We start from the raw sequence: 56,276 nt of genomic DNA on the forward strand, positions 1-56,276 counted from the left end.
GCGATTTCATTGGCTGCCTTGCGATCGTAGATTTTGAACGGGCCGAAGCCCTTGGTCAGTTCCCGCCCCACGAAGAACGAACGGCCGATGCTCATCAGCGGAAAGGTGCCGCCGAACTGATGAACCGTTGCGATGCCGAGGTCTGCAGCTTCGCGCGGATTCTGGAAGACGATCGGTCGGCCTTCGAACTTCACCGCGCCGGTCGTCGGCTTGTAGACACCGGCAAAGGTCTTGATCAGGGTGGACTTTCCCGCACCGTTGTCACCCAGCAGGCAAAGCACTTCACCGGGATGGACGCTCAATGTGATGTCATAGAGCACATCGATCGGGCCGAAGGACTTGTTGACGTTTTCAAGTTCAAGAATTGGGCCAGCCATGTCTCAGCTCTCACTTCTTCTTCTTGGGTGAATAGGTCAGCGCCATCTGGCGGAACGTATTGTTCATGAGGACGGCCACGAGCAGCATCACGCCGATGATCAGGCTCGACCAGTTGCGGTCGAAGGTCGTGAAATAGATGCCTTGGTTGACGACGGCGAAGGTGATCGTGCCGAAGAAGATCCCGATCACCGACCCGAACCCTCCGGTCAGCAGCACACCTCCGACGACGACCGAGATGATCGAGTTGAAGATGAATGTCATTCCGCCCGAAACCTGCGCGGAATTGAACAGGATGGCCTGACACATGCCGACGAAGGACGCGCTCATCGCCGAGAGGACGAAGAGGACCATCGTCAGACGGGTCGTCGGAATGCCGGCGTTGCGGGCACTGACCTTGTCTCCGCCCATCGCGAAAATCCAGTTCCCGTAAGGCGAGAAGTGAATGAAGAAGATGAAGATCGCTGTGATGGCCACCCACCATAGAATGATCACCTGAAACGACCCGGCCAGGAACTGCCCGAAAAGGAACTTTGCCCAGGGGTCGGCCGTCAGCGCCACGCTCGTGGTGCCGGTGACGAGAACCGAGGTGCCAAGCATCAGGCCCTGTACAGCAAAGAGGGTACCGAGCGTTACGATCAGCGACGGCACGGCTGTGTGCACGACGAGGTAGCCGTTGACCAGCCCGACCATGAGGCCGAAGGCAAGCGCACCGAGCATTCCGACCCACATGGGAAGATCGTAGTAGCCCGAGAGGACCGCAACCGTCATGGAGCCGGCGGGGATCATCGCGCCAATCGAAATGTCGAGATCGCCTGCGATCATCAAAAGTCCGATGGGAAGAGCGATAATGCCGAGATTGGCGGCGACGTTGAGCCAGCTTGCGGCGCCGGCGGGCTCCRGGAACTTGGTGCTGCCGAATACGACGAAGAACACGAGGACGCCGACAAGTCCGAGGAATGCACCCGCCTCGGGACGGCGCAACAGGTTGCCGAATGAAAGATTGTTCATATGCCTACCCCAGTTTGGGCGTGAATCTCCAGGCGCGCGGACGCGGTTGTCCGCACGCTCGATAAACTTCGACCCGCGGATATCCCGCGGGCCGGAGCCCGTTTCGAACGATCAGCGAGCGCCTTCCTTGACGCCGGCCAGGGTGGCGTCGATGTTCGACGCATCGACGATGCCCGGGCCGGTCAGCACCGGTGCGGTCGGCAGGTTGGTGCCGTAGTCGATATGCGCGGCGAGAAGCGAAACCCCCAGCAGCGACTGCAGGTAAGGCTGCTGGTCGATTGCAAAGGTCTGCGAACCGTCCTTGATGCGGGCAAGCCCCGAGGCGTTCAGGTCGAAGGTGCCATGCGCGACCTTGCCGACTTTGTTTGCCTGAGCGATCCCGCTTGCAGCCGCATCAGCGTCGGAAGCCCCAACATTGAGGACGCCGTCGATGGTGTCGTCCTGGAGCAGTGTCGCCTTGACGGCTTCGGCGATTGCCGTCTGATCACCGAAGCTGGTCGCCGGCAACGGCAGCTGCTTGCCGGCACCGCCCTTTCCGGTAATGCCGTCGATGACACCCTTGCAACGGGCCCCCTGGTTTGCCGCACCCGGGAGCGTGTTGACGCAGATGACATTTTTCGCACCCTTGGACGCGAAATATTCGCCGCCTGCCTTGCCGGCCGTGTATTCATCAGAGCCGACATAGTTGATCGCGCCAAGCTCGCGCGCTTTGTCGATGTTGCCGGCATTCATCAGGATAACTTTGATGCCCGCGGTGACGGCAGCCTTGATGGCCTCGTCTTCTGCCTCGGGCACCCAGTCGGGCACCACGATACCGGTCACGCCCTGGCTGATGGCCGTGCGGACGAGCTGGGCGGCGTCAGGCCCGAGATTGTCGTAGGTCTGCAGCTGCAGATAGCTGACGGAGCCGCCATTCTTCTCGACGACGAGCCGGGCGTCATCGACGCCCTTCTTGATACGGCTCCAGAATTCGTCGTCGGTCTTGCCGCCGACGACAGCAATATTCGCGGCCATGACAGAAGAAGCGCCAAGAACCAAAACAGCGCCAGCCAGCAGCCCGCGTACGGCGCGCATTGAAAAACTCATGTGATTTCCTCCCAAAAAGGCGGTCGGGAGTAACAATTCCTCAAAGCAAGGCTCCCAACTCGCTGGAATATTTGTATCAACGGATCGCTGAAATTGGAATGCCTATTGCGTTTTGATGAAATTAATGTATCATTTAATTTCATCCAAAAATGGAATGAAATATATCATGAAGAGGCCAACCATTGCCGACCTTGCCCAGGCGTCCGGCGTCAGCATCGCCACGGTCAACCGCATCCTCGGAGGTACCGGCGCAGTGCGTGCGGAAACGATCGAGAGGGTGCAAAATGCCGCGGAAGAGATTGGATTTTATGGTCGCGGCGTGATCGAGGACCGCAGGCAGCGGCTCCTGCCGAATTATCGTTTCGGCTTTCTTCTCCAGCAGTCGAGCCGTGAGCTCTACCGGCTGTTCGGCTCCAAGATCACCGAGGCGGCCGCGAGACGCCAGCACGAGAAAGTCGTGGCCGTGGTCGATTTTGTCGATGTCCTCGAGCCACAAAATATTGCAGATCGTCTCGAAGCGCTTGGCAAACGCTGTGATGCAGTTGCTGTCATTGCGGGTGACCACCCGTTGATCGGGCAGACCATCCAATCGCTCAGGGAGAGGGGGAAGCCGGTTGTTGCCTATATAACCGATCAGTCCGCCCGGGATCGCGCCGGCTTCGTCGGCACCGACAATTGGAAACTCGGGCGGACCGCCGCATGGTTTCTGGCTCAGACCACGCCGATGCCCGGCCGGATCGCCGTATTCATCGGCAATCATCGTTATCAGTGCCAGGATGTCTCCGATGCGAGCTTTCGATCCTATATGCGCGAGCACGCGCCGCATCTTCAGGTGGATGACAGCAGACCGACACATGAGGAGCCGCAGGAAGCCTACCGGATCGTCAGCCAGCTGCTTTCCGAACTCGATGACCTCAGAGGTATCTTCATTGTCGGAGGGGGGATTTCCGGTGTGCTGCGCGCTCTTCGCGAGGCACCCGTCGAAAAGCGGGATAAGGTCAGGGTCGTCTGCCGCGACATCGGCCCGGAAACGCGCAAGGGCTTGACGGAAGGCCTGATCATGGCGGCATTGTGCCATCCGCTGGATCAGATATCGGACGAATTGATCGCGACGATGATCGCCGCGCTGGAACACCGCGACAGCACAACAATCCTTCAGCGCGTGGTTCCCTTTGAAACGATTACGCCCGAAAGCGTTTGAACCGTCCGGTTTGCATAGGGCGGCTGGTCGGAAAGGCCAGCCGCCCTATAAAATGGCAGGGCTGATAGCTATTGTGGTGTCGCGTCAGATGTCGACGACGAGGCCCTTGGCTTTCAGCACCGGTTCGAGATTGCTGACCTCGATGACCGATTTGCCCTGCTTATATGCCGCGATATAGCCGGCCTCGGCATCTTCGCGGGTCTGTGACAGCCTGGCGACTTCCTGCGCTTCCTGGCGACGCACGACCACCAGGCCGTCGGCATCACCGGCGATGATGTCGCCGGGATGGATGATTTCGCCGCCGACGATGATCGTATCGTTCACCGCCGCAATGGTTTCCTTCACTGTCCCCTTGATGCAGACGCTGAGCGAGAAGACCGGAAAGCCAAGCTCCCTCAGTTGAAGCGTGTCGCGCACGCCGGTGTCGGTCACGAGGCCGCCGATGCCCTTTGCAAGGCAGGCATTGGCAAGCACATCGCCGAAGGATCCGGCCTCTTCGTATTCGCCCGCCGATACGACGATGATATCGCCGGGCTTTGCGTAGTTGATGGCGAGCTGCAGCATGATGTTGTCACGCGGCGCGCATTTCACCGTGAAGGCCGGACCGCACAGTTTCATGCGGTAGTCGACGGGCTTGAGGCGGGAGGAAAGGGCTCCGCGGCGCCCTTGGGCTTCGTGGATCGTCGCGGGCGAAAATTTGGAAACGGCGTCGATATCGGCTTTGCTTGGCCGTTCGGCAATATCTTTAATATGGATCATGGATGCCTCCCATTTTTGGCCGACGGCGGGCATGTCCCGCCGTCTGATTTCGTTTGGACCCCGAGATCCTACGGGATCGGGTCGAACTTCAGCTCCGAGAGCGATACGACCTTGTCGGTGCGCGTCATCTTGTATTCGGTATCCGGGCCGAGCCACTTGTCCCAGATCTTGTTGATCTCGCCCGATGTGTCGAGCTTGCGAAGGATCTCGTTGATCTTGGCGGTCAGCGCCGGCTGATCCTTGGCCATACCGATGCCGATCGGCTGGTACAGCATCGGCTCCTCGATCATCCGCATTTCCTTGCCCTTGCTCTTCGATTCATTGACGAACTTGGTCGTCGTCATGGTGTTGGCCACCATGCCGCGCGCCTTGCCCTGCTGGACGGCGAGATAGGCCGAGGCGGTATCCTGGAAGGTCAGTGGGTCGGATTTGTTGAGCTTGATCGACATCTCGGAGGTCGAACCCTTGGTCGAAGCGATGCGCTGGCCCGCATAATCGGCCTTCTTCTTGCCCGCATCATCCGCCGGCACGATCAGCATTTCCTTGGCGAGATAATAGGGATCGCTGAACTGGATCTGCTCGGCGCGGCTCAGAGTATAGGCGAGGTTGGCAACGGTGATGTCGACACGGCCGAGCTTGACCTCGGGCACGCGGGCCTCGACCGAAACCGGCTTGATTTCAGCCTTGACGCCCAGTTCCTTGGCGATGGCGCCGCAGAGATCGACGTCGAAACCGGCCATTTCGCGGGTCTTCGGATCGGGCGAAGCGAAGGGAGGAACGTCAGCGAAAGTCGCGCAGCGCAGGGTTTTCGCCGACATGATGTTGTCGAGCTGATCGGCTTTTGCGGGCAAAGCGGCCGCCATGCCGGCAAATGCGACGGTGAGGGTTAGGCATTTCCAGTTCATTGCTGTTCTCCTTTGTTTTTGGTGGTTGGTATCAATGCCTGAGATCAGCGAGGAAACGCTGCGCACGGGGATGGCTTGGATTGTTGAAGAATTCCTCGGGGGTCGCCATTTCGAGGATCTGGCCGGCATCGATGAACCAGACCCGATCCGCGACGTCGCGCGCGAAACCCATYTCGTGGGTGACGCAGAGCATGGTCATGCCTTCCGACGCCAGGCTCTTCATGACGGCCAGCACTTCGCCGACCATTTCAGGATCGAGCGCGCTGGTCGGCTCGTCGAACAGCATCACCGGCGGTTCCATGGCAAGGGCGCGGGYGATTGCCACCCGCTGCTGCTGGCCACCCGAGAGTTGACCGGGATAGGCCCGCGCCTTGTCGGCGAGACCGACCCGATCGAGAAGCTTGAGGGCCTTGTCCTCGGCGACATCCGGTGCCACGCCTTTCACCCGGATCGGCGACATCGACACGTTTTCGACCACCGAAAGATGCGGAAACAGGTTGAAGTTCTGAAATACGAAGCCGATCCTGCTGCGCAGCGCATTGAGTTCCTTTGCCCGCATGGCGGCGTGAATATTTTGCCCGTCGAGCGTGATCGATCCGCTGTTGATCTCCTCAAGGCGATTGATCGTGCGGATCAGCGTCGACTTTCCCGAACCGGACGGTCCGCAGATGACCACGACCTCGCCGCGCGTCACCTGCGCATCGATGTCCTTCAGGACCGGGTAGTCGCCGTAGCTCTTGCAGACCTGCGAAAGCCGGATCGTCTGCAATTCCTGTGCTGAAACTGACATGGTCATAGCTGCTCCGATATGATTTTCGATGGCGCAACCAAGGCGGCGGCAGGAAGGTTGGAAAGTCCCGCACGTCGCCGCGTGATGCTCCGCTCGAGGCGATTTGCGAAGTAGGTGAGCGTCCAGCAGATGGCGAAATAGACGATCGCCAGAATGAGGAAGACCTGGAAAGGCTGCGTCAGGAGTTGGTTGTTGACCTGGCTTGCGGCAAAGGTCAGGTCCGGCACGTTGATCACGTAGCCGAGCGTCGTGTCCTTGATCGTCGAGACGAAGGTGGAGATGATGCTGGGGATCATGTTGTAGAGCGCCTGCGGCAGGATGATGAAGCGCATCGCGCCGATATAGCTGTGGCCAAGCGCACGCCCCGCATCCATCTGGCCCGGTCCGAGCGCGACGATGCCGGCACGCACGACTTCGCTCAGGAACGCGCTCTGATAGACCACGAGCGTCGTCAGCATCGTCACGAAGCTCGGCACATCAGCGCCGGTCAGCAGCGGAACGAGGAAATAGCTCCACAGGATGAGCATCAAGAGCGGCACGCCCCTGGTGAAATAGACGAGCGCCGTGACCGGCCAGCGCAGCAGCGGCGACCTGGAGAGCCGCGCCAGTGCGAAGAGGATGCTGACCGGAAAAGCGAGAGCGATGCTGAGCGCTGAAAGGATCAGCGTGTTGGCGAGCCCGCCAAGCGGCCCGTTAGGATATTGGCCGATCAGCAGCAGCAGCCAGTAGTCTTGGACGATGGCGATCATGTCGTGGATCATGCCCGCGCACTCCTGGCAGGATCCGTGCGCATGGACAGATAGGCGCCGATGCTCATGATCACGAGCGAGAAGAAAAGGTAGAGAACCGTGCCGATCAGGTAGATCTCGAAGGTCCGGAAGCTGAGGTTCTCGATTTCCTTGACGGCATGCGTCAGTTCCGAGGCTCCGATGACGACGGCGAGACTGCTGTTCTTGAACAGGGAAACGCTGTGATTGATGAGCGGCGGCAGGGCGTTGCGCACGCCCTGCGGCATGATGACGAAACGCATCGCCGAGACATAGCCGTGGCCGAGCGCGCGGGCTGCCTGCATTTGGCCGGGACTGACCGAGCGCACGCCCGACCGAAGATCTTCGCTGAAATAGGCCGCCTGGCAGAGCCCGAGCCCGATCACCGCGAAGATGGCCTCGGCGTTATGGACGGCCAGCCATTCGGCTACTCCGCTCGGCATCAGGGTGAAAATCCCGAAATACCACAGCATCAGCTGAACCAGGGTGGGGACGTTCCGGTGGTAGGATACGTAAGCAGCGACTAACGGATCGCCGAAGCGAAAGGGCGAAAAACGCAAAGCCAGCAGCAGAAGTGCCAGCGCCATCGCCATAGTCCAGGAGCCGGCATAGATGATGAATGTCATCTCGATGCCATGCAGCAGCATGGCGGTATATTCCGGATTTCCGAGGATTGCCGAAAGGTCGAAACCGCTCACGGGTTTGGCTCCCCGGATTGATCCGTCTTCGCCGAAGGCTGGGGCTTTGCCGTCTGCAGGCCGCCCATGACCTGCAGCGTCGGTGTGATCTCCATATGTCCGATGTTGACGGCGACGGGGGCTGCTATGGCGAAGGCAATCGCGTCGGCGATATCGGCCGCCTGCGGCAGTTCGAAGCCGTCGATGAACCGTTCGCGGATGCTGGGGTCATCGCCGTGGACATGATTGAAAATGTCAGTGGCGACCCGGCCGGGGCAGATTTCCGTGACCCGTACCCGCTTGCCGAAAGCGTCGATGCGCAGCTGGTTGGACAGCATGCTCACCCCGGCCTTGGTGGCGTGATAGGATGAATTTCCGCCGAAATTGTAGGCGCCGGCGATCGATGAGATATTGATGACATGTCCGCGGTCGCGCGCCACCATGCCGGGCACGACCATGCGGCAGATGTGCAGGACCGCTCGGAGATTGACGTCGACGAGGAGATCGATATCGCCCTCGTCGGCTTCCAGGAATTTCTTCGGCCGGTCGACGCCGGCATTGTTGACGAGAATATCGAACTCCACTCGACGGGTGAGCTCGGCCATGGCCTGACGGTCGGTCACATCGATGACGTGGGCGATGCAGCCCGTTCGCGCGGCCAGCTGCTGCAACGCTTCGGCGCTACGGGCAACCGCATGGACCTCGATGTTCTCCCGGCGGAACCGCTCCACCACGGCTGCGCCGATACCGGAGGATGCGCCGGTCACCAGTGCGGTCTTGTAGTCGGAGAATGGCATTGTCGTTCCCTTGTTGTTGATCGAGACAGTAGCGAAGCTTAAACCCCTTGCCTAAGACCGATTATCTCTGGAGCAATAAGCAACGGTTATGGAGCGGGCGCAGGCTGCTGAAGAAAAGACAGAGCTGATGCCGGGCATCGCCTCGCGGCGTCCGTGCCGCAGGCGGTCCCCGGTTCTGGCGCCGGCGTCGCGTTGCAAAAGCAATGCGCGTCTGCAAACATGTAAGCCGCGCAGATCAGAACGGTACCCCGATCCTCATGGACATCAGACGCCTCAGATCCTTCATTGTGATCGTCGACAGCGGCAGCATCACGCGAGCGGCGGACCTTCTGCACATCGCCCAGCCGGCCCTCAGCCAGCAGCTTGCGGCACTGGAGGAACATTTCGGCCAGAAGCTGCTGATCCGCAGCCAGCAGGGCGTCAGCATGACCGATGCGGGACATGCGGTGTATCGCCATGCGCAGATTATCCTTCGGCAGATGGAGCAGGCGCAAGCGGATGCGTCGGCAGCCGGGAATTCGCTTGCCGGGCGTGTGTCCGTCGGCCTCGTGCCCTTCAGCAGTGCGGCCACGCTGTCGGTCGACCTCCTGGCGGAGACCCGAAAACGGCATCCCGGTATTCTGCTGCACCTGACCGAAAGCGTCGGCCAGACCTATAGCCAGATGATCATGAACGGCCGGCTGGAGATGGCGCTTCTCCATGGAACCGGACCGATCAAGGGTGTCCGGTTCGAGCCGATTCTCAGCGAAGAGTTTTTCCTTGTCGCGCATCGGGACTTTGCGATCGAAGCGGATGCGAAACCCGTTCCGGTCAATGCCCTCGACGGGATGCCGCTGCTGTTGCCGCCGGCCTATAATTTCGTCCGCCGCGCGGTCGATACCGCCTTCACCCGCACCCGCACCAATTTGAAAGTCGTGGCGGAAGTCGAAATCGTCCGCACGCTGGCCCGTGCGGTGGGCAGCGGCCTCGGCGCGACGATCATGCCGAAAGCCATCGCCGATCGCATCGTATCGGAGTCGAGCGAGCCGCTGATCTGCCGGCTCGTCTCGCCGCGGATCGAAGAAACCCTGTCGCTGTGCGTTTCCGACCAGAATCCGCTGTCGGAACCGGCCCTTGCCGTCCGGGACATCCTTCTCGAGCTGACGGCGCGGTTGAAAAGCTAGAGCATGATGCCGAAAAGTGTGAGCGGTTTTCGGACGACATCATGCTCCATTTCTTTGCTTTAGATCTGAATTCAGATCTAAAGCGCGTCGCCGATCAGCGCATATCCCTGCAGAATTGAGCTATGCGCGCGCAGCCTTCGCCGAGTTTCTCCATGCTGGTCGCGTAGGAAATACGGAAAAAGGGGCTCATTCCGTAAGCCGCCCCTTGCACGGTCGCGACATGATGCTCTTCCACCAGCGCCATGACGAAATCGACATCGGTCTCGATCTTTCGTCCGCCCTTGCTGGTCTTGCCGATCAGCCCGGAAATGTTGGGATAGATGTAAAAGGCGCCTTCGGGCCTGTGGCAGCGCAGCCCGTCCACCTCAGACAATCTGTCTAGGACGAAATCGCGTCTTTCCTTGTAGATCGCCGCACGCTCCTTCAAGAGATCCTGAGGCCCGTCCAGCGCAGCGGTCGCCGCAGCCTGGGTCAGCGTCCCGATGCCGCCGCCATTCTGCCCGTTGACGTTGCTGACGGCGGAGATCAGCTCTTTCGGCCCGGCGCAAAAGCCGAGCCGCCAGCCTGTCATTGCGTAAGCCTTGGAAACGCCGTTCATCGTCAGGACGCGCTCATAGAGCCTGGGTTCGACTTCGGCGATCGTGCAGAACTGGAAGTCGTCATAGACCAGGTGTTCGTAGATATCGTCGGTCATGATCCAGACATTGGGATGACGCAGCATGACCTCGGCAATGGCAGCCATCTCCGCCCGGGAGCAAGCCGCCCCGGTCGGATTGTTCGGGAAATTCAGGAAGAGCCATTTGGTGCGCGGCGTGATCGCCGCCTCCAGATCCTCGGGACGCAGCTTGAAGCCGGTCTGCTCGTGGCAGGGGACGGCGACCGGGRTGCCACCGGCGAATTTGACGATATCGGCGTAGCTGACCCAGGAGGGTGTGGGAATGACGACCTCGTCGCCCGGATTGCAGGTTGCCAGCATGGCATTGAAGATCACCTGCTTGCCGCCGCCCGAGACGACGATCTGGCTGGCCTGGTAGTCGAGATTGTTGTCCCGTTTGAACTTCCTGATGATGGCGGATTTGAGCGCCGGCGTACCGTCCATCGGAGGATATTTCGTATCGCCAGCAAGAGCTGCCGCATGAGCCGCTTCGATCGCGTGCGCCGGAGTGGGGAAATCCGGCTCGCCAGACGAGAGGCTGACGACTTTGATCCCGTTGGCGGCCAGTTCCCTGGCGCGCTGGGTCATGGCGGCGGATGCGGATATGGAGACGTTTTTCAGGCGGTCTGATACAGCGGACATCAAGATGGTCCTTCGATGAGGGATTGGAATGGGAGACCGCCCGCAGGCGATCAGGATTGTATCAATCGGCGAGTTCGGCGGCAGGCGCGAGCGCAGCACCCGTGGCTTCGATCTCGCCGCGCACGATGCCGGCAAGCTCCAAGGCGCCGGGTGTGTCGCTATGGACGAGAATGGAGCGGGCCGGCATTGCGATCACCGCTCCGTCGATCGTCTCGACGGTTCCTTCGAGGAGGAATTGTCGTACGCGTGCACGCACCGAGGCTTCGTCCTTGATGACGGCGCCAGCGAGCCCGCGCGCGACAAGTCTGCCCTGGGCATCATAAGCCCGGTCCGCAAGGAAAAGCGCCAGCGTCTTCAACCGCGCGCGTCTGGCCGCCAGCTGAATCTCGCTGCCATGGGTCACGAAGACGACGAGACCAGCATCGACCGTGGCGATCGCATCCATCATCAGATCGGCCAGCACAGGATCGCGGTTGACCATATTGCCCATGGCTGCGTGGAAGCTGATATGGGAGACAGTGACACCCTCGGCTTTGGCGATCGCCATCAGGGCGCCGAGTTGATAGAGCATCTGCTGGCGAAGCTCGTCTGGCGAAAACGCTATTTCGCGCCGGCCGAACCCGAGCCGGTCGGGCAAGCCCGGATGGGCGCCGATTCCGACGCCGTTCAGTTTCGCAAGCCGGACCATACGCCCCATGATCTCGGGGTCGCCGCCATGGAAACCGCAGGCGATGTTGGCCGACGAGACGAGTTTCATCATCGCCTCGTCGTCGCACAGCCGGTAGGGACCAAATCCTTCGCCCATGTCGGAATTCAGATCGATCTTCATCAGTTCCTCCTTTTGACGGCCTCTTGGGCGACACGCGTTAGGCCATCGCCTTCAAGGCGCGCTTGACCATCCGGGATGTCTGCCTGACGTCGTCGACATAGCGGGCGATGGCCTGTTCCACCGCGCGCGCCTCCGCATGCGTCGAGCGAACGAAGTTCAGGCGGGCGCCGATGCGGGCTTGGCCGAGCCGCCAGAGATCGCATTCGATCACGCCGGCGATCTTCGGATATCCGCCGGCAGTGTTGGCATCGCTCATCTGCACGATCGGTTCGCCGCCGGGCGGAACCTGGATCACGCCGGGCACGACGCCGTGGGAACGCATCTCGATGGACGCCGTCGGCTTGATCGGCTCGCCTGATAAGCGGTAGCCCGTCCGGTCGCTTCGGGAGGAAATCCTCCAGATCCGGCTCCAGAAAGCTTCGCCATCGCCTGCGAAAAGATCGTGCTCACCGGCCGGCAAGGCGCGGATCGGCAGCGTGCCGTCGACAGCAGCCGGGAAGACATCGCGCAGTGCCACGGCCGGTTCGACGACGGCAAGACCCGAGGCTGGCAGCATGGCGATTTCGGCGTCCTCGCCGCCCGCGATCCGATCGGCCTTCGCCAGAGGCCGGCCGGCATTGCCCCCGAAGCTGCCGCGAAGCGACGTGCTTCGCGAACCCATGACAACGGGAATATCCAGCCCGCCTCCGACCGAAATATAGGAGCGCGCCAGCCGTGGAGGCTGTTTCAGTTCGAGAACCTGTCCGGGCTCCGCGATGTAAGCGCACCAGGCAAGCAGTTCCATTCCGCTAAGATGAGGATTGCCGTCGGCGCCGGTCACGGCAAAGACCACGCGTCGCTCGAAACGCAGGCTGAACGGGAAGGTCTGCACCTCTATCGCGGCGGCATTTTCATCATTGCCGACGAGAATGTTGCCGATGCGGACCGCAAGCGGATCCATCGCACCGCTGGCCGATACGCCGATATCGCGATAGCCGGGGCGGCCAAGGTCCTGCACCGTGTTGAACGGACCGCTTTCCAAGATCTCGATCATAGCTCGATCCTCGCCGGCAGGAACCGCACCGTATCTCCAGGCGCCATCATGGCGGGTCTCGATGAGGCGGGGTCGAACATCTCAAGTGCCGCGAAGCCGATGGAATTCCAGCCATTCGGACCTGTGAGCATGGCGACGCCGGTCTGCATGCCGCCGATGGTGACGCAGCCCTTCGGCATTTTCAGCGAGGGCACGGTCTTTCGCGGCATGTAGATGCGCGGATCGAGGCCATGCAGATAGCCGAAGCCGGGCGCGCTGCCCAAGGCAAAGACACGGTAGGTGGCTTCATGATGGATGCGGACGACTTCGCGATCGCTCAAGCCCGAGAGATTACAAAGCGCCGGCAGATCCGTCGCATATTCGCCGCCATAATCGACGGGGATCTCGATGGTCTTGCCGTTGAGATCGATGCTGCGCGCATTCTCCCATGCCTCCAGCAGCCGGGCGACCACCGCATCCGGATCTTCGGGCGTCTCCTTGAAGATCACCAGCAGGTTGGTCATGCCCGGAATGTTTTCGGCAAGGTCCGGCCAGCCTTTCACGCTCTGGGACAGAGCCCAGATCCGCCGCTGCGCGACGAGATCGAAGTCGCCGGGCGCCTCGAGCAGGAAGGATCTGGCGCCGATCGAAGAAACCCGCGCCCGGCTTTTGGTGGCTGGAACGATCTCGCGTTGCGATGCATGTCTGTTCGTCGTGGCGATCATGATGGGAGCTCGATTTCGAACAGAGGATCGCCAAAGCCGACCAGCGCGCCGGGCTCGGCGAGCAGCCTGGTCAAAACACCGGAACGGCCGGCGCGAAGGGGAAGCAGGATATGCCCTACCCCGACGAACCCGACGATATCTGCATCGGATATGGAGCGCGGCAGTTTTTGCGGTACAGCGGACGCCGGATGATCGAGGCAGAGGCGGCCCGCCATTGGCGCCTTCACGACAGCCGATGTCAAACCGGGAGCGAAACCGGGAGCAGGAGGCGTCGCGTCGGTCGAGCTGATCCGGGCGCCGCCTTTTTCGGCGACGACGATGCGAAGCTGTCCGCCCGGCCGGGAGATTTCGAGACCGTCCACACCGGCGGCCGTCAGCGCTTCGGTGAGGAATGCGATGGTTGCCGGATCGCTGAAATCGATCGCGCTCATGCCGCCCTCCGCAGCTTCAGCCATTGTTCGAGATAATGAATGTCCGTCTCGCCCTGCGCGAATGCGCCGTCCTCGAACAGGGCGCGCAGGAAGGGGATATTGGTGGAAATCCCCTCGACTTCCGTGCCGGCAAGCGCCTCGCGCATTCTTGCCATCGCTTCCGCCCGCGTCGGCGCATGGACGATCAGTTTGGCGATCAGCGAATCGTAATAGGGCGAGACCTTGTAGCCGGCATGAATATGCGTATCGACGCGGATGCCCGGCCCCGTGGGCAAAGCCAGATGGGTGACGACACCCGCCGAGGGCAGGAAGCTATCCGGGTCCTCGGCGTTGATGCGGCATTCGAAGGAATGGCCTTCGCATGTCACGTCGCCTTGGTTGAGATCAAGAACGTGGCCCTGAGCTGCCTTTATCTGCGCCTGGACGATATCGACACCGCTCGTCATCTCGGTGACGGGATGTTCGACCTGAAGTCGCGTATTCATCTCGATGAAATAGAAAGCACCGTCCTCGTACAGGAATTCGAAGGTTCCGACACCCCGGTAGCCGATTTGAAGGCAGGCCTGCACGCAGGCCATGCCGACCGGCTGGATGATATCGGGCACAATTCCCGCCGCCGGCGCCTCCTCAACCACTTTCTGATGGCGGCGCTGCATCGAGCAATCCCGGTGCCCCAGCCACACGGCATTGCCGTGATCGTCGCAAATGACCTGTATCTCGATGTGGCGCGGATGCTCTAAGAATTTCTCCATGTAGAGCGAAGGTGAGCCGAAGGCCTTGCGGGCCTCTTCCCGCGTCAGCGCAATTGCTTCATGCAGCACGTCGGCCTTTGGCACGACGCGCATGCCGCGTCCGCCGCCGCCGGCGGCTGCCTTGATGATGACGGGATATCCGATTTCCAGCGCTATGCGCTCGATCGTGGCGGGGTCGTCGGGCAGCGCGGTATCCGGACCGGGAACGCAGGGGACGCCGGCTGCCATCATCGCCCGCTTTGCCGAGATCTTGTCGCCCATGATGGCAATCGATGAAGCGGTCGGACCGATGAAGATCAGGCCGGCCTTCTCGACGGCGTCGGCGAAGGCGGCGTTTTCCGATAGAAAGCCGTAACCTGGATGGATGGCGCCGGCACCGGCCAGACTGGCCGCCAGAAGGATGGCATCCTGATTGAGATAGCTCTTCGCAGCACTCGACGGGCCGATGCAGAGAAGGCTGTCTGCGGTGCTGCCGTAGGGCGCTTCCCTGTCAGCCTCGGAGCAGATGGCGACCGTCTTCAGACCGAGATCGCGGCAGGCGCGCTGGATCCGGACTGCGATTTCGCCGCGATTGGCGATCAGGACGGTATCGAAGCGGCCTGCCGCAGACTGTTCAGGCGTTTCCAGCATCATGCAATCTCCGCGAGCAGATCGCCGGTCTCGACCTCGCCATCGTCGATTTCGGTGAGATGCGTGATGCGCCCCGACCGCGGCGCAGCGATCGTGTTGAAGACCTTCATCGCCTCGATGATGAAAAGCGTCTGCCCCTCTTCCACCTCGTCACCGATCGTGACGAATGGTAGCTCCCCGGGCGCCGGGGTCCGATGCAGAACGCCGAAGACCGGCGCCTTCACCGCATAGGTTTTCTCATGCCTCGAAGGCGTATCGGAGCCGGCATCATTGCCAAGGCTTGTCGTCGATCCTGCCTCTTGCTCGGGCTCGGCAGCAGCCTCCTGACCCTGCGACGCGCGGAAGATCCGAACCGTCACGTCCTTCTCCGTCACCGTCAGCTCGGTAATGTTCGATCGTCCGACAAAGTCGATCAGCGTCTTGATCTTCGAGAGGTCCATATGCGTGCTCGGAATTTCAAATTCCACCGCGCATAGCTGAAGTTTCAGATCGCCCGGCGTTGTCATTTTCGTAGCACGACGCGCCGACTGATGGGGTCAGACGAAGTTTTGATGGAGCGTGACCTGCGCCCCAATTCCGCTGGCGTGACCGACGTTGCCAACTGGCATGACGAGACTAAGGTATTCCTCCCCAACCATTCCTCTTTCTCCAGACCGGAAATTGCGTCAGGGGACGAAGGGAAGGCCTCCAACACGGCCAATTCCCGCCTCTATCCCCACTCGAGCAAAACGATATCCGACAGACTCCAGCCTGATTTTAGATAATAGATTCGCAGATTACAGCATGATATTTAGATCCTGTAATCATATTACAGACTGAGTCATGTGGATTGATAATCAGACTGTATGCTGATATTTATTGTCTCATGATCAGCTTACCGTCTGAGGGCAATGGATGAAGAGTGACAGTCGAAAGAGGGGGCGCCTGCGCCTTGATGAACGACTTCGAGCGCTCCACCCGATCGACCGGTTCAGGGCGCCGCCGAAGGGATGGGTGCGCGCACTACGCGACGCACTCGGAATGACGGGCGCGCAACTCGGCGCACGCATTGGCGTGCGACCTCAAACTGTTGAAGCCATCGAGAAGTCGGAAGCCGCAGGCACGATCCAACTCAATACCTTACGTCGCGCAGCTGAGGCGCTGGATTGCACTCTCGTCTACGCCCTCGTTCCAAACAGTTCACTTGAGACTGTCATCGAGGGGCGCGCAAGGAAGATCGCAACGCGTGAGCTTCAGCGTGTCGCGCATACAATGCGGCTCGAAGCTCAGGACACAGATGAAGCAGACTTCGAATCCCGCGTCCAGACATACATTCGCGACAGGCTCTCCGAGCGCGACCTCTGGAACGAGACATGACGGACCTGTTTCAGGAGCCTGAGGACGCAACACCCCTTGAACCGCAAGAGCGAGAGGGACTGCTTCAGACATGGATCACGCACCGCCGTGATCTCAACGAGGCGGAGCAGGAAAGCATCGTCGAGGGTGCGGCCTGGGCGCGCGGTCGCCGGCGCGTATCGCTTGAGCGAATGCTCAGCGAGGACTTCATGCGAACACTGCACAAGCGGATGTTTGGCGACGTCTGGGAATGGGCCGGCACTTTCAGAACGACGGAGCGCAATATCGGCGTCCAAGCCTACCGCATCGGAGTGGAGCTCGCGAGCCTGTTAAGCGACGTCGGCTATTGGGTTGGGCATGAGGCATTTTCGTCGGATGAAATTGCGATCAGGTTTCACCATCGCCTGGTCGCGATCCACCCGTTTCCAAACGGAAATGGCCGTCACGCTCGCTTGGCGGCCGATCTTCTGATCGAACGCCTTGGCGGCGAGCGTTTCAGTTGGGGCGGCGAAACTCTGGCCGGTGTCGGTGAACTGCGCACTCGTTACGTCGTGGCCCTTCGCGCAGCAGACAACCATGATATCGCGCCGCTGCTAGAATTCGCGCGCACCTGAGAAGCGGCGTATCGTTCGCCTTGATGGTATCTGAACCGTCGACCATTCACGCCACAAGACGCTTTTCGAACGAAATCAGCGGATCAGTGCGTATAAAATGCGGTCACCCTTTCGCTTGCCAAGTCGTGGCCAGCTTTTCACTCGGCAATCGTTGCTTCAGGAAACGTCCACTTGCCTTCGGTGCTGCCGGCTTGGCGATCGGTCAGGCGTTGCAGGCACGCTTCAGAATATCGCGGGAAGTCATGCTTGACAATGAAAGCATATGCTCCTATCTGTTAGCAAATACGAGCATATGCTCTCAATAAGGAGATATGGCAATGAGCAAGACAGATATCCTGGTCAGTGGGGCAACCGGACGGACCGGCGGCGCTGCTATCGACGAGCTTCTTCAACTAGGCAAAAAGGTCAGAGCCTATGTTCGCTCGGAMGACGACCGCGCGAAAGCACTGCGGAAGCGCGGCGTCGAAATCGCGGTTGGCGATTTCACTGACATCGACGACATTCGTGCGGCGATGGAGGGTATTCGATCTGCATACTTTCTTCACCCAATCGCGCCCGGAATTCTTAGTGCAGCTGCCTACTTCGCGCAGGCGGCGAAGGAAGCCGGCCTCTCCGCGATTGTAAACATGTCGCAGATCTCGGCACGTCGAGAATCCACCAGCCACGCAGCGCAGGATCATTGGATTTCGGAGCGCGTCTTCGACTGGTCAGGCGTCCCAACCACGCATCTGCGTCCAACCTTCTTTGCCGATTGGCTCGTCTATCCGCATTTTGCAAGGGAGATCTGGGCGGCCAAGAAAATCGAATTCCCTTTCGAGAACGGCCGCCATGCACCGATTAGCTCGGATGACCAGGGGCGTGTGATCGCCCATCTGCTGGCAAAGCCGGAAGGCCATGAAGGCGAGATTTATACCCTTCACGGCCCCGTCGAAATGAACCACACAGAGATCGCCGCAGCAATGAGTGATGTTCTGGGAGCCAAGATCGAATACGCGCCGGCCTCGATCGAAGCCTTTAAAGACAAGATGGAGACGCTCTACAAGTTTCCGCCCTTCCTCGTGCAGCACCTAGTCGAAGTCGCTCAGAACTACCGCGAGGGCGTCTTTTCCGGCACCAACGACGTCGTCGAGCGCGTGACCGGAACCCCTGCCCTCTCCGTACCGGAATTCATCGCCAAGAACCGTGACGCCTTCCAGTGAAGGCGAAAGCCAGGAGTAACGGCTATGTCGAGCACTCACCAAGAACGCCATCCATTCCTCGACGACCTGACCGCAGAAGCGGAACTGATCAGTTCCGTGCTGCGTGGACCGGTGATCGGTCGGGAAGAAATCCGGCGTGTCGTAGATGCCGTCGGCACTTTCTACGTCGAGCAAACCCCGACCTTTATGGAGATCGTCGGTTCGCGGACGTTTCTGGAATATGAAGCGCTATTGACCAGCGGCGAACGCCTGAATGCGACCGTCATCATCGATCGCCACCCGGATGGCTCCATACCGCGCGTAAGCGTCCGTATGGCCCCGGTCCATGCCGTTGTGTCGCTCGCCGACCACCTCAAAGGCGCGCTATCCGGTCAGTTGCCCAAGCAGCTTTTCCTCTGAATTCAACAGCTCATTTGGCCTCCGCCGGAGTAGCGGATCGGCCACTAACCTAACAAGGAGACGTGTCATGGAAATCAACAACGAAACGATCTTCATTACAGGTGCCAATCGCGGCCTAGGTCTGGCCTTCGCACGCGAGGCCGTCCGGCGCGGAGCAAAGAAGGTCTATGCAGGCATGCGCAACACAAAAGGCTTCGACGAACCCGGTGTCGTGCCAATCCGCATCGACGTCACCGATCCGGCCTCGGTCGCCGCCGCAGCCGAGGCTGCAGCAGATACAACGATTCTGATCAACAATGCAGGTATTGCCGCCCTGATCGACAATCCCTTGGCGGTCGATTTCGAGGCTCAATCGAAGGCGTTGTTTGACACCAATTACTATGGCGTGGCGCGCGTCACACAGGCGTTTGAGCCTGGCCTTTCCAAAGTGCCCCGTGCCGCCATTATCAACGTCCTTTCTGATATCGTATGGCTGCCACGGCCCTATCTGACACCATATGCCGCGTCGAAGGCCGCCGCCTGGAGCTATACGAACCAGTTACGGTTCCACCTTGCGGGCCGCAGCATCCAGGTGCTCGCTCTTCACGTCGGCTTCCTGGACACGGATTTGACGAACGGTATCGACGTGCCGAAGACCAGCCCGGTGAACGTGGCAATACAGACCTATGACGCACTGTCCGCCGGAAAGAGCGAGGTCATGGCCGACAAGGGCACGGTTCTGTTAAAGAGCACCTTGGCGGACGAGGTTCCCGGCTACATCACACCCCCGCCGGGATTGTTCTGAATAGCCGGCGCGATGGCAATAAAGGATGGCGTCTTCCGCGGGCTGTGTGAAGACGCCCGGAGAATGGATTTGAAAGGAACGGAAATGTTGTCGGCAAATCAGCCTCTGGGAATCGACCAGTGCAATTGCAACGCCATGCGTAAGGCGAGCCGCCAGATCACCCGCCTCTATGACGCTCACCTCGAACCGGTCGGGCTGCGCATCACCCAGTTCCTCATCCTCGCCGCTCTGGCTGAGGCTGAAAGCGCGACCGTCATCGCGCTGGCCGAGCGCCTCGATGTCGAACGCACGGCAATGGGGAAGATGGTCGGTTTCCTGGAGAGAGACGGCTTTGTCTCCATGAAGCCCTCGCCGACCGATGGCCGCTACCGGGTCATCGAACTGACGCTTGAAGGCCGTCTCCTGCACGGAAGGGCATCGCCCCTCTGGCTTGCGGCCCAGCAAGAGTTTGCGAACCTTAACGGTGCAGCAAACGTAGCCTCACTTCGAACTGAGCTGAACGGGATCGTGGTCGGCAAACACTCTGCGATGTCTTCGGGCGATTGACGCAGGTCTCACCCGGTCTTCGGAACGGGGCTGTTCCCGCGTAAACGGTAGACGACACAACGCTCTTGATGGGCCTCGGACCCGCGACCGCACTCGTGTCTCGCTCGACGCTTCCGCAAATCACTTATAATTTTTACCGGCGAGATGAAATGAATCCACGGAACAGCAAAGCGCGTTCGAAAGCGCCGCGTCCGGGACGATCTACACTTTACCGCGGCGCTTCTCCGTCGCAGGTCGATCGGCTGCGGCGAACGACGCGGCCAAGGCAGCGGGTTGGGGGTATGCATCGAGACGCCGACGCAGCAGGCAGTGGCCGGCGGCGTCGGAGACCGTCAGCCCGCTATGGACGTGATCTCCCGAAAATTAGACGACTTTGAATCCTTCTCGAGCGTCTTGAAATTTACCGTTCAGCTTTATGGCGACCCACAACACTCTCCCCATCGGAGCGCCGATCTCCGGCCGGGCAATTACCTTCAAAAACTCATCTGTACTCGTAGTGTGCCCTTCAATAGATACTTTGACTTCTGAAACTTTATCGCCGCCATATTCATCGGTAGATATGTATACTTTGATCTTTTTTTTACTAAAGCCATGACCTATGAGCCTAAAAGGCGTATCAACACGCAACGGAGCAGCCACGTCGTCCGGGTCCAAACTATCAATTTTAACTTCAACTTCAACTTCAGGTTTATCGTCGGACATGTTAGCCTCCCTGGTCCGTCCCTATCTGTAGATTAATCACCATCGCCCGATCTGCGCGGTATGAATCCGCCTGATCTTGACATCACCCCGCCGGAGCGGGACAAGGCGCCGCCTGATCTGGACAATCCGCCGCTCGCCGTTCCTCTGGGATCAGCCGAAACCTCAGCCGAGAGCAGGATTTGTTCAAAGGTTCCCGTTTCGGCATCGAGTCTCATCGAGAGATCGCCCTTGTCATAGACCCAAACCCTCATATCCTTGGCGAGAGCTCCAATTTGGGACCCGAGGCCGGTTCGGGCACTTGAACCAGGGGACCGAGACAATCTGTCGTACGCGATAGCATTCGGAGGCGGATCGTCGGGATCCGCGCCGGAGCCGTGGACAACGAAGATTGCTGGCCGAGCGAGTTCAATGAAAGCTCCCTCGAAAGAGAAGGCATAGATGCGCGCCAGAGCCGCGTCGTCCGCACCCAGCTGGCGCCTCAGAAAATTGTTCTTTCCTGATTTAGGTACGCCCAGAGGCTTGTAAACACTGCCTCTAAGAATCAGATCACTAAGTTGGCGCCCGAACAGATATACCGCTGATACGCCGAGTAATGTTTCATCGTCTGCCACGTCCCCCTCCATCCACCTGACTATTGACCGTTCATTGATCTCGACAGCAAAACTTTCTCGCGATAGTTCATCTTCGGAAGCTCTAGATAATCTATCGGCAGTAACGTCCGCGCAGAGAGGACATGGCTGCGATGCTCGCCGCCTTTCACGTGCGCGCCGGCGTGCAACTCGCCGATCGCCCGTTGCCCGAAGTTTCTGCTGATGATTCTTGCGAATTGGCCGCCACTTTCATTCCGATCAATCGTAAGCATCGTCCTCGCGACATCGCCGTAGTCCAGAAAGTCGGGAGCAAGAGCCCACAGGGTTTCCGCCAGATACGTCCCGACGATATCGCGTGCGTCGAGCAGTGCTTCGACAAAACCATCTGGGTTGCGCGCGAAAGCGCGGTCGAAAGCACGCTGCACGGGAGTCTCGGCAGCCGGATCGAACTCGGCAATATCTGCGAGATCCTCAACCGCAGGCGAGATCAAGCCGCGCGCCACCAGGCTCTCATGAAAGATGTCGACGAGGATGTCGAATATCGCGCCGGTGAGTGGTTGCGAGAGCTCATGCTCGTCCTTCCACCCACGAGCGAACTCGGCCATCGTCCTTTTGTTGTTTGCCGACCGTATCTGCCGATGCGGCGAAAATTCCGAAAAGCGAGCAAGGCGATTTGCGCGGTAGAGGTTACCGCGCGTCTCCGCGAGAACATTGTCGATCACGGACGGAAAATGCATGGCCGCGATCAGCGACACGCAGTCGGAGAAGGCCTCCTGGAAGCCAAGATATTCAGGGTACTCGGTTCCCGGGCGCGGCACGCCCAGTACGCTGAAGATGATCGCGTGCCCCACCTCATGAGCGATGACGTCGAAATCCAGGCTGAAGGGAAGGACGTGCCCGTCATCCTCGAACTGGCTCCCAACTTCGAGGAAACCATAGCCGTACTGCGCGTTGTCCCATCGCGGCAGGATCGAGATTTCCAGACGGTCATAATGATCGCGAAAATGCCAGGTGAGCGGCTGGCCGAGATAGCGTTCCCACACATCCAGGGTGAATCGCACGCAACCAAAAACATGCGCGGCTTCGAAGCCAGCCATCGAAGGTCGAAGATAGTCGAAATTGCCGCACTCGTCGGGGGTGGCCGGCTCGAGGATTTTGCCGGTCCAGGGCGGCAGATACATGTACGGCGTTCCGAGCGGCCCGCGGTTCACACCGTAAGGACCGGTCTTGCCGACCGGCTCCACAACGAACATGCGATTGTCGGCCGGACCAGCTGTCAGGCTACCCAGCCGAGACGATACTTCAACAATCTCAGGACTAGACCGAGCATCTTCAAATGGAGGCTGTACAAAAAGTCTAAACCGGGTGCTCATCCGCTCTCCCCTCAAAAGACTTTTATGATTGCCATTTTAAGTTGACATTCGGCGCTCGCAAGAATTTTAGCAAGTAATAAAATAGAATTAGAAGCAGCCTGCCAGATGTACTTGGCGTTATTCAGACAGCTCAACCAAACTCGAATAGCGCGGGTGATTGCGTATGGAGTCGAGATCGGAATCGTTCTTGAACCACAGCCGCATCTCGATGCCGACTTGAGGCATCCAGACCTCAAGCAAATCTATCGCTCTGTCGATTTCGCCAAGCAGTGCATAGGTGCAGGCGGCATTGTACTGGATGTTTATGTCGTTGGGATCCGTCGCCAGCGCGCGCGCCAACCATTCCAGCGCCATGTCGCGGACCCCGAGAAAGGCCAGCGCCGTCGCTCCCAAGCAGGCAACATTCGCATTTTCCGGATGGAGCCGCAGTTCCTCCTCCGCCCTTTTCAACGCGATCCGCGCATAGCTGCTGGCCTTGTCTATTTGCCCGAGCGAACGAAAGACGTTCACGAGCATGATCGGCGCACCATAATCGGCAGGCTTAATTTCCATTGCGCGCTGAAAGTGCGTAGCCGCCAGTTCGAACTGACCGTCGGTGACGCAAAATTCGGCATAGTACCGGTTCGCCTCGTGGCAATCGGCGTCGAGCGACAAAGCCTCTTCGAATGCGGAAACCGCCTCAGTGCGATTGCCGGCGACGGCCAACGCAAACCCCCTGGCCGCGTGTGCCTCTGCCAGGTTGGGATCGATAGCGAGTGCCATCGCCGTGTTGGCGAGAATGTCCTCCACCGGAATCTCCGTGCCGAATTGAGACCGCAGACGTGAATCGCAAACCGCGATGCCGGCATAGGCTCGGGCATAGCCGGGATCCAATTCGATGGCTCTGGCGAAGCTCTGTCTGGCCATCAGATGGTTTGAGCGCGAGGCAATATGGTAGTATTCGCGGCCCCTGAGGTAGTGCGTATAAGCTTCCACGCTCTCTGTCGGCGCCTGCTCGATTGCCTTCTTTTCCTCCGGGAGCAGCTTGACCTTTAGTTGCTCGACGATCGCCTTGGTAATCTCGTCCTGCACTTCGAAGATGTCGGTGAGGTCGCGGTCGTAACGCGCGGCCCACATGTGGCCGTCGCTCGCTGCGTCGATCAATTCAGCATTGATCCTCATATGGTTGCCGGCCTTGCGGACGCTGCCCTCCACGACATAGGCAACCCCGAGTTCCCTGGCGATGCGCTGCAGGTTCTCGCTGCGGCCTTTCCATGTGAAGACAGTGTTGCGGCTTAGTACAAACAGGCCTGAAACATTCGATAGGTCAGTGATGATGTCCTCGGTGATGCCGTCGCTGAAAAACTCCTGGGCGGGATCGTTGCTGATGTTGGCAAATGGCAGGATGGCAACCGATGGCTTGTTGGTGGGTGCCTGCGTGTGGCCGCTTGCGGCAAGCGGTACCTCCTCGCCGGAGCCGACATTGCCCCAATCGGCAAAATAGACATGGACCGGACGGGAAATGTTCTTGACGGTCTTGGCGCCCTGGTCTGCGAAATTGAGATCGAGCTTGTTTCCGACTTCGTGGCGCACAGCCGCCGAACAGGCAATGCCGCCAGGATCTGCAAGGGCTTGCAGCCGGACCGCCACATTAATGCCGTCCCCATGAAAGTCATCCGCATCGAAGATGATATCGCCCAGGTTCAAGCCTATTCGAAACGCAAAGTGCCGGTCCGCTGGAATCCCAATGTTGCGCTCCAGCATGCCGCGCTGGATTTCGACTGCGCATCGTGCAGCACTGAGCACGCTGCCGAACTCGACCAGGAAACCGTCGCCCATCACCTTGATTATACGCCCGCCGTGGCTCGCGACAGCGGGATCGAAAAGCTCGCGGCGATGCTGACGAAGGGCATCAAGCGTCTCCTCTTCGTTTGCCTCCAGGAGACGGCTGTAGCCCACCACATCGGCAGCCAGGATAGCCGCCAATCGGCGCTCGACAAGCTCTGCGCACATGCCCGTCTCCCCAACGTGCTGGTGGCAATATTACTCAATTCTAGAAGCTGGCCGATCATGTTGCCGGACGATTGTATTACTGACAACTAAAATATCCCTCTGTCGCCGAACCGACAGTTATATCTTCCAGATTTGGCCATCTGGCATCGGCGCCTTCCACTAATAGGCCCGGCCCCCCGGCATTCGCCGCGGCCGGCTCCGTCAGCTCTTCGGAGCGGCGATGCTCTCCCTCGGGATAAGGCTGCTGCGGATGACGGTGCGCACCGCCGCCGCATTCTCTCTCTGGCCAATGGCGTCGAGCAGGAGATCCACCGCTGCGCGCCCCATCTCTTCCACCGGCTGCTTGATCGTCGAGAGCGGCGGCGAGCAGAATTCGCAGACCGGGGAGCCGTCGAAGGAGACGACGGACAGATCACCGGGAATGCTTACACCTCTCCGCTGGACACGGCTGACAAACGAAATGGCCATGTCGTCGCTGGTTGCGATGACGGCCGTCGGCTTTTCGGTCAATTTGGCGAAATCGTCCGCTGCCTGGACGCCGATGTCGAAGCCGTGCTGATAATCGAGATGGCCGCCCGAGCGACGCACCGAGCCCTCCGACAATCCTGCCGCCTCGAGCGCCTCGAGCACGCCGCCATAACGCTCGACATCGTGGTAATTGCCTTCAGGCCCCGCAAGATAGAAGAACCGTCGATGACCCAATCGGATCAGTTCGGCGGTGACGTCGCGCACGGCCTCGCGGTCGTTCGTAATCACGCTCTGCAGGCCGGCATCGCTCATGTCGAGCAGCATCGACACGATCGGCAGACCGGAATTTGCCAGCGAGCGCCCGTCGACCTCCGGGAGCTTCGACGACAGGATGATGGCGCCGCGCACGCTCCCGCCAAAGGCGAGGTCGAGAATATGCCGTTCGGAAATCTCGTCGCGATCGAGGTTGGCGATCATCAGGTTGTAGCCGCCCTGGATCAGCGACTTGTTGATGCTCTGCAGCACCTGCGGAATGATCTGGGAAGCGCCATAGTAGAGCGATCCCGGCAGGATGATCATGATGATGTTGGATTTGCCGACCCTGAGGCCGCGCGCCATGGCGTTCGGCGTGTAGCCCAGCTGCCTGGCAGCGGCATTGATCTTGGCGCGCGTCTTCTCGTTGACCCGTCCGGGATTGGCGAGCGCCCGGCTGACTGTTGAGATCGCAACGCCGGCGAGCCGCGCGACATCGGCCATCAATGCACCCGATGGCTCCTCTCCTACCACATCCTTGTTTTTATTCATGTTTATTTCGGTCTCCCGGATGCTTCGATTTGCAACTCTAAGGCAGGCGCCGATTTATAGCAAACGTTTGCCAAAAACCGCTTGCTTAAAAAACCGGCTTGGCTATTATCTAGTCATGGCAAACGATTGCCATTTCTTAATGCGTTGAAAATCCATGGCTTATTGGATGCGGAACGGCTCTTCCGCACGCGGGTAGGTCATGCCTCGATAAATGGACAGGTTATGGCTACTGACAGGCTGCGCTTCGGCGTCGATCTCGTGACATTCTTCCATCCCGGCTTCTGGGGCGTCGACAGCCATGATGCGATCGTCGGCTATGCCCGCGCTGAACCGCGTGCCTTCTGGGACAAGATACTCGACAGCGTCCAGGCCTCCGGCGTCACCGGCGTCGAGCTGACCTTCTCTCCCTTCAACTGGCAGGACGCCATCAAGACCTACGGTTCCGTCGACGCCTTCGCAGCCGAGCTGGCTAGACGGGGCCTGACGCTGTGCAGCGGCTTCTTCGCGGAACTGGAGGCGGCCGGCGATTTCGCTGAGCCCGAGGCCCAGCGCGCGCTGATCGACAAGGCGGAACGATATGCCGATTTCCWGAAAGCCTGCGGCAGCGACATCATGGTGATCGGCGCCCCCTTGCGCCAGACGCTCGGCGCCCAGCCAGTGCAATTCTACGATTTCGACCGCGCCAAGGTGATCGCCGATTTCCTGAACCGGCTCGGTGCAACACTCCATGCCAGGGGCGTGCGGCTCGCGCTGCACACCGAGGCGCACTCGATCTTTGCCGCCGCGCGCGATGTCGATCTGATGATGCTGCTCACCGATCCGGCCTATGTGCACATGTGCCCGGACACGGCCCATATCATCGTTGCCGGCTCCGATCCAATCCAGCTCGTCGATCGCCATCACGAGCGCATGATCATCGCTCATTGGAAGGATGCGATCGGCCCCATGCCCTCAGACACGCCGATCGACAAACATATCCATGAACGCCACCAGCCCTATTTCTGCAGCTTCGGCCTCGGACGGGTCGATTGGCCGGCCTGGATCCGGCTGCTGCGCGACCGGGCCTATGAAGGCTGGGCGATCCTCGAACTCGATGCCGCGCCCGATCCCGTCCGCGACATCGCCAACGGGCTCACGCTCGTCCGGCAGGCGCTCCTGCCGATCTATCGCTGACAGTCATTCCTAAGACAACAAAACGCCCCGCAAAGAGGGCATTTTCAAGAGGTGGAACAATGAAGAACATGATGAAGCTTTTACTTGCCGGCGCAGCAATCGTCGGCCTATCCGCCTCGGCCCATGCCGAGGACAAGCCGACGATCGAAATCATGTCGTCCTGGACGTCGGGCGGCGAAGCAGCTGCCCTCAACGTTATCAAGACCGAGTTCGAAAAGCGTGGCGGCGTCTGGAAGGATTCTTCGATCGCCGGCTTTGGTGCGGCCGATGCCGCCTTCCAGAACCGCATCGTCGCCGGTGACGCGCCGGGCGCCAAGCAGGGCGTCATCGGTCTCGCTGCGGCAGATTTCATCAACCAGGGCCTGTTCAATCCGATCGACGACGTGGCCGCCGCCGGCAAATGGGCCGATGCTCTGCCGAAATCGATCCACGACCTCATCACCTATGACGGCAAGGTCTATCTCTCGCCGACCGGCGCCCATGGTGAAAGCTGGCTCTTCTATTCCAAGGAAGCCTTCGAGAAGGCCGGCATTTCGCAAGAGCCCAAGACCTGGGACGAGCTTTTTGCCGATCTCGACAAGCTGAAGGCTGCCGGCATGGTTCCGGTCGCCTGGGGCGGCCAGCCCTGGCAGCAGACCAAGGTCTTCAACATGATCCTGCTCTCGCAGGTCGGGATCGACGGCTTCCTGAAGATCTATGTCGACAAGGACAAGAGCCAGGCCTCCGTCGAAGGTGTGAAGAAGACCCTTGAGATCCTCGGCAAGCTGCGCGGTTATGTCGATCCGGGTGCTGCCGGGCGCAACTGGAATGATGCGACCGCCATGCTGATCACTGCCAAAGCCGGCATGCAGTTCATGGGCGACTGGGCCAAGGGCGAATTCACCGTTGCCGGCAAGGAGCCGGGCAAGGATTATGGCTGCATGATCGTGCCGGAGTCGAAGGGTATGGTCTACATCGCCGACGCCCTCTGGTTCCCGAAGACCGGCAAGGCCGAGACCGACAAAGCACAGAAGCTTCTCGCTGAAGTCGTCATGGACCCGACCGTCCAGGTCCAATTCGCTCTCAAGAAGGGCTCTGTTCCGATGCGCTCCGACGTCGACAAGTCGAAGCTGGACGCCTGCGCCCAGAAGGGTGTCGAGCTGATGGCTGCGGGTGCAATCGTACCGGACCAAGCGATCGTGCTGACGCCCCAGCAGGTTGGCGCGCTCGACGACTTCGTCGACGAATACTGGAGCGGCGGCTCGAATGATACGGCCTCCGCGGCCGAAAATTTCTTCGCCATCTTCGAGTAGGATAGCGCCTGTGGCGTCGGCCTGACGTCGACGCCACAGCTGCCGGCCGCCGCCTCGCGCGGCGGTGCGAGCCCTGCTTTCCACCCGCCAACGAGCTGGCCGATGTCCATCAAACGCAAGCCCAATTTATCCGCGACCATCGCCCTTTTGCCGACATGGTTCGTCGCCGTCGTGGTCTTCATCGGCACCATGGCCTGGTCGATCCGCCTGTCCTTCACCAATTCCACGCTTTTTCCGTCCTCGACCTATGTCGGCTTGGCGCAGTATTCGAAGCTCTTCTCTTCCGCCAAGTGGCTGGCATCGCTGCAAAACGTGTTGATCTTCGGTGTCCTTTACGTCGCAGGCTGTTTGCTGCTCGGCTTCCTGCTGGCCGCGGCGCTCGATCGCAAGATCCGCTTCGAAAGCGCCTTTCGGACCCTATTCCTCTATCCCTACGCCATGTCCTTCGTGGTGACCGGGCTGATCTGGCAATGGATGCTCAATCCGACGCTCGGCATTCAGGCAAGCGTGCGTTCGCTCGGTTGGGAAAGCTTCGTCCTCGACTGGGTGGTCAATCGCGACATGGCGATCTATGCGCTGGTGCTTGCCGGCGTGTGGCAGGGCGCGGGGCTCGTCATGGTCATTGCGCTCGCCGGCATGCGTGGCATCGAAGGCGAGCAATGGAAGGCGGCGCGGATCGACGGCATTCCCGTCTGGCGCATCTATGTCTCGATCATCCTGCCCCAGCTCGGGCCGGCGCTGGCCGCGGCCGGCATGCTGCTCGCCATGGGCGTGATCAAGACCTACGACATCGTCGTTGCCATGACCAATGGCGGCCCCGGCAATGCGACGGAGGTGCCGGCGAAATTCATCATGGACAATCTGTTCGGGCGCCAGAACCTCGGCCTCGCCACAGCCGGTGCGACGGTGCTTGTCCTCGGCGTGATCATCGCAGTCGCCCCGTTCCGCTACATCATGCACATGCGTGACAAAGCAAAGGGGGCTGCGTGATGGCCCGTCCTCATCCGAACGGCCCGAAGCCGGCACAGATCACCGCCGGGCGCATCGGTCTCTATGTCTTCCTTGTCGTCGCAGCACTTTTCTTCCTTCTGCCGCTCTACACCATGGTCGTCACCTCGCTGAAGTCCATGGACGAAATCCGGCTCGGGCAGATCTTTGCCCTGCCGGCCACGCTCGATTTCTCCGCCTGGGCTACCGCCTGGTCGGGCGCCTGCATGGGAACCGTCTGCGTCGGCATTCGCAGCGGCTTCTGGAATTCGGTGGCGATCACGCTTCCCTCGGTCGCGCTCTCGGTCTTCATCGGCGCCGTCAATGGCTATGCGCTGTCGCTCTGGCGGCCGCGCGGGGCAAACCTGCTCTTCGGCCTGCTGATGGCCGGCGGCCTGATCCCCTACCAGATCTTCCTCTATCCGATGGTCCGGGCGATGGCGAATATCGATCTCTATAATTCACTCGCCGGTATCATTCTCGTGCATGTCATCTTCGGCCTGCCGCTGGTGACGCTGCTCTTCCGCAACTATTTCGTCAGCGTGCCGGAGGAGCTCTGCAAGGCGGCGCGCGTCGACGGCGCGGGCTTCTGGCGCATCTTTTTCGAGATCATGCTGCCGATTGCCGTGCCGATGGTCGTTGTGGTCTCGATGCTGCAGTTCACCGGCATCTGGAACGACTTTCTGCTCGGTCTCGTCTTTGCCGGCCGCGACAACCTGCCAATGACCGTGCAGCTCAACAATATCGTCAACACCACGATGGGCGAGCGGACCTACAACGTGAACATGGCGGCGACGATCCTCACCGCCATCGTTCCGCTTGCCATCTATTTCCTGTCCGGCCGCTGGTTCGTGCGCGGCATCGCGGCCGGCGCAGTCAAGGGGTAACGCTTCCATGCAATCTGCCGTCTCCGTCAAGGATCTGAAGATCGCCTATGGTGACCATACGGTGATCGAGAAGATGTCGATCGATATCGCGCCGCGAGAGTTCCTGGTGCTGCTTGGCCCTTCCGGCTGCGGCAAGTCCACGCTTCTGAACGCCATTGCCGGTCTCCAGGATATCACCGCAGGCGAGGTCTGGATCTCAGGCAAGAACGTCAGCTGGGAGGAGCCGAAGGATCGCGGCATCGGCATGGTCTTCCAGTCCTACGCGCTCTATCCGCGTATGTCGGTCCGCAAGAACCTCTCCTTCGGACTTCGCGTCGCCGGCCTGCCGAAGGCCGAGATCGAGGCCCGTGTCGCCCGCACGGCGGCGCTCCTCCAGCTCGACAAGCTGCTCGACCGGCGTCCTGCCGAGCTTTCCGGCGGTCAGCGCCAGCGCGTCGCCATCGGCCGGGCGCTGGTACGCGAAGTGGATGTCTTCCTGTTCGACGAGCCACTGTCGAACCTCGACGCCAAGCTGCGCAACGAATTGCGCGTCGAGATCAAGAAGCTGCACCAGCGCCTCGGCAACACCATGATTTACGTCACCCACGACCAGGTCGAGGCCCTGACGCTGGCCGACCGCATCGCCATCATGCGCGATGGCGTGATCCAGCAGCTTGCCTCGCCGGCTGAAATCTACCGCCGTCCGGCCAATCTCTTCGTTGCCGGCTTCATTGGCGCCCCGGCCATGAATTTCGCCGAGGGCCGGATCGAGCGCGGCAACGGCGCGCTGGTTTTCCAGAGCAAGGAGCTCACTGTCGATCTCTCCGCTTATTCCTTTCGAGCGGACACAGCGGAAGGACCTGCTACACTCGGCTTTCGCCCGGAACACCTTGTGCTCGATGGGGCCACGGGCGGCCTGCCCACCATTCCGGGCCGCGTTGCCGTCGTCGAGCCGATGGGTTCGGACGCCGTTGTCTGGTTCGACTGGGCGGACCAAAGCCTCTCGCTCCGGCTCATGGGCGATGTCACCCTGCAGCCCGGCGATGCCGTGGCTCCCGGGCTCGATATCGCCAAGGCGTCCCTTTTCGGCGCTGACGGATCGCGGCTGTGACACACCATCCCTTTGTTTTCCCGCAATTCCGGGTGCGTTTCGTGCCGTTTTGAGGATTGCTCCAGGACAGGATTTGAAAAGACATGTCTGAGATGGTCTATGATGCGCTGGTGATCGGCTCCGGCGCGGCGGGTTCCTTTGCGGTAAAGGAACTGACAGCACAGGGATTATCGGTGCTGCTGCTCGAGGCCGGCCCCGCCGTCGGACCGAAGGATTTCGATCCCGCGCGCAAGAAGGCGCCGGCAAGCAGCATCAATATCTGGGAGCGCGCGCGGGCCACGCTCAAGGGCCAGCCGATCCAGGCGCGCGCAGCCTTTTTCACCGAGCGCTTCAGCCATTTCTTCGTCAACGACCGCAAGAACCCCTATACGACGCCGAAGGGCGAACCCTTCCTCTGGATCCGCGGCCGCCAAGGCGGCGGGCGGCTCCACAGTTTCGGCCGGGTGCTGCTGCGCTGGACCGACGACGATTTCAAGATCCGCTCACGCGCCGGAAAGGGCGTGGACTGGCCGGTCTCCTATGACGAGCTGGTGCCTTTCTACGACGAGGTCGAGGCCTATCTCGGGCTCTACGGCAACAAGGATAACGTGGCCACCCTGCCGGACGGCATCTATGCGAAGCCGGCAAGCCTGACGCCCGCCGAACAGATCTTCAAGCAGGCGGTTGAAAACCGCTGGCCGGAAAGGCACGTCGTCTCCTGGCGTTACATCGCGCCTGACGCCGATCGGATGCCGCGACCGCTGCGAGAAGCAAAGGCGACCGGCCAGTTGACTATCCGCTACGACGCCGTCGTTCGCCGCATCACCACGGATAAGAAGACCGGCCGCGCCACCGGCGCGGAATACATCGATCGCAACACGGGCGCGGTATCAACGGCTCGCGCTGTAACGGTGGTGCTTTCGGCCTCGCCGATTGAGAGCGTGAGGCTGCTTTTGAATTCGGCTTCGGCGAAACATCCAGATGGGCTCKGCAACAGCTCGGGCGCTCTCGGTCGCTATTTCATGGACCAGCTGCCGTGCCTCGCCTTCGGCTCCTTTTCGAAGGCGAAGGGTTGGGCACCCGACGAATCCGCGCCGACCGACCCCTTCTACAATCCGTCGGGCGGGATCTTCATTCCCCGCTTCGGAGAGGGCGACGCCGCCCGCGGCGATTTCGACTACCAGGGAAGCGTCGGCCGCGCGCCGGTCTCCGGGGACAGAGATGCACGTCTCGCCTTCTTCGGCTTCGGCCGCATGCTGCCCTATGCCGACAACCGCATCACGCTCGATGTCAGGCGTAGGGATGCCTGGAACATTCCCGTGCCGCATATCCGCTGCGTCATGCAAGAGGAGGAGCAGGCACTGCTCAAAAGGCAGGAGGAGACGCTGATCGCCATGATCAGGGAGATTGGCGGCGACCTCGAATTCATCGGCTCGCCCACCGGCCTCAAGGAAATGGGCAAGGGCGCCTTTCCCGAAGCCGATGCCTTCAGCCGCTTCATGTTCCGCAAATGGTTCCGCAAGACCATGTGCATGGGCGCCGCAATCCATGAGACGGGCGGCGCGCGCATGGGCGAAACCCCTGAGGCTTCGGTGCTTAACCCTTACAACCAGGTCTGGGATGCCCCGAATCTCATCGTCACCGACGCCAGCGCCTTCCCCGGCAGCGGCATCGCCGGCACCACGCTCACCGTCATGGCCCTGACGATCCGCGCCTGCCGGAACCTTGTCGACCAGTACCGGACGGGACAGCTGTAGCCGCAAATTCGAAGTGTCCTGTTTCTGCAAAGTTGGAATGTCACTCTCCCGGCGTTTGATTGGCTGGGAGACGAGCGGATGCGCCTTCTTTGCCGAAGATTTTAAGGACCGTTCTCACCCCGCTGATTACACCGGATGTAATTGAGGGCATTCCCTGTCCCGCGATATTAGTGAACGGCCTTCCTGCAGGAGGAACATTCCCTTCAACAGAAGCGGCCGACCAACGCGATGTCGACGGCTAAGCTGCCGTCGACAGTACGAGGCGGCCGAGGAGAACGACGATGACGACCATGAATTTTACCAAACGAGAACCCCCTGAATGGCTGTTGGCCTTCTGGAAGGAGATCGATGACAAGACCTTCGGCGAAGGCTTCGACTGCTTGGCGCAGGATGCTACCTGCAATCTGGGCGTCGCCGACTGGAAGGGGCGAGAGACCATTCGCACGAACCTGCGCGCCTTCATCGACACGGGTTTCTCAGCGCTTCACGACGTAACGGAATATTGGGACGGTGGCTCGCTCAAGATCTTCCGCGGGACTGTCACCATGACGCCCGATGACGAAGCTCAACCGGTTGTCGAACCGGTCATGACGCACTTCTTCTATATGGATGAACGAGAGCCGGCCAAGGTTGGTCGCTGGTACGGATCGGTCGGCCCGGTTGCCTTCTGACCGACATCGTCGCTGGCGGGAGCGTTATTKCCCCCGCCAGCCATCAGCCGCACACACGGAGATCGCTAAAAAGATGAGCTCGACGCACGGCCATTCAGGCGCAATACCGAACGAGCTTGGCATCCAGTTGCGCGCCTGGCGCGACACGCGGGGCAAGAGCCAGCTGGATCTCTCACTCGACACCGGCATATCGCAGCGTCAGATCAGCTTCATCGAGAGTGGCCGAAGCACGCCCGGCCGCCACAATCTGCTGCATCTGGCCGATGCCCTTGATGTGCCGTTCCGGGAGCGCAATACGCTGCTGCTTGCCGCCGGCTATGCTCCGATTTACGCCGAAGGCGGCATCGACGACCTTGAAATGAAAAGTGTCAGGGATGCGCTGAAGCGTATGCTTGTTCAGCATGAACCGTTTCCGGCAGTGGTGATGGATCGCTATTGGAACGTGGTGATGACGAACGACGCGACGCAGCGCTTCTTCAACAGTTTCATCGACATGGCGGCACGGGAAAAACCGCGCAATCTGCTGCACCTGATATTCGATCCCGCCGGTTTGCGGCCCTGCATTCCAAATTGGGAGGAAACGGCAAAAAGTCTGATGGCGCGGGTGTTCAGGGAGTCCGTGGGCCGCGTCATCGATAAGCGCACCAAGGCGCTGATCGACGCGCTCCTCGCCTATCCGGATGTGGACAGTGCCTGGAAGGTCTCGACGACAGCCGACAGCACGCCGGTCATTCCATTGTCGTTCATCAAGGACGGGCAGGTTCTGAGTTTCTTCTCACTGGTGACCACGGTTGGCACCGCACAGACGATAACGACCCAGGAACTGAGGATCGAGTGCATGTTCCCGTTGGATGATGCCACCGAGGTGGAATACGCCAAGCTGATGAACCAGGCCGGCATGCGTTAATCCCGGATCGACGGGGCTGTTCCGGCTTTGGGTTAGCCGAACCGTCACACAAACTTCGCAGTGACATGCTCCTGTCGAAATAAGCAGGAAGGAAAAGGCCATGACTCAAACACCTCAGGACCAGCTCAGCCGTATTAAGGCCGAAATCGCCGACAGCTTCGATGAAGAGCTGGAAATGCAGATGGAGGAAGACCGGCTGGACGATCTGGTCGCCGAAGGAATGTCGGAACCGGCGGAGCAGACGATCGAACGAAAGATCTACTTCCGGGAGCTGTTCCGGCTGCAGCATGAACTGGTGCGGTTGCAGGATTGGGTTCAGCATAAGAAGCTGAAGGTGGTGGTGCTGTTCGAAGGCCGGGATTCGGCCGGCAAGGGTGGCGCGATCAAGCGCGTGACCCAGCGGCTCAATCCGCGCGTTTGCCGGACGGTCGCGCTGCCCGCRCCCACCGAGCGGGAACGTCATCAATGGTATTTCCAGCGTTATGTCCCGCACCTTCCGACCGCCGGCGAAATGGTGCTCTTTGACCGAAGCTGGTACAATCGCGCCGGTGTCGAGCGCGTCATGGGGTTCTGCACCGAGGAAGAACTCGAGGAGTTCTTCCGCTCGGTGCCTGAATTCGAACGGATGCTCGTCCGCTCCGGAATCGTGCTGATCAAGTACTGGTTTTCGATCACCGACGAGGAGCAGGAATTCCGCTTCAAGATGCGCATCCACGATCCGCTGAAGCAATGGAAGCTCTCACCGATGGATATGGAAAGCCGTGTCCATTGGGAGGAATACACCAAAGCCAAGGAAGAAATGCTGGCGCGGACGCACACGGAGGACGCACCCTGGTGGGTGGTACAGGCTGTGGACAAGAAACGCGCGCGTTTGAACTGCATTGCCCATCTTCTCGATCAGATCCCTTACGAGGATGTTCCGAAACCTGAGATCCAGTTGCCGGACCGCATCCGTCACGCTGATTACAACAGGGCGCCGGTTCCGCCTGAAATGCTCGTGCCGGAGCGCTATTGACGGCGTAGCCGCAAAGGCGGCCCTAAATCGGAATCGATTTAGGGGTTGCTACGCTACGCCACGGAAGAGCGTGGCGTAGCGTTGGATCGCCGGCGACCTTCAGGCGGTGACGTCAGCCATGCGGTTCAATTCCGAGACGGCGTCATCCGGCAGCACGAGCCCGGCGGCGGCGAGGTTCTCCCTGAGATGGCCGACGGACGACGTGCCGGGGATCAGCAGGATGTTTTCCGYGCGACGCAGCAGCCAGGCGAGTGCCACCTGCATAGGCGTGGCATTGAGGCGTGCGGCGACATCGGACAGGGTGGACGACTGCAGCGGGCTGAACCCGCCGAGCGGGAAGAATGGTACATAGGCAATGCCGTCGCGCGCGAGATCGTCGATCAGGGCATCGTCGGCCCGATGCGCCAGATTGTACTGGTTCTGCACGCAGACGATCTCGGTGATCCCACGCCCTTCGGTGATCTGCTTGGATGTGACGTTGCTCAGCCCGACGTGACGCACCAGGCCTTGCCGCTGAAGATCGGCCAGCACCGTCAGCGGCGCTTCGATCGACCCTTCGGCCGGGCCGTGCACGTCGAACATGATCCTCAGATTGACGACATCGAGCAGGTCGAGGCCGAGATTGCGGAGGTTGTCGTGTACTGCCTCCGTCAGCTCTTCGCGCGAGAAGGCCGGAATCCAGGATCCGTCCGCGCCGCGCCGGGCGCCGATCTTGGTGACGATGACGAGATCGTCGCGATAGGGATGCAGCGCTTCACGGATGATCTGGTTGGTGACGTGCGGGCCATAGAAGTCGCTGGTGTCGATGTGGTTTACGCCGCTCGCGACCGCCTCTCGCAGCACGGCCAAGGCCGCGCCATGATCCTTGGGCGGGCCAAACACGCCGGGGCCGGCAAGCTGCATGGCGCCATAGCCGAGCCGCTTCACGCTGCGGCCGCCGAGGTTGAACGCGCCGGACTGATCGATAGTGGACATGGTCTAATTCCTTTCAAGAGATGACGCCAAGATAGGCCCAAGAGATAAGCGCAAGAGATAAGCCCAAGATAAGCATTGTCGGCACGTGTGAAAATTGGCTACAATCCGCACGGGCTGTGCGGAGTGGCGAACAGTGAAAGCAGATCTGGGTGATCTCAATGCCTTCGTTGCCGTGGCGCGTGCCGGGGGTTTTCGCGAGGGCGCGCGCGTAAGCGGCAGCAGCGCCTCCTTCCTCAGTGAAGCGGTGCGTCGCCTGGAGGCCCAGCTCGGCGTCAGGCTGCTCAACCGGACGACACGCAGCGTCGTCCCGACCGAAGCGGGCAAGGGCTTGCTGGAGCGGCTCGGCCCTGCTTTGAGCGAGGTGGAGTCTGCCCTCGACGTCGTCAACGGTTTTCGCGACAGGCCGGCCGGTGCGTTGCGCCTCAATGTGCCGGTCAGCGCGGCGCGGCTGGTGCTGCCTGCCATCGTTCCACCGTTCCTCGCCGCCTATCCCGATATTCGGCTGGAGGTGGTCACCGACGAGAGCTTTGTCGACGTGATCGCGGCCGGCTGCGACGCCGGCATCCGCTATGACGAGCGGCTGGAGCAGGATATGATCGCAATACCGATCGGCCCACGCGTCCAGCGCTTTGCCACTGCCGCCTCCCCCGATTACCTCGATCGCCGTGGCCGGCCGCAACATCCGAGCGAGCTGCTCGGCCATGCCTGTCTGCTGGGTCGCTTTTCGAGCGGTGCGATGACGGCGCCGTGGGAGTTCGAGCGCGATGGCGAGATCGTGCGGGTCGATCCGACGGGCCCGCTGATCGTGCGGGTCGGCGGTGCGACCGACCTGGCCGTCGATGCAGCGATATCGGGAACAGGGATCGTCTGCCTCTTCGAGGACTGGTTGCGCCCGCATATCGACAGCTGATGGTGCCCGGGCTGTCCCAATATTCGGCCGAAGACGGGGTCATCTTGAGGATGCGGATGGAAGGATCGTCGGGGCTGTCCCACCACGCCTTTGCCGGCGTCGCCCATAATTCCCTGATCTTCTCCCGGTCGTTCTGCACCTCGGCCGTCCCCGATACGGAAACATATTTCTGTCCCTTGGTGTCGGCAAAGGCCAGACACACGTTTGGCCAGCGGGCGATCTCATCGTCCTTGTGACTGCTGACATCCGTCAGAAAATAGATCGCATTCTCGAGCTGCGCGGTATAGGCGGACATCGGGCGGGCTTTGAGATCGTCGCCGTTACGGGTCGTCAGCATGCAAAACCCGATCTTGTCGATCAACTCCCATACCCGCGTCGCATCGTCATGCTCTGCCATCGTCATCTCCATCTGTGCAAAAGACGAAGTAACCATCTGCCGAGGCCGATGTTCCCAATGGGCGGTCTATTCAGCCAATTCCCTGAAGGTGATCGAATAACGCAGGCGGTCGACGGGCGGGATGGAATGTTCCCAGAGCGTTCTTGAAGCGCCAGCCATGAGATAGGCCGAGCCGGGTTCAAGGACGAGCGATCGCCGCTGCCATTTGGCACCGTCACGCCGCCTGAGCCTGAAGGTGCAAGACGAGAGCAAGGAGACACCGACGACCCGGCCGAAGACGAATTTGTCCTTGTGCCAGCCGATCGGAGCACCCGGGCCATACTCAGTGACCAGCGCCTGCACGAGCGCATCGGGCTCGATGCCGACGAAGCGCGCCACCACTTCGCGAATGGAAAGCAGCACCGACGGCATCGCATCGGCTCTTCTGACGCGCTGGGTGTCGAAGTCGTATTTCCAGCCGAAGGAAACCGTCCTGCGCTTGCCCTCAAACCCATGAAAGTCGAAGGCTTTGAAGGCAAGGGTCGGCATTGCCTCAAGAACCGTGCGCTGAAGATCCGGGGAAACGATCTCAGCAGAATATCGGAACCCCTCAGGGAGCGTCCGGTTCGCCGCACGAAAGAGATCCTCCTGCACGCTGATGCTCACTGCGCTCGTGCCTCAATGGACGCTTGGGGTTTTCATGACCATTGCGAAGTCTTCGGCGACCAGTTCGCTGACGGCGATGAGGATTTCCTCCCGGGAAAAGCCCGATGTCAGAGCGCGGTGGATCAGATCCTGCAGATCCGGGTCCACGACATCGCGGCAATCCTCGAGGCGTTCTTCCGAAACGGTGAGGCTATTGAGTTCGTCCATTGTCTGTCCTTTCGGGCAATGTGCCCACTGAAGTCCGGAAAATCCGGTTGGGCATGGTTGCTAACGGGCAGTGGTGACCCGCTTCGGGCCGGCAAGCAGGCCTTCACGTTGCATCTTCTTGCGTGCAGCCTTGCGCTGACGGCTGATCGCCTGCGCCTTTTCCCTGACGCGCCGTTCGGACGGCTTCTCATAGGCGCGCCGTTCCTTCATTTCACGGAACAGACCTTCGCGCTGCATTTTCTTTTTCAAGACCCTGAGCGCTTGATCGACATTATTGTCTCTGACGAGTACCTGCATTTCGAGTTCTCCTTGTTTGTGGCGCGACGATCGCCGCTCAGCCGAGCTGCTCGGCGATCAGAGCCCGCAATTCGCGGCGGGTGAGAAGGCAGGGAAACGGCTTCCAGTTCCTGGGAGCACTGCGGACAGCCTCGTCATCGTCACGTGGTTTCGCCGCCGCAACCGCGGCGGCTGTATTTATGTGGTTCAAAAAGAAATCCTTTGCCGATCTCGGCCGGCATCATCGATTGTTGTGGGATTGCCCGTCACGCAGCCATAACCGTGCGCAGGGATGAGCAAGCGCTCAATCATGAGCCAGCAAGGGCTCAGATTTCCGCCTGATCTGGTATTCAAGCAACATAGGTATCGGCGGGCACAATTGCAACGGACAGCCCGGATGGCATGACGCGGGCGTCGCCAATCGCCTTCAGATATACTCTGCACCATCTTATTCAAGTTAGCCGGGTATAGTTTCTGTCGAATTTTCTTCAATTTGGCTTGAAAGTGACATTATTCCGCCGGAATGGAAGCAACGGAGAGATCCGCATCGAAATTAACCTTCTGTTAAATAGACCATTGACTTGTAGTATTAATAGGTTGTTAAAGGAGCCGCTCGCTGAGGTCGAAATTGACCCGCCAATAAACAATTTGAGGAGAGTGCAATGGCTTCGCCAATTCATGCAACTGATGATAGTGCAACATTTAAAGAAACCGACGTTATTTCCGGAAATCTGCTTTCCAACGATTCCTCCGACAACGGCCACCTGTTCCTGCGCGCCTTTGATGGCGCAAGCGTTGGCGCCAAGAGCGGCAACAGCCAGGTCACCGAGATCCAGGGCGACTACGGCACCTTCTTCGTCAAGCCCGATGGCAGCTACACCTATGTCCTGAGCGATGCGGCCAAGATCGGCTTCACCAACGGTGAATTGCTCCAGGAGAAGGTCTCGTACAAGATTTCCGACGGCAGCGGTCATACCGATGTCGGCCTGTTCACTCTGAACATCCAGGGCGTAACCCAGGTAAAGCCGATTGCTGTCGACGACCACTACAGCTTCAACGAAGGTAGCGCCATCGGCGGCAACGTTCTGGACAACGACATTGCCGGCGACAACGGCAAGCTCTTCCTTCGTCAGTTCGACGGCACGAACGTCAGCGCCAAGGGCGGCGTCGACGCTGTTACCGACATCGTCGGCGACCATGGCATCTTCCACGTCAAGCCGAATGGCGAATTCACCTACACGCTGACCGAAGACCTGACTGCCGGCCAGAACGTCACGGAAACCGTCCAGTACTACAAGATCTCCGATGGCGAAGGCCACACGGATGTTGGCGTTCTGACGCTCAACATCACGGGCACCGACGCTCATCTCGCTTGATCACTTGCGATAAATCAGTGAGAGACACCGCCCGCCGCGCAATCGGCGGGCGTTTTCATATATCGGCTTGTCATATTCAGCCGGTCTGCAAAGCGGCATAATACTTTTTAGCTAGTTCTTATAAATGCCGGGGCGGCGTAGTCTCGTTGTTCGGAGGACACGCCGTTGACCGAACACATCGAACCCAGGCAAATGGAAACAGACGATCTGACGAAAGTCTGGTCCGTGACCGAGTTTTGCGCGCGTCACCGCATAGGTACCGAGGAACAAGCGCTGCTCCTCAAACTTTTCGGGCCGTTCGCGACTGCCTCCGAGCTGATCCACAATGCCAAGCGCGCCCCAAGATTTAGATAAGGGGCGCTCGACCTGGTCGCCTGCTTGGGGACCGCCTATGGGCTCCGGCTCGCGACGCTAGGCCTGCTTTCCGGCCACCTCTCGTCCGGCACGTATCACTGCGTCTGTGGTGATATCGAACTTCTTGTAAACGTCATGGATTTTGCCGGATGCTCCGAATTCTTGCATGCCGACGAATACGCCGTCCAAGCCGAGATAGCGGTCCCAGGAATCCTGCACGGCTGCTTCGACGGCGACCCTGGCTCGGCTGCCGCCCAGCACCGATTTCTTGTAGGCGGCATCCTGCTTCTCGAACAGCAGCCTGCACGGCATCGAAACAACGGCGGTGCGAATACCCTCGTCCTGCAGCACCGAGCGGGCTTCGACCGCCAGATGCAGTTCCGAGCCGGAGGCAAGGATCGTCAGTTGCCGCTCGCCGCCTTCAGCTTCCTGGAGAACGTAGGCTCCCCTTGCCGAGCGGTTCGCGTCGGACGGGTCGCGGCGTAAAAGCGGCATTGGCTGGCGGGACAGAGCAATCAGTGCTGCCTGCCGCGGCGCATCCATGATCGCCTCCCAGCACTCGGCCGTTTCGATCGGATCGCCCGGGCGATAGACGGCGAGCCGGGGAATGGCGCGCAATGCGCTCAGATGTTCGATCGGCTGATGTGTCGGCCCGTCCTCGCCCAATCCGATCGAGTCATGTGTCATCACGAAGATCGAACGCACCTCCATTATCGCCGCGAGCCGGATCGCCGGGCGGCAATAGTCGGAAAATGTCAGGAACGTGCCGCCATAGGGAATAAGCCCTCCATGCAGCGCCAGGCCGTTCATCGCCGCCGCCATGCCATGCTCGCGGACACCATAGTGGAGATAGGATCCGCCATATTCCCCGGGCTTGATCTCGACCTGGTTCTTGGCCTTGGTGTTGTTTGAAGGCGTCAGATCCGCCGAGCCGCCAAGAAGCTCGGGGATCGCATCGAAGAGATGGTTGAGCACGATGCCGCTCGCCTGACGGGTGGCGAGATCCTTTTCGGAACCTGAAAGTTCCTGCTTTGCCGCAGCAATGGCAGCGCGCCAACCGGACGGCAGTTCTCCGTTCATACGCCGCTCAAAATCGTCTCGCTTGTCCGGCGACGCGGTCTGGACACGGACCGCCCATGCCATCCGCGCCGGCCCGCCTTTCGCGCCGATCTTTCGCCAGTCATTGAGAAGCGCTTCCGGTATTTCGAAGGGAGGCGATGTCCAACCGAGGATCTTGCGGGCCCCGGCGATCTCGTCTTCACCAGGCGCGTCGCTATGGGCCTTCTGCGTTCCCGCCCTGGTCGGGAAACCGAAGCCGATGATGGTTTTGCAGGCAATCATCGACGGCCGATCCGTCACCTTCTGCGCTTCGATGATTGCGGCGCGGATCGCATCGGTATCGTGACCGTCGATTTGCTGGACATGCCAGTTCGCCGCGCGGAAACGCGCCGGATGGTCATCGGATTCAGCAAGGCTGGTCGCACCGTCGATCGAGATCGAGTTGTCGTCCCAGAAGGCGATGAGCTTGCCGAGCTTCAGATGTCCGGCAAGCGATATCGCCTCGTGGCTGATGCCTTCCATCAGGCAGCCGTCACCCAGGAAGACATAGGTGTGGTGATTGACCAGATTGTCGCCGAACGAGGCATTCATGATCCGCTCGCCGAGTGCGAGACCGACAGAATTTGCAATCCCCTGCCCCAGCGGACCGGTGGTCGTTTCGATGCCGGTGGCGTGGCGATATTCGGGGTGACCCGCCGTGCGGCTGTCGATCTGGCGGAAGCGTTTGATCTCTTCGATGGTCATGTCCTTGTAGCCCGTCAGATAGAGCAGGCTATAGAGCAGCATTGAGCCGTGACCGTTGGAAATGACGAAGCGGTCGCGATCGAACCAATAGGGATCGGCGGCATCGAATTTCAGAAACTCGGAAAAAAGCACCGCCGCGATGTCGGCCATGCCCATCGGCATGCCGGGATGACCGCTCTTTGCCTGTTGAACCGCATCCATGGAGAGGAAACGGATGCAGTCGGCGAGATCCCGGAGGGGCTGATCCTTGGGAGCTGGGAATGTCTTCGGAGCTTGTGAGATGTCCGGCATTGGAGAAACTCCTTGGGGTACCTGGATTATGAAGGCAGAGACCGTCTGCCTCGCTATCTCGTTCACCGTGATCGTGAGAGCTCGCCACGGCGAATTTGACGGGTCCAGTTAACCTAGTGCGGAGTTTTCAGTTGTGGATAGCATCCGCGCCAGGAAGGACCGCTTTCCGGGACCTGATCACGCGGCGCTACCATTATCCTGTTCTGTCAAGGGAGTGCGTCTGGTTGAAAAAACCCTTACAGTGCAGGGCGGAGCGCGCCACGACGTCACCTGATCGGGTGACGCTCGCTGCCTCGCCTCCCCTTAGACATTTATGCAGTGATCGAAATAAAGCATTCGTCGCAATTGGCGAAACCATCGTCGTGAAAACGAGAGGCGCTGATATGGATCATGTCGACATCATTGATGCTGTCTATCAGGCTGCAGTCCATTCCGAGCAATGGCCGGACACCCTGTGCTCGATCGTCGATTATGTCGGCGCCGTCGCCGGAAATATTGTCTATCAGGCGCCGGGTGGCCGTGGCAGCTTTCTGATCCCCGGTCGCATGCGGGAAGACTTGAACACGCTCTATCTTCAGAATTACACGGGCAACCCCTATGCCCGCGCATTCGAGAAGGTAAGACCGGGCGAGATTGCGATCGGCAACAGCCTGATCGATGCGGAGGCCGTGCGGCATTCCGCATTTTATGCCGATATCTGTGAGCCGCAGAACATCTTCAATCAACTCTTCCTGCCGCATGCCAGCCTGCACGAGCGCGGAGGCATTGGCGGAGTGGCGCTGTTTCTGTCTCGTCAACAGCACGAGCACGCCGCCGAGGCGGCGGCACGCCTGAAGCTGCTGAGCCCGCATATGGCACGCGCCATCGACCTTTCCTTTCAGATAAACAAGATCAATCGTGCGCCCGAACTGCCGCAACGATTGATCGATGCGATACCGGATGCCGCCGTGCTGATCGACGGGCGAGGCGCAGTCCTCCTCCTGAATGCGGCAGCCGAGACGCTGCTCAGGCAGGCCGACGGCATTTTCCTCAGCCGGTCGGAGAGACCCGCGCTTGCCGCCCATATTTCCGAAACGGCGACGCGCCTGGCAACCGCCATCCGCCAGGCTTTGCTGATAGCCCATGGCGAAGACACGCCTTTCGAAGGCGCATTGGCGATCTCCCGGCCATCGGGCTTGCCGCCCTATCTGATGATGATCACGCCGCTTGCGCCCACGGCGATTTCCACGTGGGATGCGACCGACAGCGGAGCACGCGTCCTCATTCATATCGTCGATCCGGAAGCAAAGACGCGGCGGCAAGCGCAACAACTGCAACACATCTTCGGCCTGACCGACGCTGAAACCCGGGTCGCCGCACTGATCGGCACCGGAATGAACCTGCCTGAGATTGCCCTCGCTCTCGGGATCTCCTCCAACACGGTGAAGACACATGCCGGCCGATGCTTCGGCAAGGCCGGCGTGCGATCTCAGGCAGCGCTCGCCAGGCTGATTGCCTCGATCCCGATTGCCGAAAAGAGAGCGCCGACGCCGACAGGCTCGCACGGGAGAAGCTCGCCGCGAGCCCCGTAAACTACAGGCTATTTTCGCACTCGATATGATCTGTCGAATTTCTCGATGATCCCGCAGCCGGCAATTTTCCTGAATTGCTCCTCACTCCCTGCACAAAATCTGCAATCCGGTCGGGCATCTCTATGCCATGAGCAAGAACGACATCCCGCCCCGCATCACACCGTCCGCTGTGCCGGACCGCCTCCGCAATGACGGATGGTGGCTGAAAGAGACGTGCCGGCCGCAGAGGGCTCCTTCCGAGGAGGTCTCGGTCCTCACAGCCCTGATGTCGGTGGCTCTCGTCAGCGGCAAGCTCATGCCTCGCAGCCTCACCGGCCTGCCTTTGGCGTTTTCCCGTTTCGCGCTCGTCATTCCCTTGCGGCTTGCCGAGGATGTCGGGAAATATGCAGCGTCTTTGGGAAATTGGGGGTGTCCGATACGTCGGCCTACCGTAGGCATCGCCACCCCCAACAGGCAGGCTTACTGGTTAGTTCTAACGAGATCGTTAGGCGTCAGTAGGTGAACCCGCCGTGTTTCATCTTTTGCGAAATCGATTAGGTCGGTCGAAAATGCTGCCTTGCTGAAGAGCAAGAAATGCTTTCCGGCCGTTCCTCTGCCGTATCTCGTTCTCTCGGATCTTTCACGTAGCTGTCTTAGATGCCCCATGTCGATATCGGCGTTTGTCCATTTGCACTCGCCGTAGAAATATTCGCCATTCAGGAGTCTTCCCGCAACGTCGATATCGAAGTCCGAATGTCCCCATATCTGGCCCAGTTCCTTTGCAGGAAGGCCGAGTTTTTCCTGGATATGGATCCTGGCGTACTCGAGCGCGATAGCTTCGAAGGCAATACCCATGTATTCCGAGAAGCCCGGCGCCACCACGTGTCTGTATACCTCCTCTCCAAAGCCACCGCTGATCGCGGTCAGGCTGGGCCGTACAAACCGATGCCAGAATGAGATCAGGCTGTCGTCGAGCCGAAACCTACGATTTCTCACCTTCTCATCCACATCCAACGACTTCGTATTCGATATCAGGTGGAGCGCCACCAGCTTCGCGGCGTACGGTGTAATTTTCTCTACCTTTACGCCCAGTCGGCTCGCGATCTCCGACGTCGTGTTGCAACCGTCGGCGATCGCCGCGAGGACGCTGGAGTAGAAGCCAGGCTCGTGAAGTTCAGTCTGGAGAAGCGTGTTCGGCTCGTCGACAAGAGTTCCAGTCTCGGTCAGCAGCAACTTGACCACGTTGTCCTTCAACGGAACGTCCGGGTTACAGAGTTGAAGATAATGCGGTATTCCCCCGAATATGGCGTAAGTGCTGATGATCGCTTCGGCGTCGTATTTCGGGAAAAAGCGCGCCACATCCGTGAGGGGGAGCTGTTTCATATCCAAGGACAGTGTCTGTCGTCCGTACAGTGGATTCCTTTCCGCCAACAGATCCTGCATCTGGGATATGGATGACCCGCAGAGAATGAGCTTCAGACCGCCATCCGCAGGTGCGCCAGAATCCCAGAATTTCTGCAGGATCGAAGGCAGCGCCGGGTCGCCGTCAAGCAGATATGGAAACTCGTCGATGGTGATCAGCAGGCCCGGATTGTTCCGCGTGTGCTCGGCAATGTAGTAGAAGACACCTTCCCAGCTCGGCAACGATTCAAGCACTGGCAGTGCACCTAAAACGTTTGCGACTTCGATCTTGAACTGCTCGAGGTTCAAAAGAGAGGAGACGCGTGTGGCCTGGAAGTAAATCTCCTTTCGGCTTTTGCCCAATTCGCGAAGAAACCTGGATTTGCCGACACGCCGCCGACCGTAGAGAATGACAAGTGATGGACGCGCGGCATCCAGCTCCTCTTTGAACCGCGCCAGCTCACGACCCCTGCCTAGAAACTTCATATGAAGCGCCCTTCAATTAACATAATTGATTTTATAGTAATTGAAATTATAGTAATCGTAAATAGTGTAATCCCGATATATAAGCGCAATAAGGTAGCATTTGACGCTTCCTCGATCTCGCCGGAAAACTGGTCGATCGCACCGAATATATCAGTTCCTTTGCCGCCCATGTCTCCCACGAGCTGAAATCGCCGCTGACGGCCATCCGGGGAGCCGCAGAGCTTTTACGCGACGATGACGTGGAAAGGCCGATGACGAAGGCTGAGCGTTTGCACTTTCTCGACAACATCGTCGCCGACGTCGTCCGGCTCGATGCATTGCTGCAGCGGCTGAGGGGCCTTGCACAAGCGGAATCGTCGGTGGCCGAGGGCAGCAGCAGCGTCGCAGACACCATATCCTCACTGCGCGAAAGATTTCCCGCCCTCAATATTTCCAGCCGAGGGGATACGGACATATCGATTGCTCTTCCTCCCGAGGCCGCAGGTATCGCCTTTGCCAACTTTGCCGAAAACGCCCTTCAGCACGGCGCCACGCTGTTGGAACTCAGAGTATCGGCCGACGCCCGAACAGCCGTCATTCTCGTCCGTGACGACGGCACCGGTATTTCCGAGGCAAATCGCCAACGCATCTTTCAGCCGTTCTTCTCAACCCGCCGCGAGCAGGGCGGTACCGGCATGGGCCTCGGTATCGTCCGCGCCATGCTGAGCTCCCATGGCGGTACGATCCGCCTGCTGCCGACGACCGGCGCCGGTGCCGAGTTCGAAATCACCATCCTGGGACCGAGCTGACGTTCCAGAGACTGATGGAGCACTGCGCCGAAAGACGATCCCCTGAGCAAGGCAATGTCTTCAAGCGAGTGGATCAGTTTCCAGGCTCTATCGCCGTCAGTGCAGCCTGCGCGATGACATCTGCAATGCGTTTTGACAGCGCCGGGTCGGAAGCAGCGCGGGCGAGGGTCACACCGCCACTGAGCATGGCGAGCAGCAAGATCGCCTGGTCTTCCCGGCGCCTTTCGGATTGACCCGATATCTCACCCTCCGGCAAGCCGACCGCAACTTCCTCGATGAGACGTTTGAGTTCTGCCGTATAGGCGCTTCGTGTTTCATCGTCTGCGCGCATCACGTCGGGGGAAAGGCTCGGCAGAGCGCAGCTCTCGCCCAGATCGCAGGTTCTTTTATAGCCGAGATAGTAGCCGACGAATGTCGTCAGCCAGTCTTTCGGTTGACTGGCCTTTAGCGCCGCAATTCCTTGCCGCAGCTCTTCGAGGCCCGCCAGCACGGCGGTGCGAAAGGCTTCGCCCTTGGACTTGAAATGTCCGTAGAAGGCACCGTTGGTCACGCCTGCCGCCTTGGTCAATGCATCGATGCCTGCGCCGCCATAGCCTTCCTGTCTGAAAACCCGTCCAGCCGCGGCAATGACGCGCGTTCGGGTCTCCTGCTTATGTTCGGCACTGTATCGCATGTATGTCCCTTTTAAGAGCGATCGCTCTTTATGTCTTGCTAAGAGAGTGATCGATGTGTATGCATAAAGAGTGATCGGTATATATCAGAAGCGGTCACGGTTCAAACAGGGAGATATACGATGCCTATCACACTCACCGTGCCTGAAGGCCTGCTTTCGCAACGGGCTCAGGCCCAAGCCTTTGCCGGATTGACGGAGGCAGTGCTCGATGCCGCCGGCTTGACCGGCAATGACTTCATGACAGCCAATATTATCGGTACGATCAACGTGCTGCCGCGGGAGCATGTGCTTGCTGGGGGAGAGCCGATCGATGCAGCCTTCGTCGAGCTCAAGCTGCCTGAGATGGCGCTGGTGAGCGCTGAAGCAAAACAGTGCTTCTTCGAAAAAGCGGCCGATGTGATCGAACAGGCCGCCGAAGGCCGGCTCAAGCGCGAACATATATGGTCGAACATCGTCTACGCGCCTGAAGGGGCCTGGGGTATCGCCGGCCGCAGCTATAACAATGCCGATCTCGTCGGCGCCATCCGGGGTGCGGTTGCCGCCTCGTAACGATCGCGGCGTACGCTCGGAAATCTCAGACTTGATGCAACGCCGGGCCGGCGACACCAAGACGTCACGGTCCGGCGACTTGACGGAGCCAAGCCATGCAGCTTGCCAACTATCTGTTCTTTTCCACCGGTTGCGAAGAGGCGCTTGCTTTCTACACCGAATGCGGGCTTGGCAAGATCACGCAATTGAAGCGCCATGGCGCAGACGGGATGCCCGTTGCCACCGACGCCATGCGGGGCAAGGTGATGCATGCCCGCTTCGAAGGACCCGATGTTCTTTTCTTCGCTTCGGACAATCATGATGCCGAGCCGATGCGAGGCTCCGCCCACATGCTGATCATGGACGACCGCGACAGTACCGACAGCCTCTTCGCACGGCTGGCCGAGGGCGGCAAGATCACGACACCACTCGCCGTCCAGCCATGGGGAAGCTATTACGGCAAGCTCACGGATCGCTTTGGTGTCCAGTGGATGCTCGATTGCCTAGAGCATGATGCCGAAAAGTGTGAGCGGTTTTCGGACGACACCCTGTTCTAGCCTGAGCATGTGCTCTGCGCGAGTGTGAGACGATAACGCCCCGATACCCGCGAAGTGTCGGCGTCTGTGTAGCAATCATTCAGAACATCGCGCGCAGAGGACAATCGGCAGGATGGCAGAGGAGAAACTCGCCCCCAACCAAGCGGCTGCGAGCCACCCTCCCCCAATCCCGTCTTCGCGTTTCAGCGCGTCGTATAACCGCCGTCGATAACCAGCACTTCGCCGGTGACATAACTTGCCGCTGCCGAACAGAGGAACAAGGCGGCACCCGCCACCTCCTCCGGCTGCCCGACGCGTCCCATCGGGGTCATGCTGCGCCAAGTCGGGAACCAGTCGGGATTGTCGATGCCGCCGCGCGACAGATCGGTCTCGATATAGCCGGGGGCGATGGCGTTGACGCGGATGTTTTCAGCGGCAACCTCGCTGGCGAGGCTCTTCGTCATCATGTGGACCGCCGCCTTGGAGGTGTTGTAGGCGACCTGGTTCTGCGGAATGTTGGACACGATCCCCGACATCGAGCCGATATTGAGGATGACGCCGCCGCCCTGGCGCCGCATGGGTGCGAGTGCGGCGCGGCAGGCGCGGAAGACGGCGTCGACATTGACGGTCATGATCTCGCGCCAGATGGCATCGGAGAACTCGCCGCTGTCGCCATGAATGGCGATACCGGCATTGTTGACGAGGATGTCGAGCCGCCCCGCCCGTGAGAGGCTCTCAGTGACGAGTTCGTCGGCAGCACTTTCCTTCATCAGGTCGGCGGCAACGAAATCGCAATCGACGCCGGCCTTGGAGAGCCGGTCTTCCGCCGCTGCATTGCGGGTTCGGCCCGTGATGATGACTTTGGCGCCCGCCTCGCCGAGCGCCTCGGCGATGGCAAGCCCGATGCCGCGCGTGCCGCCGGTCACCAGTGCCACCTGTCCGTTCAGGCGAAATCTGTCGAAGATCATGGCCGTTTCCTCTTGAGTAGGCGTTCCGCGATTGTTGAAGGCGATCGCACTTTCGTCAGATGTCGGCGCTTTGCGGCAGAATGACAAGATCGCGGATCGTGATGTTGCGTGGGCGCGTCAGCATGAAGAGGACCGCTTCTGCCACTTCGTTCGCCTCCATCAGGCCGCCCGCGGCGAGCGCCTCATCCAGCTTCTCCTGCGGCCAATCGCTGAGAAGGGCGGTGACCACGGGGCCAGGAGCGACGGCGCCGACGCGCAAGCCATGCTTGGCCACCTGCCGCCTCAGCGTATGGACGAATGCCTGGACCGCATGTTTCGAGGCCGTGTAAATTGGCTCCCAGACGACCGGGATCATGCCGGCAACGGAACTCGTCAGGATGATATCGCCGGTCTTGCGCTCGACCATATGCGGCAGAACGGCATGCACCGAACGGAATGCGGCATTGATGTTCAGATTGAGCATCCGGTCCCAGGCATCAGGATCTCCGCCCAGCACTTCGCCGCCGATATAAGAGCCGGCATTGGCATGGAAGATATCCAGCTGGCCGGCTTTTTCCAGAATCTCAGGCATCATCCGTGCGACGCTTTTCGGATCCGTGAGATCAATGACCAAGGGAATGGCGTTGGCGTCGAGTTTCGAGCAGATTTCCTTCAAGGCGTCTTCATTTCGGTCGACCAGCACGACCCGAGCGCCCGCGACAAGCAAAGCCTTGGCGCATTCAAGGCCAATACCMGACGCCGCTCCGGTGACGGCCGCGACTTTTCCAGACAGATCCTGTCCCATTTTCTTCCTCTGTTTTCCTGGTTGGTTTAGGCTCGGCCGTGGGAGATCCGCGATCGGCGTGCCAGCGAGTCGACGATGACGGCGACGGCAAGGACGGCGCCGGTGATCATGTATCGAAGCGACGATGACAGATCGAGAAGCGTCAACCCACTGGCAATGGACTGAATGACGATGATGCCGAGAAGGGCTGAATAGGCACTGCCGCGCCCCCCGAACAGGCTCGTGCCGCCGATGACCGCCGCGGCGATGGCGTTGAGATTGACGTCGCCGGTGCCGGCTTGCTGACTTGCCGTTGCCAGCCGGGCGGCAGAGAGAACGCCGCCGGTTGCCGCAAGCAGAGCGCACATGACGAAGGCGCTCGTATAGATGCGCGAGACGTTGATGCCCGAGCGGCGCGCTGCTTCCCTGTTGCCGCCGACGGCATGCATCGAGCGCCCCCATTTGGTGCGCGTCAGCGCATAATTCATGGCGGCGGTGAGCCCGACGAAAAGGCCGAACATCCACGGAATGCCGCGCGACTGGTTGAGATAGAATGCGACAGCTTCCAGGGCGAGTGTGATGATGACGGCGCGCAGAAGCAGCCCGCGGGCCGATTTCGCCGACAGTCCGGCCGCCCGCCGGCGCGCCGACGTACGGTAGCTGGCGACGAAGTAGGCAATGCCGGCAAGTGCCACCAGCAGATAGGCGATCGGGTCCGGCATGACCATGATCTGGCCGAAACTCACCAGCCAGGAACCATAGGGAAGATTGATCGAACCGGTCGCTCCGAGGATATAGAGCTGCAGGCCGAGAACCGCGAGCAGCCCGGACAGCGTGGACACGAAACTCGGCATGCCGAAGCGGTTGAAGACAAACGCGTAGAGCGAGCCGATCAGGGCGCCGACAATCATGGCGGCGAGGACTGCCAGGACCACTGGCCAACCCTGATTGACCCAGAAGACGCCGACCAACGCCGAGGCAAAGCCGCTGACGGAGCCGACGGAAAGGTCGATCTCACCCACCATCAGGATGCAGACGATACCCAGCGAGATGACGCCGACTGTCGAGCAATCGAACAGCATGTTGACGAGGTTGCTGCTGGAGAGAAACACCGGATTGAGCGCCTGGAACACCGTCCAGATGATCGCCAGGCCGACAATGACCGGCAGTGAACCGAGATCGCCGGAGCGGATGCGATCCCAAAAGGCCTGGATCGAGCCGCCGAAACTGTCGTCATGGTGCACTCTCTCATCACGCCGGTCGAGCAGCGCCGGTGCCGCCGGATCATTCTCGATGGTCTTCATCATGGCCTGCCCTCCTCGTTCTGCTGGCTCTGCGCCTGGCGGCGCGACGCGCGGCGGGAGACGGAATTGTTGGATGCACCGGTGATGGCGCTGACGAGCTGCTCGTTGGATGCGTCAGGCGGCATGGTGCCATTGTTGCGGCCGAGGCGAAGGACGACAATGCGATCGGCAACGGCGCGCACATCCTCCATGTTGTGGCTGATCATGATGACAGCGAGGCCGCGCTCCCGCACGCGCTCGATGAGGTCAAGCACTTCAGCGGTCTGGGCAACACCGAGTGCAGCCGTGGGTTCGTCGAGCATGATCAGTTTCGGCTCGAGCAGAAGCGATCGAGCGATCGCCACTGTTTGGCGCTGTCCGCCGGAAAGCGAGGCGACGGGCTCGCGCACACTTGGAATGCGGGCCGAAAGCTCGTTCAAGAGCTGCCAGGCCCGGATCTCCATGGCCACCTCATCGAGCTGATAGGGGCTGAGCTCCTTGCCGAGAAAGATGTTGGCGACGACGTCGAGATTTTCGCAAAGTGCCAAATCCTGGAACACCGTTGCAATGCCGAGCCCGAGAGCAGCACTTGGGCTCGGCAGGTTCACCGGCCTGCCCTCAAACAGGATCGTGCCCGAGCTTGGCTGGTGCACGCCGGCCAGGATCTTGACCAGCGTCGATTTGCCGGCGCCGTTGTCGCCCACCAGCGCCACGACCTCGCCGGCATGCACGTCGAGTTCGATATCGGTGAGCGCCGACACCGCCCCGAAATTCTTCGATATTCCCCGCAGACTGAGCACAGGCTGACGGGAAGGGTCAGGAATATGAGAGGTTTCAGACATCGCCTGGCCTTTCGAAAAAAGCGAAGATCGGAAGCGCGACCGGTGGCCCGGCCGCGCTTTCCCTTGGCTCGATTACTTCGTGATGCCGAGCCTCTTGCAGCCGTCGGCATAGCGGCCGGTGCACAGCTCCTCGGCGGTGTTGATCTTCTTGTCGATGATCTCGGCCTTGAGGTTTTCGGCAGTGACGACCGCAGGTACAAAGAGCTGTGCGGGCGTGTCGTAGAGCGTCATTTCGGCCTTCGGCGTTTCTCCGGCCAGGAGCTTCACGGCGACGTCGGCAGCGGCAGCCGCGACGATTTCGCTGGGCTTCGAGATCGTATTGTACTGATCCCCTGATATGATCAGCTGCAGCGCGGCGATCGTCGCATCATTGCCGGTCACCGGCGGCACGGGATCGACACCCGCCGCCTTGAAGGCTGCGATGGCGCCGCCACCGGTGCCGTCATTGGCGGCGACCACGCCGACGATCTGTTTACCGAAACGGGTGATCTGGCCGCCGGCCCATTGCTGGGCGTTGGCGGGCTGCCAGTTGGGCGTGTCGAATTCGGCAAGCGTCTTGTATCCACCGCTCGCCAGACCCTCGTGAATACCGTCCTTGATCAGCCCGGCAGCCGCATCAGTCGGCGAACCGTTGATCTGCAGGATGCCGCCGCCATCGGTCGGCACGTTCTCAGCCTTCAGATGCTGGACGAGCGATTCCGCAATTGCCTTGCCGATCGCCTTGTTATCGAAGGAGACGTAGAAATCGGCCTTGCCCTTCGGGATAGGACGGTCATAGGCAATGACCTTGACCCCCTGGCTCTGTGCGAGCTGGACGAGCGATGCGGCCGCCGCCGAATCCACCGGGTCCAGCACGATGACCTTGGCGCCTTGCGTGATGGCCGAATTGAACTGTTGCTGCTGTTTTGCAATATCGGCATCGGCGTTCTGATAGAGAACCTTGCACGACGCGCAAAGCTTCTTCATTTCCGCGACGAAGCCCGGGTGATCGTGSTCCTCGTAGCGGGTTGAGCCCTGGTCGGGCATGAGGAATGCCACTGTCGCATCCGCAACGGCCGTTTGCGCAAAGGCGGAAGTACCACCCAGCAAGGACAGGACAAATACCGCGGCGCCTGCCGCTTTCGTTGAGAATTTCATCATTTCCATCTCCTCCCATTGGTAAAATTTGTGTAGGTTCGTGATTGCACTGTCTGCTGTGGCCGTTCGGCTGAATGAACGGTCGCGCCTGTCCCGGTGGTTTGACGTTTTTGAGGACAAGCATCTCCGATCGCGAGCCGCTCATCGCGTGCCAGCGTTCAAGTCAGTGTCAGTTTTCGTTCCTCCTCCTTGTCCTCCCTCGTCGCTTGGACCGTGCTCGTTCGGCTCCTCTAGGCCGCCTTTGCCACATTGATATTGTCGCCCAACAACCGCCGGAAACGCGAAGGCGTCATGCCCTTTTCCGCGAGAAACTGTCGGTTGAAGTTGGACAGATTGTTGAAGCCGACCTCGAAGCAGATATCGGTGATCGAGGCGTGGTCATCGCTCATCAGGATCTGACAGGCGAGATTGATGCGCAGGCGTTTCACATACTGTACCAGCGACATGCCGGTATGGCGTCGGAACGCGCGCGAAAAGGCGCCGGTCGATTGGTCAGCAATTGCCGCGAGATCAGCTTCGTCGAAGGATTTCGTCAGGTTCTCTCTGATATAGGCGAGCGCCTTGTTGATGCCGGCCGACATGTAGCCCGATGGATCGGGCAGATAGCTGGGGCTGGCGAGAAGCTGGGAATCCTGCGCCCGGCTGAGCAGGCCGACGATCATCATGAAGAGCTCGATACGACGCACACCGTGTGCCTGCTGCACCTCGTTCATCAGGGGAGCTACCTGCCGGCTGGTATCGGCGCCGAAGAGCACGCCGCGCCGCGAGGCTTCAAGAACCGGATCGAAGGACCCGAGTTCGGCCAGGACCTTCATCGTGCCGCTGATGAAATTCTCGCTGAACTGGATGAGCTGGCATCGAAGTGGAATGCTCGATCCTTTCGGGACATCGCTGATCCAGTTATGGGGAAGATTAGGCCCGGCAAGCACAAGGTTGCCCGGTTCGAATTCGCCGATGAAGTCGCCGACGAAATAGCGTCCCGTTGTCGCCACGACGAGATGAAGTTCGTATTCCGGATGAAAATGCCAGCGAACCGTATGGTAGGGATAGCCATGCGCCTTCGTTGCGAAAGATTCGCCGGGCCGGATCTGAATGACTTCCAAGTCAGGTTCCATTGTCTCCTCCTCCGAGGACGGTTCCAGGCCCGCCAGCCAAATTCCCTTTTTGGCTTTATTGTTGAAGGGGAGTGTAATGGGCTCATGTCACGCCCGCCACCACGATTCCCGGCTAAAACCGATACTTTTTTGACAATTGACGCTGCGCAGCCGGCGTAAAGACGACAGCAATCCGCATGCACATCGCCCAACGGCGTGCCTCAGGCCGCCAAGGCGGCAATCACGTTTCTGACCAGCGCAGAAGAGGACAGCCGGCTCGTGGCGCAGCTCGGAGCACCGATCGCGCCGACGCGCACGGAAACGCCACCACGCGCATTGGCGATCGCAAACATCGACTCGTCAGTCAGATCATCGCCGATGGTAATCGGGCAGCGGTTCTTGAACGGGTCGGACTGGAAGAACCGCTCCAGCGCATCGCCCTTGCTCGACCGGGCCGGACGCAGCTCGAATACCATCTTGCCGAGCTGCAATGCCCAGTTCGGCCCGGCGAGCTCGGCATAATGGTGCATGCGGTCTTCGAGCACCTTTTCATATTCGGGCGCCAGCCGGTAATGGGCGGCAACGGCCGCGCCCTTGTCCTCGATCAAGACGCCAGGATAGTGCTCGGCTTCCGCGGTCAGCGCATGCTTCAGTGCCTGAAACTCAGCTGTCGCCTCGACCGTCTGCATTCCTGCCGCGTTCCTGATTTCGGCGCCGTGAAGGCCTGCCGTCGGAAATTCAAAGGGTTTGAACAGCTCGTCTGCATAAGAAAGTGATCGGCCGGTGACCAGCGCCAAGGCGCCGCCGAGCTTGTTCGACAGGCGATGAAGTTGTCCCGGAAGCGCTTCTGGGACCTCGATCGCATCCGGCGTGGGCGCAAGATTGAGCAGCGTCCCGTCGATATCGAGAAACATCGCCCAGTGGTCGGGCTCTTCCAAGACCAGTGAAAGCATTTCCTGAGTAGCGTCGTCGTCCTGCACGGCATTCTCCAAACTCTGCAATCATTGAAGCTAGGTCGCCGGCCGACGAGGACAAGGTGGCCTTTCAGACTCCGGAACATACGGAGGCTAGTCCGCGTTGTATCACGCCGCCCGTTCGAGCACTCGCGCCGTAGAAGGTACATTGATGGCCAAAAGCAGTTCCGAGCCCCGTGATGAGGTCAATGCCCCGTTGGCGCATGGCGCGTTAAACCTGCCATTGGTGACGATCGACGACTACAACA

General features: G+C 60.1%; 59 protein-coding genes and 3 pseudogenes (2 of these 62 running past the window's edge). 25 read left to right on the top strand and 37 right to left on the bottom strand.

Going from position 1 to position 56,276, the window contains the following annotated elements; all coding sequences use genetic code 11:
- The 3 genes from AC1ECN_RS14375 to AC1ECN_RS14385 all read right to left on the bottom strand — a co-directional run.
- On the bottom strand, positions 1-377 hold the start of the coding sequence (locus AC1ECN_RS14375) for an ATP-binding cassette domain-containing protein (RefSeq protein ID WP_024320314.1). 436 nt of this gene lie to the left of the window's left edge; only the first 377 of its 813 coding nucleotides appear in the window; it begins with the start codon at positions 375-377; its stop codon lies off the left edge, out of view.
- Between the two features lie 10 nt (positions 378-387).
- Complete coding sequence (locus AC1ECN_RS14380; RefSeq protein ID WP_477953326.1) at positions 388-1,386, bottom strand: ABC transporter permease; 999 nt, start codon at positions 1,384-1,386, stop codon at positions 388-390.
- Between the two features lie 111 nt (positions 1,387-1,497).
- Positions 1,498-2,472, bottom strand: coding sequence for a substrate-binding domain-containing protein (locus AC1ECN_RS14385; RefSeq protein ID WP_477953328.1), 975 nt, complete (start codon positions 2,470-2,472; stop codon positions 1,498-1,500).
- 166 nt (positions 2,473-2,638) lie between these two features.
- Here AC1ECN_RS14385 and AC1ECN_RS14390 point away from each other — a divergent pair, with 166 nt between their 5' ends.
- On the top strand, positions 2,639-3,673 hold the full coding sequence (locus tag AC1ECN_RS14390) for a LacI family DNA-binding transcriptional regulator (RefSeq protein WP_024320317.1): 1,035 nt from the start codon (positions 2,639-2,641) through the stop codon (positions 3,671-3,673).
- Between the two features lie 84 nt (positions 3,674-3,757).
- On the opposite strand, the gene AC1ECN_RS14395 is transcribed toward AC1ECN_RS14390, so the two are convergent.
- The 6 genes from AC1ECN_RS14395 to AC1ECN_RS14420 all read right to left on the bottom strand — a co-directional run bounded on the left by AC1ECN_RS14395 (position 3,758) and on the right by AC1ECN_RS14420 (position 8,368).
- Positions 3,758-4,432, bottom strand: a complete 675-nt coding sequence (locus tag AC1ECN_RS14395; RefSeq protein ID WP_011654448.1) for a 4-carboxy-4-hydroxy-2-oxoadipate aldolase/oxaloacetate decarboxylase — start codon at positions 4,430-4,432, stop codon at positions 3,758-3,760.
- Between the two features lie 68 nt (positions 4,433-4,500).
- The gene (locus AC1ECN_RS14400) at positions 4,501-5,337 is read right to left on the bottom strand and encodes an ABC transporter substrate-binding protein (RefSeq protein ID WP_207580121.1); all 837 of its coding nucleotides are present in this window, start codon (positions 5,335-5,337) and stop codon (positions 4,501-4,503) included.
- A gap of 31 nt (positions 5,338-5,368) precedes the next feature.
- Positions 5,369-6,133, bottom strand: a complete 765-nt coding sequence (locus AC1ECN_RS14405; RefSeq protein ID WP_477953329.1) for an amino acid ABC transporter ATP-binding protein — start codon at positions 6,131-6,133, stop codon at positions 5,369-5,371.
- Positions 6,130-6,888 (bottom strand): amino acid ABC transporter permease, encoded by a 759-nt coding sequence (locus AC1ECN_RS14410; protein WP_003538412.1) that lies wholly within the window; start codon positions 6,886-6,888, stop codon positions 6,130-6,132. Before AC1ECN_RS14410 ends, AC1ECN_RS14405 begins: the two co-directional genes overlap by 4 nt.
- The gene (locus AC1ECN_RS14415; protein ID WP_130657990.1) at positions 6,885-7,592 is read right to left on the bottom strand and encodes an amino acid ABC transporter permease; all 708 of its coding nucleotides are present in this window, start codon (positions 7,590-7,592) and stop codon (positions 6,885-6,887) included. Before AC1ECN_RS14415 ends, AC1ECN_RS14410 begins: the two co-directional genes overlap by 4 nt.
- Positions 7,589-8,368, bottom strand: coding sequence for an SDR family oxidoreductase (locus AC1ECN_RS14420; protein WP_018070666.1), 780 nt, complete (start codon positions 8,366-8,368; stop codon positions 7,589-7,591). Before AC1ECN_RS14420 ends, AC1ECN_RS14415 begins: the two co-directional genes overlap by 4 nt.
- A 203-nt stretch (positions 8,369-8,571) precedes the next feature.
- Here AC1ECN_RS14420 and nac point away from each other — a divergent pair, with 203 nt between their 5' ends.
- Positions 8,572-9,531 (top strand): nitrogen assimilation transcriptional regulator NAC, encoded by a 960-nt coding sequence (nac, locus tag AC1ECN_RS14425; protein ID WP_130662887.1) that lies wholly within the window; start codon positions 8,572-8,574, stop codon positions 9,529-9,531.
- A 94-nt stretch (positions 9,532-9,625) separates the two neighbouring features.
- Here the strand turns inward: nac and AC1ECN_RS14430 are convergent, their stop codons facing one another.
- The 7 genes from AC1ECN_RS14430 to AC1ECN_RS14460 all read right to left on the bottom strand — a co-directional run bounded on the left by AC1ECN_RS14430 (position 9,626) and on the right by AC1ECN_RS14460 (position 15,647).
- Positions 9,626-10,828: a pyridoxal phosphate-dependent aminotransferase gene (locus AC1ECN_RS14430; protein WP_477953331.1), complete on the bottom strand. Its 1,203-nt coding sequence runs from the start codon at positions 10,826-10,828 to the stop codon at positions 9,626-9,628.
- A 61-nt stretch (positions 10,829-10,889) separates the two neighbouring features.
- Positions 10,890-11,657, bottom strand: a complete 768-nt coding sequence (locus tag AC1ECN_RS14435; RefSeq protein WP_130676291.1) for a 5-oxoprolinase subunit PxpA — start codon at positions 11,655-11,657, stop codon at positions 10,890-10,892.
- A 37-nt stretch (positions 11,658-11,694) separates the two neighbouring features.
- On the bottom strand, positions 11,695-12,690 hold the full coding sequence (locus tag AC1ECN_RS14440) for a 5-oxoprolinase subunit C family protein (RefSeq protein WP_131717350.1): 996 nt from the start codon (positions 12,688-12,690) through the stop codon (positions 11,695-11,697).
- Positions 12,687-13,394, bottom strand: a complete 708-nt coding sequence (pxpB, locus tag AC1ECN_RS14445) for a 5-oxoprolinase subunit PxpB (protein ID WP_018070661.1) — start codon at positions 13,392-13,394, stop codon at positions 12,687-12,689. Before pxpB ends, AC1ECN_RS14440 begins: the two co-directional genes overlap by 4 nt.
- Positions 13,391-13,825 (bottom strand): acetyl-CoA carboxylase biotin carboxyl carrier protein, encoded by a 435-nt coding sequence (locus tag AC1ECN_RS14450; protein ID WP_477953334.1) that lies wholly within the window; start codon positions 13,823-13,825, stop codon positions 13,391-13,393. Before AC1ECN_RS14450 ends, pxpB begins: the two co-directional genes overlap by 4 nt.
- Positions 13,822-15,207: an acetyl-CoA carboxylase biotin carboxylase subunit gene (gene accC, locus AC1ECN_RS14455; RefSeq protein ID WP_477953336.1), complete on the bottom strand. Its 1,386-nt coding sequence runs from the start codon at positions 15,205-15,207 to the stop codon at positions 13,822-13,824. Before accC ends, AC1ECN_RS14450 begins: the two co-directional genes overlap by 4 nt.
- Positions 15,207-15,647 (bottom strand): acetyl-CoA carboxylase biotin carboxyl carrier protein, encoded by a 441-nt coding sequence (locus tag AC1ECN_RS14460; protein ID WP_477953386.1) that lies wholly within the window; start codon positions 15,645-15,647, stop codon positions 15,207-15,209. Before AC1ECN_RS14460 ends, accC begins: the two co-directional genes overlap by 1 nt.
- A gap of 454 nt (positions 15,648-16,101) precedes the next feature.
- On the opposite strand from AC1ECN_RS14460, the gene AC1ECN_RS14465 reads away from it, so the two are divergent.
- From AC1ECN_RS14465 to AC1ECN_RS14490, 6 genes are all read left to right on the top strand, one after another.
- Positions 16,102-16,563, top strand: coding sequence for a mobile mystery protein A (locus AC1ECN_RS14465; RefSeq protein ID WP_018070657.1), 462 nt, complete (start codon positions 16,102-16,104; stop codon positions 16,561-16,563).
- A complete protein-coding gene (locus tag AC1ECN_RS14470) occupies positions 16,560-17,156 on the top strand; it encodes a mobile mystery protein B (protein ID WP_477953338.1) in 597 nt (198 codons plus the stop codon). The genes AC1ECN_RS14465 and AC1ECN_RS14470 overlap by 4 nt, the downstream gene beginning before the upstream one ends.
- Before the next feature lie 317 nt (positions 17,157-17,473).
- On the top strand, positions 17,474-18,355 hold the full coding sequence (locus tag AC1ECN_RS14475; protein ID WP_477953340.1) for an NmrA family NAD(P)-binding protein: 882 nt from the start codon (positions 17,474-17,476) through the stop codon (positions 18,353-18,355).
- A 24-nt stretch (positions 18,356-18,379) separates the two neighbouring features.
- The gene (locus tag AC1ECN_RS14480) at positions 18,380-18,754 is read left to right on the top strand and encodes a hypothetical protein (protein ID WP_075223794.1); all 375 of its coding nucleotides are present in this window, start codon (positions 18,380-18,382) and stop codon (positions 18,752-18,754) included.
- 67 nt (positions 18,755-18,821) lie between these two features.
- Complete coding sequence (locus tag AC1ECN_RS14485) at positions 18,822-19,538, top strand: SDR family oxidoreductase (RefSeq protein ID WP_130658007.1); 717 nt, start codon at positions 18,822-18,824, stop codon at positions 19,536-19,538.
- An 84-nt stretch (positions 19,539-19,622) separates the two neighbouring features.
- Positions 19,623-20,084 (top strand): MarR family winged helix-turn-helix transcriptional regulator, encoded by a 462-nt coding sequence (locus AC1ECN_RS14490; RefSeq protein WP_477953342.1) that lies wholly within the window; start codon positions 19,623-19,625, stop codon positions 20,082-20,084.
- Positions 20,085-20,447: 363 nt separating this feature from the next.
- Here the strand turns inward: AC1ECN_RS14490 and AC1ECN_RS14495 are convergent, their stop codons facing one another.
- From AC1ECN_RS14495 to AC1ECN_RS14515, 5 genes are all read right to left on the bottom strand, one after another.
- Positions 20,448-20,786: a hypothetical protein gene (locus tag AC1ECN_RS14495; RefSeq protein WP_477953344.1), complete on the bottom strand. Its 339-nt coding sequence runs from the start codon at positions 20,784-20,786 to the stop codon at positions 20,448-20,450.
- 32 nt (positions 20,787-20,818) lie between these two features.
- On the bottom strand, positions 20,819-21,409 hold the full coding sequence (locus AC1ECN_RS14500; protein ID WP_018070650.1) for a hypothetical protein: 591 nt from the start codon (positions 21,407-21,409) through the stop codon (positions 20,819-20,821).
- 8 nt (positions 21,410-21,417) lie between these two features.
- A complete protein-coding gene (locus AC1ECN_RS14505; RefSeq protein ID WP_131706390.1) occupies positions 21,418-22,749 on the bottom strand; it encodes a gluzincin family metallopeptidase in 1,332 nt (443 codons plus the stop codon).
- A 117-nt stretch (positions 22,750-22,866) separates the two neighbouring features.
- Positions 22,867-24,741, bottom strand: a complete 1,875-nt coding sequence (locus AC1ECN_RS14510) for an adenylate/guanylate cyclase domain-containing protein (RefSeq protein WP_024320330.1) — start codon at positions 24,739-24,741, stop codon at positions 22,867-22,869.
- A gap of 201 nt (positions 24,742-24,942) precedes the next feature.
- Positions 24,943-26,013, bottom strand: coding sequence for a LacI family DNA-binding transcriptional regulator (locus AC1ECN_RS14515; RefSeq protein WP_024320331.1), 1,071 nt, complete (start codon positions 26,011-26,013; stop codon positions 24,943-24,945).
- A 222-nt stretch (positions 26,014-26,235) separates the two neighbouring features.
- Here AC1ECN_RS14515 and AC1ECN_RS14520 point away from each other — a divergent pair, with 222 nt between their 5' ends.
- From AC1ECN_RS14520 to ppk2, 9 genes are all read left to right on the top strand, one after another.
- A complete protein-coding gene (locus AC1ECN_RS14520; protein ID WP_477953346.1) occupies positions 26,236-27,186 on the top strand; it encodes a sugar phosphate isomerase/epimerase family protein in 951 nt (316 codons plus the stop codon).
- Positions 27,187-27,245: 59 nt separating this feature from the next.
- Positions 27,246-28,478, top strand: coding sequence for an ABC transporter substrate-binding protein (locus tag AC1ECN_RS14525; RefSeq protein ID WP_477953348.1), 1,233 nt, complete (start codon positions 27,246-27,248; stop codon positions 28,476-28,478).
- A 102-nt stretch (positions 28,479-28,580) separates the two neighbouring features.
- Positions 28,581-29,468, top strand: a complete 888-nt coding sequence (locus AC1ECN_RS14530; protein ID WP_024320334.1) for a carbohydrate ABC transporter permease — start codon at positions 28,581-28,583, stop codon at positions 29,466-29,468.
- On the top strand, positions 29,468-30,352 hold the full coding sequence (locus AC1ECN_RS14535; protein WP_018070643.1) for a carbohydrate ABC transporter permease: 885 nt from the start codon (positions 29,468-29,470) through the stop codon (positions 30,350-30,352). Before AC1ECN_RS14530 ends, AC1ECN_RS14535 begins: the two co-directional genes overlap by 1 nt.
- 7 nt (positions 30,353-30,359) lie before the next feature.
- Complete coding sequence (locus AC1ECN_RS14540) at positions 30,360-31,442, top strand: ABC transporter ATP-binding protein (RefSeq protein WP_130773213.1); 1,083 nt, start codon at positions 30,360-30,362, stop codon at positions 31,440-31,442.
- An 83-nt stretch (positions 31,443-31,525) separates the two neighbouring features.
- Complete coding sequence (locus tag AC1ECN_RS14545) at positions 31,526-33,178, top strand: GMC oxidoreductase (protein ID WP_477953350.1); 1,653 nt, start codon at positions 31,526-31,528, stop codon at positions 33,176-33,178.
- Positions 33,179-33,459: 281 nt separating this feature from the next.
- Entirely contained in the window at positions 33,460-33,849 is a 390-nt protein-coding gene (locus AC1ECN_RS14550) for a nuclear transport factor 2 family protein (RefSeq protein ID WP_130764508.1), read from the top strand.
- Between the two features lie 73 nt (positions 33,850-33,922).
- Entirely contained in the window at positions 33,923-34,756 is an 834-nt protein-coding gene (locus AC1ECN_RS14555) for a helix-turn-helix domain-containing protein (RefSeq protein WP_477953353.1), read from the top strand.
- A gap of 100 nt (positions 34,757-34,856) precedes the next feature.
- The gene (gene ppk2 / locus AC1ECN_RS14560) at positions 34,857-35,771 is read left to right on the top strand and encodes a polyphosphate kinase 2 (protein ID WP_018070638.1); all 915 of its coding nucleotides are present in this window, start codon (positions 34,857-34,859) and stop codon (positions 35,769-35,771) included.
- Positions 35,772-35,870: 99 nt separating this feature from the next.
- On the opposite strand, the gene AC1ECN_RS14565 is transcribed toward ppk2, so the two are convergent.
- Positions 35,871-36,746, bottom strand: coding sequence for an aldo/keto reductase family oxidoreductase (locus AC1ECN_RS14565; RefSeq protein ID WP_477953355.1), 876 nt, complete (start codon positions 36,744-36,746; stop codon positions 35,871-35,873).
- Between the two features lie 133 nt (positions 36,747-36,879).
- Between AC1ECN_RS14565 and AC1ECN_RS14570 the strand changes: the two are divergent.
- Positions 36,880-37,653 (top strand): annotated as a pseudogene (locus AC1ECN_RS14570) (LysR family transcriptional regulator); the annotation flags it as partial.
- A gap of 1 nt (position 37,654) precedes the next feature.
- Here AC1ECN_RS14570 and AC1ECN_RS14575 read toward each other — a convergent pair.
- The 5 genes and pseudogenes from AC1ECN_RS14575 to AC1ECN_RS14595 form a co-directional block, all read right to left on the bottom strand.
- Positions 37,655-38,053 (bottom strand): annotated as a pseudogene (locus AC1ECN_RS14575) (pyridoxamine 5'-phosphate oxidase family protein); the annotation flags it as partial.
- A 66-nt stretch (positions 38,054-38,119) separates the two neighbouring features.
- On the bottom strand, positions 38,120-38,698 hold the full coding sequence (locus tag AC1ECN_RS14580; RefSeq protein ID WP_163861298.1) for an alpha-ketoglutarate-dependent dioxygenase AlkB: 579 nt from the start codon (positions 38,696-38,698) through the stop codon (positions 38,120-38,122).
- A 12-nt stretch (positions 38,699-38,710) separates the two neighbouring features.
- Positions 38,711-38,905, bottom strand: coding sequence for a hypothetical protein (locus AC1ECN_RS14585; RefSeq protein WP_018070633.1), 195 nt, complete (start codon positions 38,903-38,905; stop codon positions 38,711-38,713).
- 60 nt (positions 38,906-38,965) lie between these two features.
- Positions 38,966-39,202, bottom strand: a complete 237-nt coding sequence (rpsU, locus tag AC1ECN_RS14590; protein WP_018070632.1) for a 30S ribosomal protein S21 — start codon at positions 39,200-39,202, stop codon at positions 38,966-38,968.
- A 37-nt stretch (positions 39,203-39,239) separates the two neighbouring features.
- Positions 39,240-39,392: a hypothetical protein gene (locus AC1ECN_RS14595; RefSeq protein WP_165410353.1), complete on the bottom strand. Its 153-nt coding sequence runs from the start codon at positions 39,390-39,392 to the stop codon at positions 39,240-39,242.
- A gap of 451 nt (positions 39,393-39,843) precedes the next feature.
- On the opposite strand from AC1ECN_RS14595, the gene rapA2 reads away from it, so the two are divergent.
- On the top strand, positions 39,844-40,557 hold the full coding sequence (gene rapA2 / locus AC1ECN_RS14600) for a calcium-binding lectin RapA2 (protein ID WP_130665949.1): 714 nt from the start codon (positions 39,844-39,846) through the stop codon (positions 40,555-40,557).
- Positions 40,558-40,722: 165 nt separating this feature from the next.
- Positions 40,723-40,911 (top strand): hypothetical protein, encoded by a 189-nt coding sequence (locus AC1ECN_RS14605; protein ID WP_018070629.1) that lies wholly within the window; start codon positions 40,723-40,725, stop codon positions 40,909-40,911.
- 57 nt (positions 40,912-40,968) lie between these two features.
- On the opposite strand, the gene tkt is transcribed toward AC1ECN_RS14605, so the two are convergent.
- Positions 40,969-43,005 (bottom strand): transketolase, encoded by a 2,037-nt coding sequence (gene tkt / locus AC1ECN_RS14610; RefSeq protein WP_477953358.1) that lies wholly within the window; start codon positions 43,003-43,005, stop codon positions 40,969-40,971.
- Positions 43,006-43,283: 278 nt separating this feature from the next.
- Here tkt and AC1ECN_RS14615 point away from each other — a divergent pair, with 278 nt between their 5' ends.
- The gene (locus AC1ECN_RS14615; RefSeq protein ID WP_163861754.1) at positions 43,284-44,576 is read left to right on the top strand and encodes a helix-turn-helix transcriptional regulator; all 1,293 of its coding nucleotides are present in this window, start codon (positions 43,284-43,286) and stop codon (positions 44,574-44,576) included.
- Between the two features lie 459 nt (positions 44,577-45,035).
- Here the strand turns inward: AC1ECN_RS14615 and AC1ECN_RS14620 are convergent, their stop codons facing one another.
- Positions 45,036-46,442 (bottom strand): ATP-binding protein, encoded by a 1,407-nt coding sequence (locus tag AC1ECN_RS14620; protein WP_477953359.1) that lies wholly within the window; start codon positions 46,440-46,442, stop codon positions 45,036-45,038.
- A gap of 107 nt (positions 46,443-46,549) precedes the next feature.
- Between AC1ECN_RS14620 and AC1ECN_RS14625 the strand changes: the two are divergent.
- A pseudogene (locus tag AC1ECN_RS14625) lies at positions 46,550-47,230 on the top strand (sensor histidine kinase); the annotation flags it as partial.
- Positions 47,231-47,303: 73 nt separating this feature from the next.
- On the opposite strand, the gene AC1ECN_RS14630 reads toward AC1ECN_RS14625, so the two are convergent.
- A complete protein-coding gene (locus AC1ECN_RS14630; RefSeq protein WP_027688608.1) occupies positions 47,304-47,903 on the bottom strand; it encodes a TetR/AcrR family transcriptional regulator in 600 nt (199 codons plus the stop codon).
- 120 nt (positions 47,904-48,023) lie between these two features.
- Between AC1ECN_RS14630 and AC1ECN_RS14635 the strand changes: the two genes are divergently transcribed.
- Both AC1ECN_RS14635 and AC1ECN_RS14640 read left to right on the top strand, forming a co-directional pair.
- Positions 48,024-48,452 (top strand): hypothetical protein, encoded by a 429-nt coding sequence (locus tag AC1ECN_RS14635; protein ID WP_018070623.1) that lies wholly within the window; start codon positions 48,024-48,026, stop codon positions 48,450-48,452.
- Between the two features lie 95 nt (positions 48,453-48,547).
- Complete coding sequence (locus AC1ECN_RS14640; RefSeq protein ID WP_477953362.1) at positions 48,548-48,988, top strand: VOC family protein; 441 nt, start codon at positions 48,548-48,550, stop codon at positions 48,986-48,988.
- A gap of 182 nt (positions 48,989-49,170) precedes the next feature.
- Here the strand turns inward: AC1ECN_RS14640 and AC1ECN_RS14645 are convergent, their stop codons facing one another.
- The 7 genes from AC1ECN_RS14645 to otsB form a co-directional block, all read right to left on the bottom strand.
- A complete protein-coding gene (locus tag AC1ECN_RS14645; protein ID WP_130698809.1) occupies positions 49,171-49,935 on the bottom strand; it encodes an SDR family NAD(P)-dependent oxidoreductase in 765 nt (254 codons plus the stop codon).
- A 55-nt stretch (positions 49,936-49,990) separates the two neighbouring features.
- Positions 49,991-50,719, bottom strand: a complete 729-nt coding sequence (locus AC1ECN_RS14650; protein ID WP_018070620.1) for an SDR family oxidoreductase — start codon at positions 50,717-50,719, stop codon at positions 49,991-49,993.
- A gap of 26 nt (positions 50,720-50,745) precedes the next feature.
- Positions 50,746-52,005 (bottom strand): sugar ABC transporter permease, encoded by a 1,260-nt coding sequence (locus AC1ECN_RS14655; RefSeq protein ID WP_130658029.1) that lies wholly within the window; start codon positions 52,003-52,005, stop codon positions 50,746-50,748.
- Complete coding sequence (locus tag AC1ECN_RS14660; protein WP_018070618.1) at positions 52,002-52,823, bottom strand: ATP-binding cassette domain-containing protein; 822 nt, start codon at positions 52,821-52,823, stop codon at positions 52,002-52,004. Before AC1ECN_RS14660 ends, AC1ECN_RS14655 begins: the two co-directional genes overlap by 4 nt.
- A 72-nt stretch (positions 52,824-52,895) precedes the next feature.
- The gene (locus AC1ECN_RS14665; protein WP_477953366.1) at positions 52,896-53,969 is read right to left on the bottom strand and encodes an ABC transporter substrate-binding protein; all 1,074 of its coding nucleotides are present in this window, start codon (positions 53,967-53,969) and stop codon (positions 52,896-52,898) included.
- 221 nt (positions 53,970-54,190) lie between these two features.
- Positions 54,191-55,075: a helix-turn-helix domain-containing protein gene (locus AC1ECN_RS14670; protein ID WP_018070616.1), complete on the bottom strand. Its 885-nt coding sequence runs from the start codon at positions 55,073-55,075 to the stop codon at positions 54,191-54,193.
- Positions 55,076-55,275: 200 nt separating this feature from the next.
- Entirely contained in the window at positions 55,276-56,055 is a 780-nt protein-coding gene (gene otsB, locus AC1ECN_RS14675) for a trehalose-phosphatase (RefSeq protein ID WP_018070615.1), read from the bottom strand.
- A 124-nt stretch (positions 56,056-56,179) separates the two neighbouring features.
- On the opposite strand from otsB, the gene AC1ECN_RS14680 reads away from it, so the two are divergent.
- Positions 56,180-56,276, top strand: partial view of an ROK family protein gene (locus tag AC1ECN_RS14680; protein WP_018070614.1) — the 5' portion only. The gene runs 989 nt beyond the window's last position; 97 of the gene's 1,086 nt are visible here — the first part of the coding sequence; it begins with the start codon at positions 56,180-56,182; its stop codon lies beyond the right edge, outside the window.

It is taken from the genome of Rhizobium sp. 01N447_2, from assembly GCF_056399245.1.

Bases quoted from the DNA above. Each gene is read 5' to 3' on its own strand.
- pxpB (WP_018070661.1), bottom strand. From the start codon at position 13,394: ATGATCGCCACGACGAACAGACATGCATCGCAACGCGAGATCGTTCCA.
- tkt (WP_477953358.1), bottom strand. From the start codon at position 43,005: ATGCCGGACATCTCACAAGCTCCGAAGACATTCCCAGCTCCCAAGGAT.
- AC1ECN_RS14525 (WP_477953348.1), top strand. From the start codon at position 27,246: ATGAAGAACATGATGAAGCTTTTACTTGCCGGCGCAGCAATCGTCGGC.
- AC1ECN_RS14465 (WP_018070657.1), top strand. From the start codon at position 16,102: ATGAAGAGTGACAGTCGAAAGAGGGGGCGCCTGCGCCTTGATGAACGA.
- AC1ECN_RS14460 (WP_477953386.1), bottom strand. From the start codon at position 15,647: ATGGACCTCTCGAAGATCAAGACGCTGATCGACTTTGTCGGACGATCG.
- AC1ECN_RS14485 (WP_130658007.1), top strand. From the start codon at position 18,822: ATGGAAATCAACAACGAAACGATCTTCATTACAGGTGCCAATCGCGGC.
- AC1ECN_RS14500 (WP_018070650.1), bottom strand. From the start codon at position 21,409: ATGGAGGGGGACGTGGCAGACGATGAAACATTACTCGGCGTATCAGCG.
- AC1ECN_RS14550 (WP_130764508.1), top strand. From the start codon at position 33,460: ATGACGACCATGAATTTTACCAAACGAGAACCCCCTGAATGGCTGTTG.
- AC1ECN_RS14505 (WP_131706390.1), bottom strand. From the start codon at position 22,749: ATGAGCACCCGGTTTAGACTTTTTGTACAGCCTCCATTTGAAGATGCT.
- AC1ECN_RS14510 (WP_024320330.1), bottom strand. From the start codon at position 24,741: ATGTGCGCAGAGCTTGTCGAGCGCCGATTGGCGGCTATCCTGGCTGCC.
- AC1ECN_RS14470 (WP_477953338.1), top strand. From the start codon at position 16,560: ATGACGGACCTGTTTCAGGAGCCTGAGGACGCAACACCCCTTGAACCG.
- AC1ECN_RS14495 (WP_477953344.1), bottom strand. From the start codon at position 20,786: ATGTCCGACGATAAACCTGAAGTTGAAGTTGAAGTTAAAATTGATAGT.
- AC1ECN_RS14660 (WP_018070618.1), bottom strand. From the start codon at position 52,823: ATGTCTGAAACCTCTCATATTCCTGACCCTTCCCGTCAGCCTGTGCTC.
- AC1ECN_RS14490 (WP_477953342.1), top strand. From the start codon at position 19,623: ATGTTGTCGGCAAATCAGCCTCTGGGAATCGACCAGTGCAATTGCAAC.
- AC1ECN_RS14645 (WP_130698809.1), bottom strand. From the start codon at position 49,935: ATGATCTTCGACAGATTTCGCCTGAACGGACAGGTGGCACTGGTGACC.
- rapA2 (WP_130665949.1), top strand. From the start codon at position 39,844: ATGGCTTCGCCAATTCATGCAACTGATGATAGTGCAACATTTAAAGAA.
- AC1ECN_RS14420 (WP_018070666.1), bottom strand. From the start codon at position 8,368: ATGCCATTCTCCGACTACAAGACCGCACTGGTGACCGGCGCATCCTCC.
- AC1ECN_RS14480 (WP_075223794.1), top strand. From the start codon at position 18,380: ATGTCGAGCACTCACCAAGAACGCCATCCATTCCTCGACGACCTGACC.
- AC1ECN_RS14655 (WP_130658029.1), bottom strand. From the start codon at position 52,005: ATGATGAAGACCATCGAGAATGATCCGGCGGCACCGGCGCTGCTCGAC.
- AC1ECN_RS14635 (WP_018070623.1), top strand. From the start codon at position 48,024: ATGCCTATCACACTCACCGTGCCTGAAGGCCTGCTTTCGCAACGGGCT.
- AC1ECN_RS14450 (WP_477953334.1), bottom strand. From the start codon at position 13,825: ATGAGCGCGATCGATTTCAGCGATCCGGCAACCATCGCATTCCTCACC.
- AC1ECN_RS14630 (WP_027688608.1), bottom strand. From the start codon at position 47,903: ATGCGATACAGTGCCGAACATAAGCAGGAGACCCGAACGCGCGTCATT.
- AC1ECN_RS14670 (WP_018070616.1), bottom strand. From the start codon at position 55,075: ATGGAACCTGACTTGGAAGTCATTCAGATCCGGCCCGGCGAATCTTTC.
- AC1ECN_RS14640 (WP_477953362.1), top strand. From the start codon at position 48,548: ATGCAGCTTGCCAACTATCTGTTCTTTTCCACCGGTTGCGAAGAGGCG.
- nac (WP_130662887.1), top strand. From the start codon at position 8,572: ATGCGCGTCTGCAAACATGTAAGCCGCGCAGATCAGAACGGTACCCCG.
- AC1ECN_RS14540 (WP_130773213.1), top strand. From the start codon at position 30,360: ATGCAATCTGCCGTCTCCGTCAAGGATCTGAAGATCGCCTATGGTGAC.
- AC1ECN_RS14435 (WP_130676291.1), bottom strand. From the start codon at position 11,657: ATGAAGATCGATCTGAATTCCGACATGGGCGAAGGATTTGGTCCCTAC.
- AC1ECN_RS14390 (WP_024320317.1), top strand. From the start codon at position 2,639: ATGAAGAGGCCAACCATTGCCGACCTTGCCCAGGCGTCCGGCGTCAGC.
- AC1ECN_RS14585 (WP_018070633.1), bottom strand. From the start codon at position 38,905: ATGGACGAACTCAATAGCCTCACCGTTTCGGAAGAACGCCTCGAGGAT.
- AC1ECN_RS14440 (WP_131717350.1), bottom strand. From the start codon at position 12,690: ATGATCGAGATCTTGGAAAGCGGTCCGTTCAACACGGTGCAGGACCTT.
- AC1ECN_RS14515 (WP_024320331.1), bottom strand. From the start codon at position 26,013: ATGAATAAAAACAAGGATGTGGTAGGAGAGGAGCCATCGGGTGCATTG.
- AC1ECN_RS14620 (WP_477953359.1), bottom strand. From the start codon at position 46,442: ATGAAGTTTCTAGGCAGGGGTCGTGAGCTGGCGCGGTTCAAAGAGGAG.
- AC1ECN_RS14410 (WP_003538412.1), bottom strand. From the start codon at position 6,888: ATGATCCACGACATGATCGCCATCGTCCAAGACTACTGGCTGCTGCTG.
- AC1ECN_RS14555 (WP_477953353.1), top strand. From the start codon at position 33,923: ATGAGCTCGACGCACGGCCATTCAGGCGCAATACCGAACGAGCTTGGC.
- AC1ECN_RS14395 (WP_011654448.1), bottom strand. From the start codon at position 4,432: ATGATCCATATTAAAGATATTGCCGAACGGCCAAGCAAAGCCGATATC.
- rpsU (WP_018070632.1), bottom strand. From the start codon at position 39,202: ATGCAGGTACTCGTCAGAGACAATAATGTCGATCAAGCGCTCAGGGTC.
- AC1ECN_RS14400 (WP_207580121.1), bottom strand. From the start codon at position 5,337: ATGAACTGGAAATGCCTAACCCTCACCGTCGCATTTGCCGGCATGGCG.
- AC1ECN_RS14385 (WP_477953328.1), bottom strand. From the start codon at position 2,472: ATGAGTTTTTCAATGCGCGCCGTACGCGGGCTGCTGGCTGGCGCTGTT.
- accC (WP_477953336.1), bottom strand. From the start codon at position 15,207: ATGCTGGAAACGCCTGAACAGTCTGCGGCAGGCCGCTTCGATACCGTC.
- AC1ECN_RS14530 (WP_024320334.1), top strand. From the start codon at position 28,581: ATGTCCATCAAACGCAAGCCCAATTTATCCGCGACCATCGCCCTTTTG.
- AC1ECN_RS14535 (WP_018070643.1), top strand. From the start codon at position 29,468: ATGGCCCGTCCTCATCCGAACGGCCCGAAGCCGGCACAGATCACCGCC.